Origin of the sequence: Chitinophaga sp. CF418, from assembly GCF_900142925.1 — a bacterium.
Lineage (GTDB): Bacteria > Bacteroidota > Bacteroidia > Chitinophagales > Chitinophagaceae > Chitinophaga.
Map to the genome: position 1 here is coordinate 143,958 of NZ_FRCN01000017.1, position 57,671 is coordinate 201,628.

The window sequence follows — 57,671 nt, forward strand, 5'->3', positions numbered from 1 at the left end:
CCGGTAACCACAACAAAACACAATACAACCCCGTCAGGGGTTACGTGTTTGTAGCCCGGGGTGCAACCCCGGGGATAGGGCGCAACCCCGGAAATCCGGTAAACACAACAAAACATAATACCCCCGGGAACCGGTTGATCCTCCGGGAATGAAAAACACATTTTAGGCCCACCAGAGGCATCGGGCACGATGACTTAAAAAGCGGAAATTCCTTACTTTCGCCAGAGTCCAACAAGATTTATATGAAATTTTGCAATAGCATACTCGAAACAATCGGCAACACCCCCCTCGTTAAATTACACCGCGTTACCGCCGGCCTTCCATGTCCGGTACTGGCAAAAGTTGAATTCTTTAACCCCGGCAACTCTATCAAGGACCGCATGGCGGTTAAAATGGTCGAAGAGGCAGAGAAACAGGGGCTGCTAAAACCCGGCGGCACCATCATCGAAGGAACCTCCGGTAACACCGGTATGGGCCTGGCATTGGCTGCAGTGATCAAAGGATATAAATGCATCTTTACTACCACCGATAAGCAATCCAAGGAAAAAGTAGATATACTCAAAGCGGTAGGCGCAGAAGTGATCGTCTGTCCTACGAATGTGGAACCGGAAGATCCCCGTTCCTATTACTCAGTGGCTCGCAGGCTGGCGAAGGAAATTCCAAACGCGTTCTACGTGAACCAGTACGACAACCTGGCCAACAGGGATGCCCATTATGAACAGACAGGCCCGGAGATCTGGGAACAGACAGACGGAAAGATCACCCATCTGGTGGTAGCTACAGGTACCGGAGGTACTATTACGGGAGCTGGTAAGTTCCTGAAAGAGAAGAATCCGGACATACAGGTATGGGCAATAGACAGCTACGGCTCCCTGCTGAAGAAATACCATGAGACCGGCGAACTGGACATGACTGAGGTATATCCTTATATCACGGAGGGTATTGGCGAAGACTTCATACCGCAGAACTATGATATGAGCGTGATCGATCACTTTGAAAAGGTGACCGATAAGGACGGCGCCGTAATGGCCCGCCGCATTTCCAAGGAGGAAGGTATTTTTGTAGGATATTCCGCCGGATCAGCTATATCGGGTTTATTACAGCTGAAAAGCAGGCTGAAACCGACTGACCTGGTAGTAGTGATCTTCCATGACCATGGCAGCCGTTATGTAGGGAAGGTTTATAATGATCAGTGGATGATGGAACGCGGATTCCTGGATGTGAAGACCGTCAAGGATGTAGTGAATGGCCGCCGCAACCAGCCGCTGGTGACTATTGACCAGGAGGAGAAAGTGAGTGAGGCTATTGTGAAGATGAAGAAGTACGACATTGAACACCTGCCGGTACTGCATAATAACCAGATCGTTGGGGCTATTTCCGAAGGAGGGCTTTTCAATCGCCTCATAGATGATGTAAACCTGAAAGATGCGCAGATCAAGCAGGTCATGCAGGCTGCTTTCCCGGAAGTGAGCATGGATACGCCGATAGAGAAACTAAGCGTTTATATCAACAAAGAGAACGGGGCAGTGATCACCAAGGATGATGGCGGCAAGCCGCATATTGTAACGAAATACGACATCATCCAGGCCCTGGGAAGCTGATATTCGCGCCATAGCGGTTAATAACCTACTAAAAACAACAGGCAGCTGATGCCGTTAATAAATATTTACAAAGACCAGCTGGGGCGGGAAGTGAGCATCCCTTACCCGCCCCGCCGGATCATCTCACTGGTCCCTTCGCAGACAGAATTACTGTACGACCTGGGACTGGATGAAGAAGTGATCGGCATTACAAAATTCTGTATCCATCCAGCCGAATGGTTCCGGCATAAGACACGTATAGGAGGAACCAAACAACTGCACCTGGAACAGATAGTCGCCCTACAACCCGATCTCGTTATTGCCAACAAGGAGGAAAATACAGCAGAACAGGTGCAATACCTGATGCAACATGTGCCTGTCTGGGTCAGCGATATCCACTGTCTGAATGATGCGCAGGACATGATCAGGAGTATCGGCAACATGACCGGCAAAAGTGAACACGCAGGCCGGATAGCAGACAATATCTCGCTCGGTTTCAGGCATATGGAAGAAACAATGCAGGGCCGGACACCGCTCCGCACGGCTTATTTCATCTGGCGGGAACCGTGGATGGTGGCGGGCGGAGATACTTTTATTCATACCATGTTAAACTATTGCCGGTTTGAGAATCTTTTTACCGGAACGCCCCGTTACCCGGTTATTGACCTTGGCCAACTGAAAAGCAGCGATTGTCAGCTGGTGCTACTTTCTTCGGAGCCTTACCCCTTTAAAGAAAAGCATATCGCGGAATTACAGGGGCTATTGCCAGGGGTACGTATTGAACTGGTGGATGGGGAAATGTTTTCCTGGTATGGCAGCCGGCTGGAGAAGGCGGCGGTGTATTTACGGGAATTCAGGGAGAGATTGGGAGAATTACCACATCTGATACGCTGACAGGCAATATATGAAAAGATCAACCTTAGACAACCGGAAGAGAGAGTGGGATGCATCGGACAATATCGAATCAGAAGGGCCAAATCTATGACCAGCAACAATAATTTGCCCGAAAAAATGACGAATTCCTATAAAAATCACTCATTTTTTTGTGATTCACACAATTCTAAATCAGAAATCTACTATAATAGTTAATCTTTAGTACTTATATTTGCTGTCCTTAAATGTAAAACAATCCGAAAGCTATGGGAAAATACAGAGCTGGCGTGTTATTCGGCGAAGAGCTGGATGCGCTGTACAATGATGCCAAGAATAACGCATGGGCAATGCCTGCTGTTAACGTAGTAGGTACCAATTCCGTAAACGCAGTACTGGAAACCGCTGCCAAAGTAAATTCACCTGTAATTATTCAGTTTTCCAATGGTGGCGCGCAGTTCTTTGCCGGTAAAGGAATGCCGAACGACAAACTGCAGGCAAATATTGCCGGTGGTATCTCCGGTGCAAAACATGTACACGAGGTGGCAAAATACTACGGTGTTCCTGTAGTACTGCACACTGACCACGCCGCTAAGAAATGGCTGCCATGGATCGATGGTTTGCTGGATGCCGGTGAAGTTTTCATGAAACAGACCGGTCAGCCACTGTACAGCTCCCACATGCTGGACCTCTCTGAAGAGCCACTGCACGAGAACATAGAAACTTCCCTGAAATATTTCGAGAGAATGAACAAGCTGGGTATGTCCATCGAGATCGAGCTGGGCGTAACTGGTGGTGAAGAAGATGGTGTGGACAACTCCGGCGTTGAGAACCACAAACTGTATACGCAGCCTGAAGAAGTAGCTTACGCTTACGAAACACTGTCTAAAGTAGGCCCTCGTTTCACTGTAGCTGCTGCTTTCGGTAACGTACACGGTGTTTACTCTCCAGGTAACGTAGAACTGCGTCCTGTGATCCTGCACAACAGCCAGGAATTCATCCAGAAGAAACATGGTACTGCTCCTAAACCAGTATACTACGTATTCCATGGTGGTTCCGGTTCACCTAAACACCAGATCAACGAAGCGCTGGGTTACGGTGTAATCAAAATGAACATCGATACCGATATGCAGTGGGCATTCTGGGAAGGTGTACATGATTTCTACGAAGCGAAGAGAGATTATCTGCAGGCACAGCTGGGTAACCCGGAAGGTGCAGATAAGCCAAATAAAAAATACTATGACCCACGCGTATGGCTGCGTAAAGGCGAAGAAACTTTCGTTAAACGTCTGGAAGAAGCCTTTGTGGACCTGAACTGTGTGAACAGGAACGCATAATCCGCGAAGCGGTATAATTTATAGATCCTCAGGAAGTCATTCCTGAGGATTTTTTTGTAAATACGTTTTTATTATACCACTTATATATATATCTTTCCAATCAAATTATTGGTTGCCAGGTACTTTAAGTATAAATCTCGGGGTAGAATACTTTGGAAGTTAATATAATTTGTATCTTGCACAACTATTTTGTAACCTAATAGCACAATATGTCAAGCTGGTTTAAGCGCATTAAACAAGGCATTCAAACGTCTACAAGTGAAAAGAAAGAGGCGCCGGATGGGTTGTGGCACAAATGTCCTAACTGCAAAAAAACCTCTACAGTAAAGGATCTGAAGGAGCACTATTATGTATGCGACAAGTGTAATTACCACAATCGCATCAATTCGGCTGAGTATTTCGAAATCTTATTTGACGATAATCAGTTCGAAGAACTTTTTGATAACATCTATCCGAAAGACTTCCTCGGATTTAAAGACCTCAAGCCTTATGGCGCGAGACTGATAGACGCACAGAAGAAATCAGGACTGAAAGATGCAATGCGGGTAGGTGTTGGTAAGGTACAGGACAACGACCTGGTGATAGCCTGTATGGACTTTGCCTTCATTGGTGGCTCTATGGGTTCCGTAGTAGGTGAAAAGATCGCCCGTTCCATCGATTATTGCATTGCGAACAAAATGCCGTTGATGATCATCTCCAAATCAGGAGGCGCCCGTATGATGGAAAGTGCCTTCTCCCTGATGCAGATGGCAAAAACGTCCGCAAAACTGACACAGCTGGCAGAAGCAAAGCTGCCTTATATTTCCCTGATGACAGACCCTACCACCGGTGGTGTGACTGCGTCTTTCGCGATGCTGGGCGACCTGAATGTTGCCGAGCCTAAAGCACTGATCGGGTTTGCCGGTCCGCGTGTTATCAAGGAAACGATCAAAAAAGACCTGCCGGAAGGTTTCCAGAGCGCAGAATTCCTGCTGGAGCATGGCTTCCTGGACCTGATCATCGACCGTAAGGAGATGAAACAACGTCTGGCAGTGTTATTGGAATTATTTAAACACTAAGCACCAAAACTGAAGAAATCAGGAATTAGGAATTAAGGATTGGAATTAGGGAAGCGCTTCCGGATTTCAATCTTTAATTCCTAATTTTTAGCTCCAAATTATTAAAGAAGATGGCAGAACTCAAGAACAGATCGGCATATTTCGAGTACGCAATAGAGGATAAGTATATTGCCGGCATGGTGTTGACAGGCACAGAGATCAAGTCCATCCGTGGGAGCAGGGTAAGCTTCAACGACTCATTCTGCTATTTCTCAAAAGGAGAATTGTTTGTTAAAAGCCTGCATATCGCCGAGTACTCACACGGCACTTATGCAAATCATGATCCCCTGCGTGAACGTAAGCTACTGCTGACCAAGCGGGAACTGCGGAAACTTGAAAATAAGATAAAAGAAAAAGGCTATAGCATTATTCCGCTTCGCATCTTCATTACCGACAAAAGCCTGGCAAAGATAGAGATCGGCCTGGGTAAAGGTAAAAAGCTGCATGATAAACGCGAAAGCATCAAACAGCGTGAAACGGACAGGGAGATCAGAAGATTCCTGAAATAAGAAAATTTATATTCGAGCATATGCAAAACCGTTTCTGGTGGCTGATTGCCCCTATCCTACTGATACTGTCCTGTAAATCAGGTGAAAAACTGTACAATAAAGGCCGCTATGATGAAGCGGTAATGGCGTTCGTAAAAAAATTACAGAAAAAACCAGAACACACTGTTTCACTACAACTGCTTCCTCAGGCCTATACACAGGCTCAACGTTCCCACGAAGACAAAGTCAATGGTTACATGCTCTCCAACGACCCTTTAAAATGGGAATACATCCGCACGGAATACCGCGCACTCCAGCGTCTGTATGATGGCATTCACGCCTCTCCTGCAGCCCTGGCCATTGTGAAACCTAAAGATTATCGTAATGCTATTACCGGCGCCCAGGAGAATGCGGCCCAGGTAAGGTATGACAGAGGCGTGTCCCTGCTGGAACAGGGCGATAAAGCCGCTGCAAGGCAGGCCTTCGATGAATTCCAGGCAGCCCTCGGTCTGATCCCTAATTACCGCAATTCCGCACAACTCATGGACGAATCTTTCCAGAGAGGTCTTGTGAATGTGGTGATAAGACACGTAGACGTTCGCTCCCCCTACTATCAGTTCAGCGCCGACCAGTTCAGGGATGTGCTGATCCGTAACCTGCAGCAGCGGAACATCAACCGTTTTGTGAAATTTACTGACGAACGCATCGCCCGTGCCAATAAAATACAACCTGACCAGTTCCTGGAAATGAGTTTCAACGATTTCATAGTAGGACAAACCTACGTGGACCGCTCAGAAAGAGAAGTCTCCAAAGAGATCGTTGTAGCTACCGTAAAAGACAGTACAGGTAAGGCTACCATCAATCGCTATGGTACCGTAAAAGCGAAAGTATATGTTGTAAAGGCTACCGTTGTTTCCAAAGGTCTGCTGGACTACCAGCTGATCGATGTGGCGACTAACAATATCATCCGGACCGACAGGCTCCCGGGTAGCTATACCTGGTTGAATCAGTATGGATACTATAAAGGCGATGAACGTGCGCTCAGCGACGAAGACAAGGCCCTGATGGTTGGAGAAGATATAGCGCCCCCTCCTCCACAGGAATTATTCCTGCAGTTCACCAAACCGATCTATGATCAGCTGACCCGTGATATGCAGAACATTTACAACAACATGTAAGAACAGATATTATCATCAGTATAAGAAAGAGCCTGTCCGCCCGTTGGTCGACAGGCTTTTTTTATCCGGGTACCTGAGGGCTTTAAGCAATTTTCAGGAAACTCCTTTATACATCTCCTTTTCTGTTCCGGGGGTATATAACCATTAAATTAATATGTATATTTGCAGACGTAAACAGGTCTGCATCAGCCTGTTACCACAATAACACATACTGCAAACCATAGATCTATGAAGAAACTCGCATTGTTCCTGCTTGCGACAGGCATTTTTGCCAGCGCATGCAAGAAAGACGGGCAAGGGGAAAAGGGGAATGAACTTAAACCAACAGGCGGGGAATTTACGATAGAAGGGAAATCTTACCTGTCAGACTATACTTACTGGACAGGTACAGATGGATTAGTGCTCACCAATCTTCCACAGGCGCCTGAGTATATAGAAAACGCTGTACAGATCTTTGTCGACAGCCTCTATTTCTCCCATACATATACGTACATGGATCGTAACAACGCTGCTTACGACAGGAAGAAGCATTTTTCCAATGCAGTAGTAAAGTATACACCCAGCGGCATATATGGTAACGGACAAGAGATTACGGGTGTAACAGGAGGCACCATGAATGTCAGCAATAACGGAGAAACTTTTACAATAGATTTCAACATTACTGTAGCCGGCAGACAAATGCAGGGTACTTATGTAGGAAAAGTTGCAGGGAAGAAATTTTAATCCGATAACTGTCAGTTCTTTATAAAGGCATACTGCACTTTCTTATACTGCGCCTTGTTGATCTGGTTTTTCAGTTTTCTGAAAGACTCCATAGGGCCTTTGGTTGCAAACAGGTTCACCAGCCATGCAGGAATACTGCCACCAGGATCAGCTTCCAGCGTATACTCAATGTTCACCATGTTATTCTCTGCCGGTGTAATGATCCATTTCCCGGAGGAACGTGTTACACGTACAATACCGTTTTTCTCCGGCATATAGTCCGGCACTACGGGACCATCAATAGTCACTACTTTGGTATGCGGGTCCTGCCTCGCCGTCAGATGACAAACGAAATCCCTGTTACTCAACGGCCAGGGCAATCCAACTTCAGAATAGTAGTAAACCTCTGCGGGAGATACCTGTTTCAGTAAAGAGCTTGATTTAGTGCTGTATAGCCATTCAGTGGCCGTGTTAACATCCAGAATCACTGCTACAAACTGGGATAAGGTAGCTGGTAAAGAACACTTTACCCTGATGCCCTTGTAATTAGAGTTTTCTATAGTCTTGGTATAGATGGCGATACCATCCTTGTTGGTCTTTAAGGTCCAGTTCTCCTGTCCGTAACTTATCAGGCTGAAAAGCAAGGCCAGGCTAATGATCGATAGATGTTTCATGTTCGTCTATAGGTTGAAATCCGTTACAAAACTACCGAACTACAGCGATACTTTTTAAAAGTGAACAGATATTGTACTAAAAACGGACATTTTGGTCCTTACCCCTATTAGTACATTACTGATTATTAACGATTTAATAATCCGGCACTTACTTGGATGATCCTTAGTATATTCCATCATTGTATGTTACAGAGTTACCTTAAAATAGCCTTACGCAATCTCTGGAAGAATAAAATCTTCACCGCCATCAATATAGCCGGTCTGGCACTGGGAATGGCCTGTGCCCTGCTCATCATCTTCCATGTAAAACAGGAGCTGAGTTATGACAAGGGCTATTCCAAAGCAAACCGCATTTTCCGTGTTACCTTACTGGGTAAGGGAGAAAACGCCCGTCACTGGGCTGCCACATCTTTTCCTACCGGCCCCGCCCTACAGGAAGCTTTTCCTGAAGTGGTCAATACCGTTCGCTTTCACAGGCCCTATCCTTACCAGGTATTCAGTTATACTGGTCCCGGTGGCGCCATTAACAAGTTTGAGGAGAAAAACGGCTACTTTGCTGACCCCACGGTAACGAGCGTATTTGATCTTGATTTTGTAGCCGGAGATAAGGCCAGGGCGCTGCTGGAGCCTGATAACATCGTTATTACCGAAAAGATGGCACAGCGATATTTTGGCGGGGCCGATCCTATTGGCAAAGTGCTGCAGGATGCTGTGAACGGCGCTCCTTTAAAGGTAACAGGCGTTATCCGTGAGCATACTTACCCTTCCCATCTGCAGTTCGATTACCTGCTGTCTATGGCTACCATTCACCACCAGCAGAATGACCAGTCGCTATCCAACAGGACCTGGAACGGCTTTTACACCTATATAGAGCTGGACAAAGCCACTTCCTTTGAAAAGTTAAGATCGCGGCTGAATGATTTTACAGTGAAATATTACCTACCAACGGGTGAGACCCGTGAAGAGATATTGGCAGATAGGGAGATCGGCCTGCAACCCATCACCGGCATCCATCTCCACTCCAAACTGGAAAAAGAAATGGCGCCTAACAGTGATATTACCTATGTCAGGATTTTCTCCCTGGCGGCCTTATTCATATTGCTCGTCGCTGCGGTCAATTTCATTAACCTGTATACAGCGCAGGCTTTTGGCAGGATGAAGGAAATCGGCATGCGCAAAGTGGTAGGCGCAACCCAAAAGCAGTTGATCATACAGTTCCTGGCAGAATCGCTGATCACTACCCTGGTCGCCAGTGCATTAGCATTGCTATTATTCAAAACAGCGATTCCTTCCTACAATGAAATAGCATCCCGCTCATTTTATGTGTCTGAGTTGCTTACCTTGCCCAACCTGGGTATCATCGCATTACTGATCATCTTCATCGGCTTGCTGGCGGGTAGTTATCCTGCGTGGAGCGTGGCGCACTTCCACCCTGTCACAGCACTCAAAGGCAAGGGCACGCCGGGATCGTCTGTGAATGCTGTCAGGAAAGGACTGGTTATTTTTCAGTTCGTTGTGTCAGTGTTTATGATCATCAGTACAATAGTGATCTACCGGCAGATCAGGTTTTTCCATGATAAAGACCTTGGATTCGACCGCACACAACTTGCTGGTGTAACTATCTACGGACCGATGTGGCAAAAGTTCGGTTCATTGATCAATGATATCAGCCAAAGCCCTGATATTGCTGACTTCTCCATCGTTTCTACGCTTCCCGGCGACAGATTCAGTTCACAGTCTTTCACACCATTGTCGGCAGATCCTACACAGGAATTTGACAACAGCCGTATCATGTGGTCGGACGAAAGGCTTTTACCCACCTTACAGATCCCTTTGCTGGAAGGCAGGAACTTCTTCAACCAGATGCCGGCTGTAAAGCACAAAGAGTATATCATCAATGAATCAGCCGTGAAGACCTATCACCTGAAATCGCCTGTCGGTGAGCGGTTCATCCTTGATGGAGATACCGGTACGGTGGTGGGGGTAGTGAAGAATTTTAACTTTGCGTCCCTGCATACGCCTGTAGATCCACTTGTTATCAAATACGACCCTTACAGAGCCAATTACCTGTTACTGAAAATAAAGCCCGGACGGATAAAAGCGGCCCTAGCCTTCATGGAAGCGAAAATAAAGGCGTTGACACCAACAGGTACATTCACCTATACTTTCATTGATGATAAACTTAACCGGCTCTATGCATCTGAAAATCAGATGAGCATTATATTCAAAGCCTTCGCCGCCTTTGCAATATTTATATCCTGCATGGGGCTGTTCGGACTATCGGCTTATTCCGCGCAATTGCGTATCAAAGAGGTGAGTATACGGAAAGTACTGGGCGCTTCCTCTTCCTATATTGCATTATTACTTTCGAGGGATTTTGTGAAACTGGTATTCATAGCTATTCTTTTGTCCTGTCCTATAGCCTGGTGGGCGATGGATAAATGGCTCAATAACTTTGCCTACCGCATTCCGATCAATGTATGGATGTTTGTACTGGCGGGCGTATTTGCATTGGTAGTAGCGATACTGACAGTGAGTTATCAGGCGCTGAAAGTAGCGCTGACAAATCCGGTGAAGTATTTGAAAGCAGATTAGTAAGTAGTCTTACCGACTAGTTTGTATTTTTCCGGGATAAGCAGTTTTGATAGTGTTAAATCCTTTTGAAAAAGGATTTAACACTATACCTCAGGCCTGAGGTTCGGGTCCTTTCTGGAACAGCCACTTTAAGTGTCGTTTTAGCGACGCGAACCTGATGAACCAAGACCACTTCGTTTATTTATTCACCAAAGGCTTGAGCTTCGTCCCTATCAACTCAATTGCATGCATCAGTTTATCATGTGACACTTCCGCAGAGTCCATCTGGAAAGTCAGCCTGGATATACCTCCCAAAGCATTCGCATGACGTAATACCTTTTCCGCAATCTCTTCCACGCCGCCGACTAATAACGCACCTGTCGGTCCCATCTGGCTCATAAAACGATCTTTCGTCATCGGAGGCCAGCCACGTTCCTTTCCTACTTTGGTCATACTGGCAGCATATCCGGGGTAGAAATCTTCGATGGCCTGTTCCGTAGTCTCTGCAAGATATCCCAGGGAGTGCAGACCTACCGTCAGTTTCTCCGGTGCATGTCCTGCCCTTCTTCCTGCTTCACGATACAGATCTACCAGCGGACGGAAATGGTGCGTCTCTCCGCCAATGATCGCCACCATCAGTGGCAAGCCCAGTGCTCCTGCACGAACAAACGATTGTGGTGTTCCTCCCACTCCCAGCCAGATAGGCAGCTGTTCCTGGATAGGTCTTGGATAGACGGGCTGATTCTTTAAAGCAGGCCTGAATTTACCCGACCAGGTCACAAATTCATTGTCCCTTATTTCCAGTAAGAGGTCCAGCTTCTCTGCAAAGAGATCGTCATAATCATCCAGGTTGTAACCGAACAAGGGGAAAGCATCGGTGAAAGAGCCTCTACCCACCACCATTTCAGCCCGGCCGCCGGAGATCAGATCTAATGTGGCGAAGTTCTGAAACGCCCTTACCGGGTCTATGGCACTTAATACTGTCACCGCACTGGCCAGCTTTATACGCTTTGTACGGGAGGCTGCCGCTGCCAGGATATGTGTAGGAGCTGCATCCAGGAAGCCTTTCCGGTGATGCTCGCCAATACCAAATACATCCAGGCCAGATTTATCTGCGTGTTCCATCCTTTCCAGCAGTTGGAACATCGCATCTTTGTCACTCAATGCTGCCGCTGCATTGTCGCTGAACCTGGCGGCAAAACTGTCTATTCCTATTTCTATCATATTCTTTATTCAGAGCATTTCTTTCTATCAGTAACTCCTTATTGGGCTGCTGCAACCAATACCGGTTCAGTTACTTTTACCAGCTGGATCTCCATATGCAGCTTCACCTCATCACTCAGTACAATACTTCCTGCTTCAGTGGCCGCATTCCAGCGCAGGCCATAGTCGGCGCGGTGCAGGCGTCCCTTGATGGAAAATCCTTCTTTTTCCTGACCATAAGGATCTGTCACAACACCATTGCGCACTACCTCCAGCTCTATGGCATGCGTATGCCCTTTGATGGTCAGATCTCCTATCACCTTATAGTCTTCCTCAGTAATCTTTTTGATTTTTTTAGATACGAAAGCGATCTTGGGATGATGTGCAGTATCGAAGAAATCGCTGCCTTTCAAATGTTCGTCCCTTTGTTTATTCAGGGTGCTGATACTGGCCGTAGCCGCTTCAAAAGTAATTCTTGCGTCGTGGAAATCCTCGCTGTCGGTCTCAATACTTCCGGTGAAGTCTGTGAAATAGCCACTCACGTTAGTGATCATCAGGTGCTTTACTTTGAATCCAATTTCGCTGTGTGATTCATCAATCTTCCAGTGTGTCATAACTTAGTCGTTTAAGGCATTGATTTAATACCCTAAAAGTAAGCAGCGATATTCTTTCAGTGGTTGCACAGAATTTTGTTAATGGTGGACAAATTTCGAAAAATCATTAAATAAATGTTAAAGTGCAGCAGTAGCCTGGCTGCATTGAGCCCGCCGGTGGTGTGGTGGTGTGTTTGCAGCCCCGGGGGGCAACTCCGGGAGATACAAAAAGGGCCATCCACCATGGCGGACAGCCCTTCAATATCAGAAATGTCTATAATCAATAGATAATTTATCCCTCGAAACCAACATCTTCCAGCCAGTTACCACTGTCTGCGGCCTGTGTGGCCAGTTCATCACAACGGTTGTTCATGGGATTTGTGGAGTGTCCTTTTACCCAATGGAACTTCACCTGATGCTTCTTGAAAGCAGGAATGAAACGTTGCCAGAGATCCTTGTTCTTTTTGTCTTTAAACCCGGTCTTCACCCAGCTCCATAGCCAGCCTTTCTCAACGCTATTGACCACATACTGGCTGTCTGTAAAGATCTTCACAGGCAGTCCATCTCTCTTCAGGGTTTCCAGGCCTACGATCACGGCCATCAGTTCCATCCTGTTGTTGGTGGTGAGACGGTATCCCTGCGATAATTCCTTGCGGACATTGTTCCACATCAGGATAACACCATAGCCACCAGGGCCAGGGTTACCACGGGAGGAACCATCCGTGTAAATAATAACTTCCGACATAGCGGGCAAAGATAAGGATTAAGCGCTATGCTTTTACACCTGGAAAACACCGAGGCTGAATGTATCTTCCACAGGTGCATTATTTGCCGCTGCAATGCTTTCGGAGAGTATTTTACGTGTATCCAGCGGGTCTATGATCTCATCTACCCACATACGCGCCGCGGCATAATAGGGAGTGGTCTGGCTGTTATAACGTGCGGTGATCTCATTCAACAGACTTTTTTCCTGTTCCGGCGTGATCTCCTCACCTTTCGCTTTCAGCGATGCTACCTGTATCTGCAGCAGTGTCTTCGCGGCCTGTTCGCCTCCCATTACGGCGATCTTCGCATTAGGCCATGCAAAGATGAACCGGGGATCATAAGCTTTACCACACATGGCATAGTTACCCGCTCCATAGGAATTACCCACTATCACGGTGAATTTGGGCACTACAGAATTAGCCACTGCATTCACCAGTTTGGCGCCGTCTTTAATAATGCCGGCATGCTCACTGCGACTGCCAACCATAAAGCCAGTCACATCCTGCAGGAATACCAGCGGTATCTTCTTCTGGTTACAGTTCATGATAAAACGGGCCGCTTTATCAGCGCTATCATTATAGATCACACCTCCCATCTGCATTTCGCCCTTTTTACTTTTGACCATCTTACGCTGGTTGGCCACAATACCCACTGCCCAGCCGTCAATGCGGGCATAACCACAGAGGATGGTCTTGCCGTAATCTTCTTTATACTGATCAAACTCAGAACGGTCCACCAGGCGGTGGATGATTTCCAGCATATCGTAAGGGCGGGTACTGTCTTCCGGGATCACGCTATATAATTCCGCAGGATCTTTCTCCGGCAGAGCAGGTGTAGCGCGATTGAAACCTGCGCTGACAGGATCTCCTATCTTACTCACGATCTTTTTGATATGATCGAGACATTCTTCGTCTGAATCAAACTTGTAGTCGGCAATACCGGAGATTTCCGTATGGGTCACTGCGCCACCTAAAGTTTCAGCATCGACAGTCTCTCCGATAGCGGCCTTTACCAGGTAAGGGCCTGCCAGGAAGATAGAGCCGTTCCCTTCCACCATCAGCACTTCATCGCTCATAATAGGCAGGTAAGCCCCGCCGGCTACACAGCTGCCCATTACCGCAGCGATCTGGGTAATGCCCATAGCGCTCATGCGTGCATTGTTGCGGAAAATGCGGCCGAAATGTTCTTTATCAGGGAATATCTCATCCTGCATGGGCAGGTATACGCCTGCGCTGTCTACCAGGTAAATGACCGGCAACCTGTTTTCCATCGCGATCTCCTGGAGACGCAGGTTTTTCTTTCCCGTCATGGGAAACCAGGCGCCTGCCTTTACGGTCATATCATTTGCCACGATCATACACTGGCGGCCGCTGATATAGCCAACACCGCCTACTGTACCGGCTGCAGGGCAACCGCCATGTTCGGGATACATTTCATAGGCTGCAAAGGCGCCTATTTCGTTAAATGGAGTGTCTTTGTCCAGGAGATAGGCAATACGTTCACGCGGGGTTAATTTGCCTTTCTGACGGATTTTTTCGAGGTTCTTTTTGCCTCCTCCCTGTTCTATGACGGAGAGGCGCTGTTTTAACGCGCTGAGAGATCTGCGCATCGCATCTTCGTTCCGGTTCATGTCCAGTTGCTGTGCATCCATATGATTGTTTTTGGTTCATGACCTTTTATCGGCCATGACTAAAAATAAGGAAAAACAGCATGTCATCTGCACATTCGGGGAGCTGGCTTAGGTGTCTTTTGATAAAATATTTTAATAATCGCTCGTATTACCCTCTTCCATCGGCGGCACTACCATGTTGGTAGAATCCACCTGGATCACCCTGCGGGCAGCGATAAGACGTTTCTTGTAGTATTCGCTGTTTGTAATATCGACGATATTCACGCCCTGGTTGCTGGAATGGATCATCAGTACCTTCCCGTTCTCTACTTTGTAGACACAGCCTACGTGTGCGATCCTTTTTTCTTTGGATTTGGTGCTTCTCCTTCCCGCAAAGAACAGCAGATCGCCGGGACTCCAGTCTGAAGGCGTAATGATATTCCCCAGGGAGCTCATATCAGCCGCTGTACGGGGTAAGGTCATGCCGATAACGGAGAAACCGAACTTCATTAATCCACTGCAATCAAAGGCGAAAGGCCCGATAGCGCCGCGGATATATGGTTTGCCCAGCTCTGACTCCAGTACGGCCAGGAGCTGTTTGATATTACTTCTGAGGCCAGAAGTATCGTATGTATTGAGGGTGATGTCGGAATTAGGAAAATATAAACTATCAGGAAGCGGTGGTGGCGTCACCACTTTTTTATGGACAACCGCCTTGTGGGCAGTTGTTTTTTTATGATAGGCAGTATGCTTCTTTACTGGTGCGTGTTTAACTGGTTTCTTCTTTACTTGTGCGCCTGCAGTGGCAATGCTGGCGACGGATATGATTATTGGCAATAACTTCTTCACAATAACAAGGTTTTAATCAAATGTCCCCGCCTCCACCTCCGAGTATTTGAAGTCCTCTACAGATAAAGAACGGATCATTTTGAAAGCTCTCAATGTTGTATCCGGTTTAGGTATGCCCTCCCCCTCTTGCAGGAAAGAAAACACTTTATGCTCCACCAGGTTTCCTTCGCTGGTGATTTTGACCTGCAGCAAAGGTGCAATATTATTGGGATATTTTAAATTGAATTGATGATAAGTTGCAAAATTTCCTAAGCTGTAAGCTATTAATTTTCCTTTATATGTCTCCATTCCCCTTACTACATGCGGTCCGGAGCCTATTACAAGGTCTGCTCCCTCCTGGATACACATATGCGAAAAATGCCTTACATCTCCCCTGTTCTGTCCATAGAAGAACTCCCTTCCTTTAGGAGTATGCATGCGGCCTGAGCCTTCCCCGCCACCGTGGAAGAACACTACCAACAGCTGACAAAGGGGGCGTACCTCAGCAATAGTCGCCTTTACGAGAGAGTCATCGTTCATGTCCAGACAATTGCTGTGAGGGGCAAAGGATACAAAACCTATTCTGGTATTTTTGACGGTCAGGGTATCAAAACGGTGTTGCGGTACACCACTGGTCTTAATATTATTGCTGTCGAGGAATGCCAGGGTATGTTTCACTCCTGACATGCCGAAGTCAAAAGAGTGGTTATTGGCCATGTTCAGGTATTCAAAACCGGCCTCTTTATACCACATAGCACATTTATAAGGTGTGCGGAAGGCGAAGCACTGGCTGGGGTTGGGACCACAGTTCTTATACACTTTAGCGCTGTCTGATACGGCGCTCTCCAGGTTGCCGATACGCAGATCTGTTTGTTGTAAAAGCGGCATCGCATATTGCAGGATATTTCCTTCTTCTGCTGGTGGCAGAAAAAAAGCGGAGGGATAGGAAGAACCTACCATCATATCTCCCACTATAGAAAAACTGATCGTATCAGGTAATGTATCTGTAATGTTACGGGTAGCGAAAACTTTATTGCCTGCCAGTGAATATCCATTTGTTGCCCCTAAGCCTCCGGTATCAACTACCTGTCTGAGGAAATTGGACTTAAACCACGGCATATCCTTTCTATCTCCGGACAACATATATGCCATTGAAAAGAAGATGACAACATTGAAAGAAAATAAATAAATACTCTTTTTGGCACGCTTTGGCATACAGTAGATGATATATTAAAATTGAAATTCAGTCGCTTAATCAACAACAATGTTATCCAAGGGGAACAATAAGATATTCAGAACATCCTCTTTTTACATTCACGAACCGTCCCTTAGGGGTTTACGGTTGCAAATATATACTAATCCGTCTATAATTTACAATAAGCATGCCGGTCCTTCCTCATCAGAACCGGCATGTAGTTTAATAGTTGCTTCTGTTACAAGCAGTTATTTCACAAAAGAAAGTGTGATCTTTTTCCCGTTTTTCACTATCGTGATCCAATATACGCCCGATGGCAGACCGGAAACGTTAATACTGTTACCTGACAGGCGGTTCCTGAGTCTCATCCTGCCCGTCATATCTGTCACCATTATATCTGACCCGCTGAGATCATCCGCTGTTTTTACAAACAGCGTATTGCCTACAGGGTTAGGATATAATATCAATCCTTTTATCGTATTCTTTGCAGGAGCGGTCTGCGCTATCGTTGATGCTGCAGGCGCTGCACCTGTTGCAATGATGCGTAAAGAACTTGTCAGGTCATTGAAATTCTGACTTACCAGACAGTTAAGATCCGTGGAGGTAGTTACAGTAGTTCCTCCGAAATTGTCGTGTTCATAAAGCATCACCTGGTAACCGCTGCTAACTTTCAGGGAAGATATCGCATCATTCGATATCCCCCTTGCCTGCAGCTGCGTCAACGTATAATCTCCTGCCTCCAGGCTTATTACCTCACCGGTATAGTTGCAATCTTTAAAGAAGCTGGCGCCGGCTGTGTAATTAACAATAAGAGAAGAAACACTATCATTCCAGGCGCCGCCAATCCAGGCACTGTTGCCGGAAACAGTCCAACTTTCACCCTGGTAATTATCATTCTTAAACAATCTTACCTGGTAGCCTGCGGGAATGGCAAAACCGGTAATATCATTATTGAGAATACCTTTTGCAACCAGGGCATCTGTATTATAGCTGCCCACATTCAGTCCCCAGTAACTGCCGCCGTAATTAATATCCTTATAGAAGAATGATTGATCCAGCATAGCTGCTGCTTCTATTACTTTCACGCCACTCAGCTGTGTAGCGTAATCTGTACTGCCTGATGGCTGTTGGGACCATACAGTGCCTACCAGGTTGGTAGAAGGATTGATACCACTGGTCTTTAATGTCTGTGCATTAAAGCGGATGGCTTCATTATAACGCGCTCTTGTCTCCGCAGGTATATTTCCTTCGCGTGCCAATTGAGCAAGATAACGGATGAAGATCCCTTTAAAAAGACCACCATCACCACCACCTGTTTCATTGGCAAAGAACATACCGTTGGTACGTCTGCTGTTCATCGCATATTCCGCAGTCTTTACCGCATCATTGAGATAGTTGACATCACCGGTCACTTTATACAGCTCCCAGCCTGCGCCGATGAAAGTGCCGACATTGTAAGAGAAGATCCAATCCTTGTTGGTAACACCGGTATTCAGATTGATATTATCCCACACAGCCCCTGTTACAGGATCTACCAGGTGGGCCTTCATAAAAGTGTAGATATCTTTTATTAATTGCAGGTCCGCTGCGGAGTTGGTAACGCGGTACATCCTTGCTCCAAGGATGATTGCCGGAGCGTTGGCACAGGAATTCTTACATCCGGCACAGCCCTTGTTCCAGTCTATAGCGCCGTTGCTGTAACCGCCTTTAATATCTGTCCAGAGCGTACTGGCCACGTTGTAATAGTCAGCATCGCCCGTTTCATACCAGGCCCGTAAAGTGGCTATACCCATCCAATCCATATCGTCGTAGAAATAATTGATGTACGTGTTGCCGTTAAAACTCTTAACGCCCAGCAGTAATGATTTCATACGTGTTTTATAGGTCTCGGAACGCGTACGCATGTAGCCATCCAGTAATGCATCCACACCATGGGCACACCACCAGTAGTTCTCATTGGGTACGCCGAAATTGTTGTACATGCTGGTCTGTAATGCTTCTGCTGTTGCATTGAAATTGGCAAGCTGGCCTGTGCTGTTGAATTGTAAGCACAGCACCAGTACGGCCACCTGTAAAAGTGTTTTCATGTTTAAATGGTTTTGAATTTTGAAGGATGAGGAATAATGTGAAAGTTGTTTTGATAAGGTTGAAGGTGATCTGTTACGTGGTCGTCAGGCATGTATGCTCCCATACAAGCGATATCAGGTTTCTCCGAACTGATATGCGCCGGCATGACAGCAATGGCCCTGCAGGTCGGTTACTTCTACAGTGACAACCCCTGACAGAGAAAAACAGGCATGGTCGTATCTGCCTGTGAAGGCCGGCTAAAGGTACAGAGACGCCATTGCCCCTACAGGCTACGGACCATAATTGACTGACTGATTGTAAATGGAGGGGAAAAGAGACCTTGCTAAGGGATGTGTCTTTACACAAATCATAGCCGTTTTGCATAGCAAAACTGACATATGGGTTAGCAGATGTTTCATTTTAAGGGTTTTATGTAATAAATACAATGAACCCTGGATGAACTACAGCGAACTAAAAATATCTAAATGTTTTAAATAAAGCAAGGGGGTTAACAATAAAAGTATGTCTTGCTTAAATTAAGTCTATCTCATAACGTTCTTCCGTCAGCTGCAATCCCCACATCGGCATATGTTTCTCTCCTGACTTACGGAAGCCATTCTTTTTAAACAATGTCGTTGCGGCCACCTGCTGGGCGGTGGTAATGAGATAGATTTTCTGGAACAGCTTCTCCTTCGCAGCATTGACGGCTTCTGTCAGCAGGCGTTGTCCAATACCCAATCCACGGTAATCAGGATGCACCAGGAACCAGCGCATCTGTGTAGCATAACGGGAGTGCCCCAGTACAGCTATGGAACCGATGATCTGGTTGCCATGCATAGCCAGGAACACCTGATCCTTGGAGGAATTATAAGCTTCCAGGAACTCGTAGAAGGTTTTGCAGATGTGCGTCTCATATTCGAGGTTATACCCTGCTTCCTTCGCATACAGAGAGCCGTGCATATGCATGATAAACCCGGCATCCCCCGGCTGGAGGTCGCGTCTGAAGGTAATATCATCCGCAGAAATCTTCGCATCATCAGAGAGGATATGCCTTACCGTCTTCATGGCTCCCGCCAGTGCCAGTTGCTGCTCTGAGCCCAGTGGTTCCAGCAATTGGGAAACCTGCTGCGCGGATCCTTCTTCCAGGATCTCCAGCAACTTACGTCCTTTGGGGGTCAGCTGAAGATACCAGGTACGGCCATCCATCGTGGATTTACGCTTGGAAATAAGCTGATTCGTTTCAAAGGTCTTCAGGATGCGGCTGAGGTATCCGCCGTCTATACCAAGGTTCGCAATCAGTTTACCCGCAGTGCATTGATCTTCTTCGTCCCTTAACTTTACCAGTACACGTAATGCCGATAATGATAGATTATTGTCCGCTAAGTGCCTGTTTAACAATTCCGCCAGGCTGTTGTAATAATTATTGAATTCACTAACCTCCCGCACCACTTCTGGATTCACTGACATGTCCCTTAAATTTTCCGCAAATGTTAGAAATCTGTTTGACAAAAGCAATTAAAAAACAGCGGCATTTACCCACACTGGATAAATGCCGCTGTTAAAGTATTCACATTCTTTATTTTATAGTAGCGCGTACCGCGGTCACTTCAGCCGCGGAAACGGTGCTGGCCTTATTGCCGAAGCTATTCCTGACATAAGACAGTATATCGGCGATCTCCTGGTCTTTCAGGGCCGCCTGCGAAGGCATCGGATTGGAGTAATAATCCCCGTTGATCTCTACGTCTTCGTTTAGTCCGTTCAGTAATATCCCGATCAATCTTGTCTTGTCGCCCAGCACATACTCCGTCTTTACCAGCGGCGGATTCATACGGGGTACTCCCGTTCCGTTTTCCTGGTGACAGGAGATGCAGTACTGCTTATAAAGTATCTTACCCTTTGCTATCTGCGCTGTTGCTCCGCCGCCCTGTTTGGCTGTTGCCTGTCTGGCGGCTGCCGGTTTTGCCGGAGCGGGTTTCTTCACCTGCGCACTTGCCGCCAGTGCGCCAATCATCAGTGGCATCGCTGCCAGTATCCATTTTCTCATGCCTATTTAGTCTTATATACGATCCTGTAAACTGTTCCTTTCACATCATCGGTTACATACAGTGAACCATCCGGTCCCTGTGCCAGTCCGCATGGACGGTGTAGGGCATCGCCGGGCGATTTTACCGGGCCGGGGCCTGCGAATCCGTCAGCAAATACTTCCCATTTACCGGAAGGTTTGCCATCTTTAAAAGGCACGAACACTACATAAAAACCGGCCTGGTTCTCAGGAGAGCGGTTCCATGACCCGTGGAAGGCAATAAAAGCTCCATTACGGTATCTTTCAGGGAACTGGTTACCAGTATAGAACAACAAGCCGTTAGGCGCCATATGGGCAGGAAAAGCCACTACAGGCTCCTCTACATTGTCGCCACCAGTCTTTTTACCGTCGCCACCATACTCCGGCGCCAGCATTTTCTTATGCTGGAACGGATCATAGTAGATATAAGGCCAGCCACAATCAGCCCCCTTTTTCAGGGCATACATACATTCTGCCGGCAGGTCGGCCGACTGTTTCTCCGTATAAAGACCTGGGAACAGATCGTGCAGCTGGTCACGGCCGTGCTGCATCACGAACAGCTGGTTGAGCGACTTATTCCAGTCAAGGCCAACCACGTTCCGCAGACCGGTAGCATAGCGTACGCCATCTCCATAAGTCTGATTCTGTTTATCTGCCCTGAACTGCCAGATACCAGCGGCAGAATCCAGGATCGGACAAGGCTGCATACCCATGGAACCAGCTGTCCTGTCTTTTGTCTGGCAGGAGTTGGAGTAGGCACCGATATTGACATAGATATTTCCGTTGTCATCCAGCACGATCGACTTTGACTCATGCTGTCTGCGGTTGATCAGCCCGCTCACTACTGTTTCCGGATGTTCAGGATCAATCACCTGTTGTTGTGCATCCAGTTTATAGCGGTAGATATCTTCGTTGGAAGTGGCATACAGGTAATCGCCTTTCACATAGATCCCTGTACCGCCATAGGCGCCGAAGCCGGTCTTCTTATCAATTTTACCGTCTCCGTTGGCGTCCTGGAGATAAAGAATGCCATTATTGTTCTTTGCCCTGTCCAGTTTGATATAGATACCACCGTTGCTGGTTACGGCGATATGGCGGGTCCTGCCCAGGCTGTCTGCCACTTTTAAGGCGCCGAAACCGGCAGGTAATTTCAATCCGGCATTGTTGGCGTCCGGTTTAACGTCGGTGGCGCCCGGTTTGCCCGGACCGCCCGCAAATACGGAAGTGGTGATGGCTGTCATTGCCATGGCAACGATCAGACACACCTTTGTCTTTTGCATCAGCATATGGTAATTGGGTTTTATGAATAAAGCCACGGGGAAATTACGAAAACTGACAGCTTTACCTTACTATTTTTTAAGATGGTTGCTATATTTGTTTCCGAAGAAACCAGTCTTATGAGTGCTACGCCACCACTATCAGATCTGCATCAGCTTATTGTAACACACGTTCAGAAACGGATCAGTCTTTCTAAGGAAGAACAGGAACATTTTTGCAGCTTCCTTACTTTACGCAAGCTGCTGCCCAGGCAGTACCTCCTGCCACAGGGGGAAATATGCAAGCATGAGAGTTACGTCTGCTCGGGTTTCCTCCGCTCCTTTTATGTAGATGATAATGGTGATGAACATACCCTCCACTTCGCCATGGAAGACTGGTGGATCAGTGATTCCAGCAGCTTTATACCGCAGGTCCCTTCCAGGATCAATATCGTTGCACAGGAAGCGACTGTTGTGCTGCAGATAGATAGAAAGGGACTGGATCAGCTTTTCACAGATATCCCTGCTTTTGAAAAGTTCTGGCGGATATTGAATCAGCAGGCTATGATCTCTCAGGATCAGCGTATTTTAAACTCAATTTCAATGACGGGCGCTGAGCGTTATGAGGCGTTGATAAAGAAATATCCGACATTGGAACAGCGGATGCCGCAGAAGCATATAGCGTCGTTTTTAGGGATTACGCCGGTGTTTTTGAGTCAGATCAGGAGCGGGAAGAGGTGAAGGGGCAGGAAATTCACAAACTGGCGCTGAGAACTGCCGAAAATAATCTTGTTGAAGCCGTAGGGGTTGCAACCAGTATCAAAAATGGATGGTTGAAGAATACTACGCTATTGCTGCCGCCAGAGGAAAAAAGGGTGCTATCGGCCATAAGTTGCTACCAGGATTTTTATCTAATTATTTTCAGAAAAAAGCGTCCGGTAGATATCAGATCTACCGGACGCTCCTATAAATAACACTTGCTTTCTTATCTCGCTATGATCACCTTCTGGGCATCAAAGGTTTTTCCATTCCCCGTTTGCAGGATGTAAACATCCGGTTTCAGCCCTTCCACATTAATCGTGGCGCGGGAAGTACCGGCAGGGAACAACTGTTTGCGCAGCAAATTCCCCATTTTATCGCTGAGCCTCAATTCGCGGATATCCCATACATCGCTGGCAGCTTGTTTTTTCGCAGCGCCAGATGTAGATGCTGTACTTACTACCAGTGTACTGGACGCCGGGTTAGGCGATACCACTACTTTGGCGGTGCCTGATAAATCCGTAGCACACCGTATTATGTGAAAGTCCGTGCTACTGCTTTCCGAACCACAGCTATTGGAGGTGGTAGCCATGATCGTATATGACCCAACGCCGAATTTATGGGAGATCTCTGCCGTTGTAGCCGAAATGGTACGCCAGATTCCATCGCCCGATGTAAAGGTCCAGGTATAGGGCTCGCCACTGTTCGGAATTGCAGTGAAAGTACTTGGCTGAACAATGTTGCCCGGCTGGCAGAATACTTCCTCATCAATACCGAAAGGAACAGGCGCTGTTCCGCTATACCCAATAGCTTTGCTAACCGTCAGGCTCCCACAGGGCGCGCTGATATGAGCCGTAAGCGTTACATTTCCATTCACCGTAAGCGTAGTAGCATCGCCGGTAGTACTCCCCAGGCTTCCATTGTCCCCGGCATTAAGGCTCCAGGTAACGGTGGCGCCACAAGGTAAAGCCCCATTAAAGCTATAGTTGCCAACCACGCCGCCGCACAATTGTGCAGGACCTCCAATAGTGGCAGAAAGCGGAGACACATTAACAATAGCGGTATCCGTTTCATAACTCAATGCATCCCTGTATACCGTTACGCTTACAGGAGAGGGTGCTACACTACTACAGGGATCGGCCGAAAGGGTAATGGCGGTAAGGTTTGTTACAGTGATAGATTCCGGCGCAGGTTGGCCGTTATACAACCAACCGTTAGGCACAGGTCCTAAATGCCATACATAAGACGTGATGCCACCAACGGAATTTACATCTGTGACTTGAAACAGTCGTGAAAGTCCCTGGCCACATTCTTTTGTCAGACTGGTAGGCGACAGCGTAAACCGGGGCGCTATTTCCGTAATAGTGATCTCGCCGATGGCTGTCAGGGTGTACATATTACCGGCGCCTCCCCAGGACAGTACGCCTAAATAACTGAAATCCTGGTCTGCATTAAATTCGCAAAATATCTGCTCATCCTGCGAGTCATTCAGAGAAACCGTACTCCTGGAATCAAGTAGCATCGATCCCCAAAACGACTGCCTGATCGCATCACAAGCGGTGGGCATGCCGCTTACCGGCGTGGGTAAAGTGGTAAAGGTAGTAAATGAAAGTTGCGGAATACCAGTAGTGGCCTGGTTCGCCGCTTTCCAGGCACGCCCGCTGATCTTATACAGGTAACCGCTTTTAAAAGGATATTCAATAGCATACGCGGCGCCTAACTTGGTCGCGGAGGTGCTACCATTCTGACATTTCAGTAAGAGTGTGTTATTAAATATGCCAGCGCCGCCGTACACCGGATAATGTTTATATCCATCTATCGATACCGGTGTGCTGGTATTAAATACATTGCAATCATTAGTTAAACCAGTATTGGTATAATGAATGGTCTGGGCGAAGGTATGTAACGACAGTAACATACCTCCCACAAGGGAAAGGAACTTGGTTCTCATAATAATACAGGGTTTTGGATTAAATTGTGTACTGCATGATATGCCGTTGGATAAAGTGTCTGTTAATGTTATGCATAACGGGTAACATTCCAAATGTAGGACTAAATTTAATACATTGCAAGGGGCCGGTGAACGCACAAATATATCAAACACTAAGACAATCACTTAATGTAGAAAATATTTTTATAACTATCATTTGGTTCGGAAACGCTTCGCTACTGCGTACAAAAAAGCAAAGTCTGTGGCTAAGCTGAAAGTCAAATACCTTATATTCATATTATTTATTATTCGCCCAAAACGTACCTGACGCCATGAATATTCAGCGTGACGAAGTGTGGAAACTGTTATATCCCAGGGTTATCAGCACCCTATCCAAAGGCTATTGTAACGGCTTATTTAACCCGCAAAATGATAAACTCTTTGCGGCCACTTTTGTAACTGACTTTCCAACTGCTGATGACCTGGAATTTTTGAAGTCGCAATTTGATGGTGGGTACTCCATCATCAGTAGTCCATCGGGATCTTCTGGACAGGAAGGATGGCGATCCTTACCTCCAGGAACCGGTTTGCAGCCTGCTGAATGCAAAGCTTATAGTGTCAGTTTTCATGGAGCCTGTTATGAAGGTGAATGGTTCATTATGCCATGGCTGACATTCTTTGAAACTGCAGATGAAGAATTGGCAAAAAATAGTGTTTTCCCTGCTGATGTTTTCAATAATACTATTTATTTACCATACCAGGCACGTTCACCATCATATATTAATGTCCAAATGTTGGAATTTTCAACGGCCCCCTATCTGGTAGCCATTGTCAAACAAACTAAAAAGGAAAAGATAAACCAGGCATTCAGGTATTACCTGGAAATTACCGTATTGCAGCCATTAGCAGAAAAACTGCGAATACACTATTCCTATAAGTATGATAGTATGGTAGGCATGTATGGAACCGAACATTTTTCCAGCATATTCCCGGTAAACAAACGTTCTGTTCTGCTTGTGACCGGGGCAAAGGGCCTGGCAGAAAACGGCTATACCGTCAGGTATCTCTTGTATATGCCGGAGGAAGGAAGCATTTACGAGTGGGAATACTTTCCTACTCGTAACACCAGCTTTCATGATGCAGAATCTGTCATTGACCAGCTAAAGACTGTTACATACTGGGATAATCCCGGTTACCTTCATTCTTCCTGCACGCTGGACGATGATCGCTTTTGGGAGCAACACGTTTTCCTGCAGGAAAATGGAGAATACAAGTATTTACGTGAATTGACATTTAACGGCAACAGTCTTTCATTACAGCTATGAAATTAGAATATCATTCCCCTCCATTCGAGCTCTCTACGCAAGACTCGCTTGCGATGGTTGACTAGACCTTGTCGAACAGGATTGGCTACCTGTCGGGTAATTTCGAGGTGTTCATCCAAAAATCCCCACCTCACGGACTTTGCACAGTGCAATCGAAAATGTTCCACTACTGGGCACATAAAAATACAAGACCCACTCTAAGAGCGGGTCCTGCATTTTATGCTATTTCACGTTATCCTGTAAGTATTTCATATTCAATCCCAAATCGATTCGATGAATAAGCAATGAACCAAAATAATTTTCCTATGATATACTGCCGTTGGGGCTAATTGATAACTAATTGTCGGAGCAAATCGGATCCATTACACTTAATTGCAAAAAGGATAAAGAGGGCAGAGTTTCAACTTAGCTTTTTTGATAGATTCGACGCTAACTTCATACTCTTCGGTATTGTTGGTTTTAGGCGTCTGTGCACCTTTGATTTCTGTTAACAATGTCCGGTAGCGTTCAAGGATCTTAGCCAGATTTTTACTTGATCCATCTTGCTGGTACGCCTCTGTTGCTTTTTGCGTTAAGACATCAAACGCCTTATTCGCGTTGTCGTTAATAACGACATTCGCCAATATCTCACGTTTGGCTTCAGCCAGCTTTACATTTAATGAATCTTTGGATTGTGCTTTGGTTTGCAGGCAGAAAAGCAGTAGGAATCCACATAATAGTTTGTACATCTTCATAAGATTTCGTTAAAGAGGAATTAAATGAGTGCTGTGCAAGCAGACTAAATAGTAGTGTCTGGTGTTTTGCTTTTGCCAAGCATTTAATCCCCGAAGTTGCAAAAATACCAACTACCTGGTAGTTTTACAAACTCCTTTTCAATATATCCATGTAACCCATTCCTATTTCAAGAAAGACTGGAGGACTATTTTTCAGATTATTATTACCACAATCTATTTAAAATCAGTATCAACTGGTTTGAATATGTTCCGCTACTGGGCACAAAGGCGGAAAGGTCGGAGAATCCTCCGACCTTCCCTTGTTTTAGGCCGTCCAGGTTCGCTCTGGGCCTGGTTATTCCACGGGAGTTTTTGTAATATTGTGATATGTTCGAATTCTTCCGCAAATATCTCGAAGATAAGATTAGCATTGCTGAGGCCGATTATCAACTGATTGAGTCGGTCTGTATTTTTAAAAAACTCCGGAAGCATCAATTTCTACTGAACGAAGGAGATGTTTGTACCCATAGCGGCTTTGTGTGTAAAGGATTTCTACGCAAGTATAGCGTAGACGATAAAGGTATTGAACACACGGTATATTTTGCGACTGAGAATTGGTGGATTTCCGATCGGCAAAGTTTAATGAATTGTACACCTTCCAGTTACAATATTGATGCAATTGAGGATGCAGTTGTTCTACTCATCAGTAAATCAAATATTGAAATGCTGAGTGAAAAGATCCCTGCCTTTAAGGATATGGTAAACCTGATCTTACAACGTAGTTTAAATGCTACTCAGGAACGAATTAATTACGCTCTCCGGTCAACGGCTGAAGAAAGATATAGCCAATTTTTAAAATCATTTCCATCCCTGGTTCACCGGGCGCCCCGCCATATGGTGGCATCCTATCTGGGTATTACTCCCGAAACTTTAAGTCGCATCCGAAAGCAGATCTCCTCTAAATAATCCATTTCTCTTGATATTTATCAAGAATTTTCGAAGCAAATATCAATTTTATTCTGAATCGTGTGGCGGAACTTTGTTGCAGCGTTTAAAAGTCATGCCATCGATGCAATGCTCTCAACAAAAAGTAGAAACATCCTGGCATTACAGAAATAAGGCTGTGCTGACATGGGACGGTCTGGAGATCTAATCACAATTATATCTAATCAAAATGGAATTATCAACACAAAGTCAGGAGACAAAATTGGTGCTGGACGGCTTTTTTCAGGGCACGAGTAACAATGATACGGATGCTATTTCGGCTTTTTTAGCCGAAGATATAAGCTTTTATATAGCTGAATCCCCTTATATGCCCTGGACAGGAAAGAAAAATGGTAAACAGCAAGTTATTACAGCTTTACAACAACTGATTGCAGCTCATAAAACTGAAGATGACGATTTTGAAATGGATCATATATTTATTGATGAAACAGAAGCTGCTGTTTTTGGAAAGGCAGGCAGAACAGTCAGGGCAACGGGCAAAAAATTTAAAGAACCATTCGTGATGCGGTTTACTGTGAAAGATCGGTTAATTACTAAATTCCTGATGCTGGAAGATTCACATAAGATAGAAAAAGCTTTTATTCAATAATTAATGTAACCTGAGTACGGGCACCATCAGCTGACAGCTGTTCGCGACAGCCGGATCTGTCGCTATTTTGATTGCTTATAACGGTACGTTTCCAATCGGGGTTAAAGCAGCCCTGGCCAACCCGGTCAAAAAGCCGTCGGTCCGAGTAACTATACAGGGCTATATCCGCTCTGTCAGCTGATGTATTTCTGTTAGCTTAATCAGCCTTCTTTCCAAACTATTATTTCTATTGCCCGGCATTGGGAAAATAGGATCACAACATTTCATGATCAAATCGTAATATACCTTGCTACGGCCTTTGTCTAATCTTTTACTTTGCCATGGTATTCCAGCTGTACCTCTAACGTCAGGGCCTGGTAATGTGGCGATATTCCGTGTTATGCCAGATTCACTAGTTGTATGCAGTTTTTTTGTAAGTCATTTGAGAGTACATCCTTCCCATTGTATGAATCTCATGTTTTCGTCAATTGCATATGCGTAAGTTGTTTTCTCGCCATTTTCAGTTCTATTGCTGATCCTTACCACATAGCACGTTTTCCCATTCTCATTCCATTTACTTTCTAATTCAATTGTATCCCCTTCAAAATTTAGTTTCTTAGAAAGGGTCACTTTCTTTTTAGTTTGAAACATCTTTTCTGTGAAAATCAACTTGGGGATATAAACAGCTTGCTTTTTTTCAATCTCGTGAAGGCTGTCCAAACGAGCTTCAAAGGTCTTCTTGTCTATTTGTTTTTTAAAAAAATATTGGCCAAATAGTTGAGTTAATGGTTCTGATAGTGTTGGATTCGAGTTTCTAATTTCAAAAAGCGAATCATTGCGATAGATAAACTCTGTTTGATGATAGGTAGAAACGTAGATTCGTCCATCATTGTCAATACTCTTTACAAACTGAGTCATACCAAAGTTTTGATTTTTAATGATGTCTTTGAACTGGTCAAGACTTTGATACCAATCACTGCCAGATGTCCATATTTTTATTGTGTCCCCGAAATTGCCTCTCATAAAAAGTAGTGAGTCACAATTATAATAGACATTGAAGCCAGGAGGAGGAATCACTGTATTTAATTTGATTCCTCGCTGTCGAAAGAAATTTATTGTCGAGTCAAACGCTGTACTATTTTGCGAGTATAAGAGTACTGGTGTAAGTATGGATAATATCAGGAGTCGAATTTTCATAAAAATTTGATACAACGGAAAACGGCTTTACGATGTGGCGGCATTCCGTGTTACTTAAGTTTAAACAAAGATATGCGGTGAAATTAAAAAAACAAATGACGACTGCCTTCCGTGAGCCGCCATATTGGAAAAACGATGTTAGCGGTAGTTGTTTTGTTCGTTAGAATTTACCATTATTGTTTTCGCGTAGTTTGCTTTAAAAAATGACGCCAGTAAGCTCACCAGAATACTAATACTGAAATAACCTCACTCCATTTAAAACGTAGTCCGACTGATGTTCTGCCTTAACATCCTTCCGGTCTTTCGATTTTCCCATTGCTGTAATCTCTACAAGTGTATATTCACTTACAAAGTCGAAAGTCACATTACTATCGATACATTTTATAATATTTTCGTCACAGCCCTCATAAGCTGGGACTATTGTGAATGGAATATTCTCCTGATTCAAATATTCTTCAACTTGTCTAAACGTCACGTTTTGATTCTCTTTTAAAAACCATTTATCAATTGTACAGAACCTATTCTTAAAGTTAATCATTCCACTATGATTGATACAATCGGCTTGCAAATGGTCATTTTGAATCCCAAAGATCTTTTCATTCTCAGTCCAGTAGAAAAATTCATACCACCCATACTTAATTATTTGCGTTTCTCCACAATCAGCAAAATCATATTTCCTTCCAAATACACTTAAAATCTCACCCTTCGTTGATCCAATTGTTAGGGGGCCAAATTTGCCTGTTTTTATAAAATTTTTTAGTTGTATTGTTGTCATATAGTATTTGCTACATTTATAATGAGTTTCTTTATGCTATCTATATTTTCCCGAAGTATATTAGCTGTCATATGGTGTTTCTGAGTCAGATAATGAAGGGCGGAAGAATTGAGGTTATCACCCGTTCCCGGAGTATCATCCCACGTTACCAACACGCGGCTCCTACCGGAGCCGGTCACGGCGAATGATACCGTTTGTTCCCCGGGGTTAAAACCCCGCGCTACAAACACTAGGAATCCCAACGGAGTCGAATGCAGCGGATGATGGCCCAGTTTTAAATATATGAATATTAAACAATTTTAACCCCAAATATTAAACTAGTTATACGTCCATCTCCCCACCTCCATCTCATCTTTGTGTTCTAATCAAATGATCTATGAACACAAATACAGACATACTATTTCAGCCAATAAAACTAGGAACCCATACATTAAAAAACAGATTCATCGTCGCGCCCATGACACGCAGAAGCGCATCGGCGAATGGCGCTCCCACAACAGAAATGGCAGACTATTACGCCGCTTTCGCCCAGGGAGGCTTCAATATTATCATCACCGAAGGTACTTATACAGACAATCTCTTCAGCAAGACCGACAACCATCAACCGGGCCTTGTCACCCATGAGCAGTCAGAAGGCTGGAAAAGGGTAACAGAGAAAGTACATCAGGCAGCCCCTTATGCGCTTATTATCCTCCAATTAATGCACGGAGGTGCACTATCTCAGCATACTGATAAAACAATCGCTCCTTCCGCCATACAGCCCAAAGGCCTCCGGAACACAGAACCTGGAGGTCTGACGGGCCCCTTCCCTCTTCCTTCCGCCATGAGTAAAAAAGATTTACAGGAAGCAAAAGACGGTTTTGTACAAACGGCCATCAGGGCCTTAATAGCCGGATTTGACGGTGTAGAAATACACGCGGCCAATGGTTATCTGTTAGATCAGTTTATCACTCCTCATACGAATGTAAGAGAGGACGAATACGGTGGCAGTTATCAAAGCAGATTAAGATTTCCGATAGAAGTATTTACAGCGATAAAAGCTGCAGTCCCTAAAGATTTCATTGTTGGTATACGCCTGTCGGAAAGCAAGGTGAACGACCTTACCTACAGATGGCCTGGTGGCTCAGAGATAGCAAAGGAAATATTCAACACAATAAAGAACCTGGACTTTAGCTATATCCACATCGCATCCGAAGGCGGGAACTGGGCAAGAGAATCATTATATGATGACGGTACATCCTCCAACAGTATAGCAAAGAAGATCACCGGAAAACCTATCATTGTAAACGGTGGCATGCATGACACAACACTCGCAACAAAACTGATATCCAACCAGGAAGCAGACCTGATCTCTATCGGCAGAGCAGCTATCACCAATCCCGATCTCCCGGAAAAAATAAAGAATGGAGCACCATTGGCCCCATTCTTTAAAGAATTAATTAAAGATAGCCTGACACTCGCACACACTAAAGAAATGTTAAAAGCGAGGGCCATGACGTCAACGGCGTCGACGGCGACAATAATCTAAACCCGGCTACCGCCCATTGGGTAGGCGTAGCAGGAAGTACTAAACTGTGCCTTCAAGACGCGTGATACGATTGACAAAGCCCAATAGCAATCCGACCTTCATACGCACCACACCGCTACATCGACATTCTAAAGAGCGTTTTGCAGCACAGTATAGTACTTCCTGCGGATGCCGCCCCGGCGAAACTTTCCGCACTAAACAAGCAACATGAGGCAAGCTATTGAATGCCGCCCCGGCGAAGCTCTCCGCGCTAAACAAACAACACGGGGCAAGCTATTAGTAACCCGGATTTTGCACCAGCTTATTATTCCTATTCATTTCATCCCGCTGCAACGGCATAAAATACATCTTATCCAACCATATCCTGTTCTCATTCACTAACGTCACCGGCGTATAAGTATAATCATAATTATTCTCATCATGCTGATACAACGTTACCTTGACATTCGCCTTCAGCTTCCCTACCACATTAATCCCCCTGAGCGCACGTCCGACCGTCGCCGGCGCCACCATCCAACGGCGCACATCAAAGAACCGCTGCTCCTCAAACACCATCTCTATCTCCTTCTCTCTCTGTAAACGAGCTTTCAGCGCCGCTCCCGACTCAGTAATCGCCGGCATACCCGCACGTGTACGAATTTCACTCAGATACTTCCGCGTCTCATCCTCTTCCCCCAGCTCCATACACGCCTCCGCATAGTTGAACAACACCTCGGTATAACGGAAGAAAGGATAAGGTACCTCCTGCCGGAAATACTGTGCATCCACAGCAGGATCGATAAACTTCTTCATATAATACCCGGTAAAACTACCATTCCAGTTTTCAATCGGTCCCTGTCTGGTATCCAGTCCCGGAGAATTGATAGTCTGCGAATGCTCAGCATCCCACACTTCATAAATCCCCGTCTGTGCCTGATTAGCCGGATCTTTCGGTGCAACATCAGAAGGACGTGCACGCCAGTTAGCCCCATCATACAGGATGCTTGCATAGAAACGTGGATCACGGTTCAGGTAAGGCCGCGCCTTATGCGTAGGCGTATTCCAGTTAAAAGGTGTACCATCCGCCATTTCATAGTCGTCTATCAGCAGCTGGGTAGGCGTATTCCCAGACCAGTTATGATATCCGTTCAAGCCGTTATATAGTCCGATCTGCCCGCCAGCCTCTGACTTGGCATTCAGAAAATAACGCGAGAAGATGCTTTCAGAATTATCCTTCAGGAACATCTGCTGATAATTAGTGCTCGCCTCTTCAGGTGACGCAGGCGTAGGAAATGCCAGCGAATAACGGTTGAGGTCCATCACTGCCAGAGCAGCAGCCTTAGCGCGTCTCCAGCGTGCAGCGCGATCACCGCTGGTATAACCTAATACATCATGTGTTGCAACAGTCGCTATCACCGGCGATTTTGCACTCGCTGTAGGAAAATCATACAGATCACTTGCCGCATAGATCAGCATACGCGATTTCAGCGCAAGCGCCGCTCCCTCCGTAGCCCGGCCTTTTACAGTAATGCTTTCTTTACCCTGTAGTAAACGGGCAGCAGAATCACAGTCCCTCACAATATGCTCCACACAATCAGAGAAAGAGTTACGGGCGATAGTATAATCTTTATCAGCTAAAGTATACACAGTATCTATCAGCGGCACACCACCATAAGCCCGCACCAGCTGATGATAAAAGTATGCACGGAGGAAGTATACCTCTCCCTTCAGCCGCTCCCCTGTCGCTACTTTATCAAAAGGCACTTTCTGTATATTCTGGAAAAACACGTTACATGCACGGATGCGTTTATACATATCATCCCACTGAAAAGTACCACGGGTGTTCACGTACTCAGCATCTGTAGGACTGATAGTCGCCTCTCCCATGTTCTTCATGCCGTAGTTGTGCGTGAACATTGTTTCGTCAGTGGCGGAAGATAACATGGTTTCCAGGAAACCACCACTGCTCAGGCCATTATAAATTTCATTTACGAAAGCTTCCGTCAATGCCTGGTCCTGCCACACATCATCTTTGGTAGCTTCCCCTAAAGGTCTTGTATTCAGGAAATCGGTATTACACGCAGCAACCGTCAAAGCGCCCGCCATACCAATACCGATGTATATTTTCTTAAGTAGTTGTTTCATGATACTGCTGATTAAAAAGTTAAATTGAAACCTGCATTCAATACCCTTGACTGCGGATAATACTGACCATTACCACTCACAGATTCCGGGTCAAGGATCTTCAGATTGTCCAGGGTGAACAGGTTCAGACAGTTAGCATATAATCTCAGCGTGGAAATACCGCTTCTCTTCTTCAGGAAATCAGGTATGCTGTAACCGATCTCCAGGTTCTTCAGACGTACATAATTAGTACTGCGGATCCAATAAGTGTTACCCGTTGCCCAATAGGTATCATTACGGTCATTTACACGTGGGTGTTCGCCATTAGGATTGTCAGGGCTCCAGCGATGATCATAGTAATCTTTGGTAAAGTTGCCGATCTCACCGGATTCAGTATTGATATGTAACGCACCGCCAGTAGCTCCCTGTACGAGAATGGCCATATCAAAGTTGCCGTATTGCATATTGACGTTCAAACCGCCCGTAAATGTTGGCTGATTGCTCTTTCCATAGCGGATCTTGTCATCACCATTAATCTTTCCATTACCATCAATGTCTTTAAACTTCATATCGCCAGGACGTAGATTGTTTGTCAGCGCAGTATAGTCTATGGCATTCTTATCTATTTCAGCGTAGTCTTTGAATACACCATCATATTCATAATACAGGTTAGTATTCATTGGCTTACCGGTAGAACGTTGCCAGGCGGGCGCTCCAGGTGCTTCATCCCAGAACACGATCTTATTCTTCGAATAACCACCGTTCACACTAACATCGTAACGGAATTTGCTGCCGACATTATCATTGTAGCCAACGCGGAATTCAAAACCTTTGTTATCTACTTTACCGATGTTCTCCGCAGGCAGCGTCATACCTGTTGTTTGCGGTACGGATGCATTCCTTCTTACCAGGATGCCGGAACGTTTGTTCATGAACGCGTCCAGTTCGAAATAGATCTTACCATTCAGCAGGGCGCCATCCAGACCTACGTTGTAATTGTTGGCTACCTCCCAGGTAATGTATGGGTTAGGTATACGTGCTTCATAGAGTGATTTTACCACATTGCCTCCCAGGATGTAACTACCGAAGCCATAAGTGGAATAATACTGATATTCCTGCAGGGTGAGCGTACCATCTCCGTTATCATCAAAGTATACCTGGTCATTACCCAGTTTACCCCATGATGCACGCAGTTTCAGATAACTCATAAATTTCACGTTCTCTTTAAAGAAGCTCTCTTCAGATACGCGCCAGCCCAACATCAGACCGGGGAAGAAACCAAAACGGGAATTGCTGGGGAACATGTAAGATCCATCATTCCTCCATACAAATTCCGCCAGGTATTTCTCTTTATAGTTGTAAGCCACACGACCGAAATAGTTCAAACGGGCACGATCCCAGGCGCTACCACCATTATCTTTCTCCGCATCGCCACCGGCAAACAGCTGGTCGATCAGTGGAGAAATGAAGTACCTGCGGAAAGCGTTGAAAGACTCAGAATTGACAGTTTCCCTTTCCACACCAAACACAAAGTTCACCGTATGGTTTTTATTGAAAGTACGGTCGTAGGTCAGCAAACCACGTAATAACAGGTTGCTCTGATCTTCATCCCCCTGATTGAGGGTAGCCTGATCAGTACCACGTTTACCTTTTACGAGCAACGGAGTCTTACCATCCTGCTGATAGGTTTTTTTGTCCCATGTATACAGGTACCAGGGCGTCATAAAGCGCTTAGTACTTTTGATGTACTTATCGAATGCCACGTTACCGCTCAGCTTTAGACCAGTCACACCAGGGATCGATACATCGAGTTTGGCATTGGTCTGTACATAATAGCGTTTATCCTTATCGTATCCTGTCTGGTCGGTAGTGATCACCACGGGATTGTTACCGTATTCGATGTCCGGACCAGGCAGGCCATTAGGCCAGAAGGCAGGCTCAGTAGGTTTACCGCGCATCAGCATACGGAAGATATCACTGGCGCTACGGGTAGGATAATTACGTTCTTCCTGGCGACCTAACATGTCTACACTGACATTCACGTACTTATTGATCCTGCCGTCGAGATTCACACGCAGACTGTACTGGTCGTAACCAGTAGCCGACTTTTTATAATAGGCATCCTGCGACTGATACCCGAAGGATGTCAGATATCGCATATTCTCATTACCACCAGACACCTGTACGCTATGATTTGATTGCGGCGCCCATGTCTTAAAAGTGGATTTATACCAGTCTGTATTCGGATACAACCAGGGATCTGTACTGTTACGGTACTTCTCTATCTCTGTCTGACCGAAAGCCACATCCCATTTCTTGTTGGTAGTGGGAGACGTATAGGTACCGCCTTGTTTATATACACCCCAGGCAGTGGCCCACTCTCTTCCCGGTACATCACGGTAAAGGCTCAGCTCATCCCTCAGTTGCGCATACTCTGCGGCACTGGACATTTCAGGAATGTGCGTGGGTTGCGACCAGCCCTGGTTAAAGGAATAAGACAGCTGAGGTTTACCACTCTTACCACGTTTGGTCGTTACGAGAATAACGCCATTGGCAGCACGGGCGCCATAAATAGCGGCAGAAGCATCTTTCAGTACAGAAATACTTTCAATGTCCTGTGGGTTCAGGCGTTCCAGGCCACCGGTACGGCCAGCCACACCGTCTATTACTACCAGCGGGTCATTGTTACCCAGGGTGTTGGAACCACGGATGCGGAGAGAAGAACCGTCAGCACCGGGCTCACCACTGTTCTGCATGGCAGTCACACCTGGCATACGTCCGGCAATGGAGTTGGACAGGTTGGTAGCTGGTGACTTGACAAGATCAGCACCCTTTACTGTTGCAATAGAGCCTGATACGGCCTCTCTTTTCTGCGCACCGTAACCTACCACCACTACCTCACTGAGGCCTTTGGTGTCGGCATCCAGCGTCACATTCAATGGAGCATTGCCATTGACAGTAAGCGTTTGGGGCAGGAAACCGATTGCACTAATGGTCACCTGAGCGCCATTTGCGACGCTCAGTGAAAAAGAGCCATCGGGTAATGTGGTTGTTCCTTTTGAAGTCCCCACCACTTTGATAGTGGCGCCGATCACCGGTTCCTTATTTTTATCGACGATCTTTCCCTTTAATATAATATCCTGTCGGATTGAAAATGAGTTTGAATAGCCATCCGCAACAGCCATAAGCGGATATAAAGCGGGCAAAAAAAGCAGCAGAGTAAATTTCATGCGCAATAGTGTTGACTGCCAGGCATGAGGGGGCCTGACCTTCAACAGGTCTACATTTTTCATACGTTTAAATTGTGTGATTAAAAGAAAGGCGAACTCCTATCGCTGGATTTTGGTTTACGACGGGAAATGCAATAACATATCCGTCCTTAGACGCTATTGGTTGTCATCATCATTAAAATGTGGTTTTTTGCTAGTTAAAGAATACATGGTAGCGGGTCAATAGCACAGTACAACTACATAGGTTTTCTATTACATAGTGTGCAGCCTGATTTTCATAACGATTTCTTTGATTACTTTCCTCAACGTGTCGATTTCACACCTAAAATAGAAAAAATATTCAAGATTTATATTTCTTTTAACATACTGCGATAATATCGGAGTGAAAATATGCTTATCAAGTCCCGGATTAACCTACAGAAAATGCCCGTTTACCGTTAAGTAGAGCGACTGCCAGGGCGGGCTGGCGTGAAAACGCTAATTTAGATATATTAAATGCTGAACAATGGAAAAAGTACTCGTAAAACTTTCTTTCAGACAGATCATCGATATGCATGCCCGGACTTCTTTTGAAACGGATGTGTTTCACGAAAGCTATAATGAGTTCCTCATGCAGGTACAGGCCTATAACCGGGAGCAGCAGTTCACCACCTGGGAACAGGTACGGGCCGCCAATCCGAAAGCAGGGTCCCTCAATTATAAGGTAGGATTCTCCATAGGATTGTTTGTGAAAGGATTGCAGCAACAGATCCCGGGCCTGACCGACAACCTGGGGAATCCTGTTCCTTTTGAAAGTCACCGGTTTGAGATCATTACCTCTGATATTACCAACAAGGCCGCCCATAAAGTAGGGATCGTTTATACAACTGGTACGCTTACACTGCTTGGCGTTCTGGGCGAATATATGCTGCTGGCAGCGGGCGATCAGCTAAACAACCCGGATCAGCCCGAAATACCAACATTCATGCTGAAACTGCAGCCACAATTGTCTGTGTCGGCTTACGCCTTACAAGGATTACCTCAGTAATCCGGAACGAAGTACCAACATTCATACTGAAACTGCAGCCACAATTGTCTGTGTCGGCTTACGCATTGCAGAGATTACCTCAGTAGTTCGGAACGAAGTACCAACATTCATGCTGAAACTGCAGCTGCAATTGTCTATATACTTATTGAGTTCCTTGTTATAGCTTATGTGCCGTAGTACATGTCTTCGTGATTGGCGATACCTCGGTTTCAGGCTGGGATCACTGGTTGTAGTTCTTTGAAGCTGCGTGTTATTAAGCATTTGGAATCGTATAAGCGATAGAATAAGTATTAAACCCCTATCAATCGTACGAGCGTGCTTCAAATAACTAAGACCAGTGATTCCCACCTGAAACCATTATACTCATTGACTTCCGCTTATAATCAGGAAATTGTAAGACATTGAGAAACGTCTGTCATCATCGTCCTGATAAGCAGCACTCAATATATTATCGTTGGGAGAGCGGAAGTAGCAACGGTTTCAGATGGGAATGTCGGGCCTTCGGCTCTCGGGTGACACGACCGATGCTGCTCAATCTATATTCAAAATCCCATTCGATTGACAACGCCCAATAGCCATTCAGAGAGGCGCCGACCGACATCCCATACTGAAACCGAAGCTACTTAGCGTAAATAAGAGACAACGCCCAATAGCCATCCATCCCATACTGAAACCGACGCTACTTAGCGTGAATAGCCTAAAATGCTATCAAAAATGTCGAGTGTTGCTTATACATTACAGGAACGTACGTCAGTAGTCCTGCACAAAGGTGATGGAAGTAATACTGAAGGGATTGCCTTTGGCTACAAGATAAAGATCGTGTATCCCATAGGAGTATTTGGGATTGCCCGTCAACTTTAGGGCATAAGTCGTATCTCCCGTAAAAGGGATCTTCAGCGTACCGATACGCCTGCTTTTCTTTCCTTTGGGACGGTCAATGCGGAATTCAAGACGGCCGTTCTTCTTCTCCTTATTCTGGCAGAATACAACCACCTTAAACCCTATTTCCCCCATACCGAGATTCACCTGTCCGAAGCCCAGGTAACTTCCCGATTTCATTTTAAATTCTGTTTCAAAATTGCCTTTTTTCACCGGGCCTGCTGGCGCCACTGTGCCTGCCGGAGCTACTGTCCCCGCTGGAGGCGGCTCTGTAGACGGAGGTGCAGTTGCCGTCTGTCCCCGGGCGATCATCTGCACAATTAAGAAAAAAAGACATAGGATAGGCCTCATAACAAATATGGTAGGTCGGCGTCTCTTTACAAGCAGCCCAACCAGTGTCTAAAATACTAATTAGCTCGAAAAATTACACAAATTTATATTAAAAATTACAATAATAATAAACTCTGATTCCCAATATGTTAAACCCGGGCTGTTTGCATAATGCTGGAAATAGTAATGGCCCCCGGGGGGAGCCATTTCTGTGGGTATATTACGCTGGAAAAGCTATTTTATTGTGTAGTTACTGCTGTGTTTCCGGAATAATAACATGGAAGGCCGCCCCCTGGTGTTCCACTCCAAACGCCTGGATATCCCCGTTATGGATATCCATGATCTTCCGGCAAAGCGCCAGACCGATACCCGTCCCTTCAAACTTCTCCTTCTGGTTCAGCCGCTGGAAGATAACAAACAGCTTATCAGCATAGGCCTGGTTGAATCCAATGCCATTGTCGGCCACGATTATCCGGTAATAGGCCGGCCCCACCGCTAACGAAGGCAGGTCTTTCATTTCTGCATCTGAGATCTTATGGGCGGTAATCGTCACCCGGCTGTCGCCATTGGTACCGGAAAACTTGAGGGCGTTACCGATCAGGTTATAAAATAACTGGTTCATCTGTAATGGCACGGCATCTATCACCGGCAGCTCGTCCACCTCGATCGTTGCATTCTTGTCTTTTATCAGCAGTTCGAAATCTTCTATGACGTTCGTTACGATCTGGTTCAGATCCACCGGCATGAAAGCATTCTCACCCAGCTCCAGCCTGGAATATGCTATCAGGTCCCTGATCAGGTCAGACATACGGATAGCCGATTGTTTCACCTTACGCAGGTAAAGTGCCGTATCTATCTTACCGGTACCAGGCTTTACGCTTTCCAGCATGTCGGCAAACAGCCGGATCTTCCGCAATGGTTCCTGGAGATCATGAGACGTAATGAAAACAAACTGTTCCAGTTCATGGTTCCGCTTCGACAGGTTGGCATTGGCGTCTTCGAGGGCAATGGTTCTTTCCCTGACCTTTCTTTCCAATGCATCCTCCACCATCTTCTGATCATCAATGTCTGTACAGGCCCCGATAAAGCCTACAAATTCATCCTGTGAATTAAAACGCGGTATACCTGAACAGGCCAGCCAGTGGTAACTACCGTCATAGCGCTTCAGGCGGAACTCTGCATAGAAATTCTTCCTGTCGCGGGATGACCGGCTGAAACTGATCTTCCATTTATCGATATCCTCGGGGTGCATAATGTCATACCAGCCAGTGTCCTTATTCTGATCCAGCGTACGTCCTGTATATTTCTGCCAGGCTTTATTGAAGAAGGAGAAAGACCCCTCTTTTTCTGCGATCCAGATCATCGCCGGCGCTGTATCTGCAATCATACGGAAGTAGGCCTCACTTTGCTGTAAATGCAGCTGGGCCTGTTTTCTTTCTGTGATATCCAGCGCTACTCCTATCACCCTTTTCGCGGTACCATCTTCTTCATAGACGCCTTGTCCGGTGGCTGCTATCCAGCGAATGGAATTGTCCGGCCATTTAATCCGGTATTCATCTACATAAAGTACCCGGTTGTTCAATGCATCCTGCAATGCCTCATCTGCATATTGCGCATCTTCCGGCACTATCAGTGACAATAGCTTTTCATATGTCAGCTGGGCCTGGGAAGACAATCCGAGATTACTCCTGAACTGTTCATTACAATGTAGAACACCGGTAGACAGTTCCAGTTCCCAGGAGCCCAGTCTGCCGGTCTGCAGTGCGAAGTTCAGTTTGTTGTTCACCTCCTGCAGATGTTTTTCAAACTGCTTGCTTTCGGTAATGTCGGTCACCACACCCAGTACACGTGCCGCCGCGCCATTCCCGTCGTAGGAAACCTGCGCCTTGCAGGATATCCAGACCACTTTGTCTTCTGCAAGATTGATCCGGAAATCAAGATGGATATATCCATTGTCTTTACCTGCCAGGGCTGCAGTTATGCGCCCCTGTACACCCGGAGCATCTGCCGGGTGAATGGCTTTAATAAAACTGTCAAATTCCAGTGGTGCGGAAGATGTGATACCAAAGAGTTCCCTGCTCCTGTCAGACAGTAACAGCTCTCTGGACAGCGGGTTAAAATCCCAGGTACCTGTCCTGGTGCCCTCCAGTGCAAGGCGAAGTCTTTCCTCGTTGTTGCGCACTATTTCCTGTTTAAGGGCAATGCGTTCCCTGGCCTCCCTTACCTCGGTGATATCTTCTATAGCGATGAGGATCAATTCTTCTTTCAGGTCCTGCGAGGTAATTAACTGACCATTCATCTTGATGGTTCTCAAGCCATTGGCCGAAGTCTTATGCGTTAATTCGTAATTGGCGAACGGCGTCCTGGAAGTCATCAGGTTTTCCATCAGCGAACGCAGCTCTGAAGTATTCCATTGCTTGTTTCCCAGTTCATACAGCAGCTTTCCTTCCGTCTCTTTCCGTTCCATCTTGAAGGTACGGTAGAAAGAGGCATTAGCGCTTACCACGCGGATATTCGTATCGAGGATCAGCAGGGACTCATGTACGGTATTCACGATGGATTCGGCATACAGCCTGGCATTGTTCAGCTGATTATTCCTCTCCAACAGGTCATTGTTACGGGTACTGAGTTCATCATTGATGACCTGCAGTTCCTCCTGCGATACTTCCAGTTCCTCATTCAGGCTTTTCAGTTCTTCATTGGCAGACTGCAACTCCTCGTTGGTAGCTTCGTAAGCTTCCGCAACGGCGCGTAACTCTTCTTTATAGCGTTGTACTTCTTTTTCCAGGTGCAGGATGCGCAGGTTCTTTTCATCGGTCGTTTCGGGCATCTCAGGTTTTCTTACAACGGACTCCCCGGTGGCCGGCTCCTGCTGTTGCTGATGATTGAAGATCACCAGGTAGTAGCTGTCATGCAGGTTGCTGATAGGTACTACTTCGAATGAAACATTAAGCGTTGCGCCCCCTGTAGTGATCGTCAGTCCCTCCTTTCGTACATTCCTCCTGACGGATTGCGCATGGTTGAGCGCACTCCGGAGACTATGTACCAGGTCCCTGTGGGCAAGCTTGAAGATGTTCAGACTGGCTCTACCCGGCCCGTGTTCAAAAAACTGCATGGTAACACCTCTGAACTCAATAATATCGAATTTCTCATTGAGCAGTACTGCCGACGGCGCATACATTGAAAGTATAATACTGTCGGCCGCTTTCTGAGCATCAATATTCTCTTCCCTCTCCTGGTCAAAGCCTGGTGTCATATGCTTTATTTTTTTATTGGTAGGGAACGCATTTCTCAGCGTCCATTTAGCTACATTCTTTTTAAGGTAGATCTTCGTTTTCTTTGACGGCATATCAAAGAGGTCGGGAGATCTGTTTGTCTCTGATTTGCCCAGCCAGAGAAAACCACGGTCTGTCAGCGCATAATTGAATATGCTCAGCATTTTTTTCTGCAGTACCGGCTGCATGTAAATAAGCACGTTACGGCAACTGATCAGGTGCAGGTTGGCAAAGGGAGGATCTGTTAGCATATTATGGCTGGCAAACACACATGCATCCCTGATGATGGCCGATATTTCGTAACCTTGTTCCCCTTCTGCAAAAAATTGCGCCAGCCGTTTTGCTGATACTCCTGCTACCTGTGTCTTTGTATAAACAGCTTTACGCGCTGCAGCAATAACGGATTCCGAAAGATCTGTCGCAAAGATCTTCACCTTGCTGGAGAAGTGCTCATCTCCCATTAATTCATAAAGGCAGATGGCGATGGAATAGGCTTCTTCACCCGTAGCACATCCCGCTACCCATACACGTACCTGTTCTTTCTTTTCACGGGCCTGCTTTACTACCTGTGGCAGTACGCACCGCAACAGGTATTCAAAACTGCCTTCATCGCGAAAAAAGGAGGATACGTGGATCAGCAGGTCAGCATAAACTATATTTTGTTCGTCTTCATTGTTTTTTATAAACGTAAGATATTCTTCAAACCCCTGAATACTCAAAAGCGACATTCTCCGCTGCAGTCTCCTGGTGATCGTGGAAAGCTTATATTGCAGAAAGTCCACGCCCGAAGATTCCGAAAGGATCGCTAAAATACTTTTCAATGCTATATTGGGTACCGAACCAGATCGCCTCTTGTTCACTTCCCCTTCAGCATGTGTATCCAACATACAAACAGCTTTACTTTGTGCCTGGTCTTTTTTAACCAATATTTTATAGAACAACTAAAGATATATAAAAAAACAGATCACCTCAATTCTGGCTGTTGCTGAGCTTCAGGTACTTTAGGAGGAAACGGGCAATGCCTGCCGGAGGCAGGATCGCATGCGGATCGTCTTTGCTAATGGCAGCCTGCGGCAGGATATTAAAATCGGTCGTATCCGGGTCCTGCACAATGACCAGCCCATGAGAATCTTCAATCACCCTGATACCTTCAATGCCATCGGTACCCATACCTGACAGTATTACCCCGATACTATTTTCCCGGTAGGCCTTCGCCATGGATTTAAAGAAGATATCGATCGATTTGTTAATGATCTCCCTGGAATAACGCTTCCGTACTTTCAGATACCCATCTTCCACTATCATCATCCTGTCTTCTGAGAGCACATATACATGGTCCGTTTCCAACTTTATGTTATCCTCCACCCGGTGTACCGGCATATTGGTACACTTTTCTAAAATAGTACTGAATTTGCTCTTGTGTTCTCTTCCGAGGTGGGGAATCACAACAAATGCGGCACCTGTTTTTTCCACGACCTGTTGAAAAAACGCACATGCCGGTTCCAGTCCCCCGGCCGAGCACCCGATCCCGATACAGAACTTTGGCTGCTGCCCCGCTATTTCCATATGATATGATTTTAAATTCGGATCGTATTAAACACCAAACTCGTCAAATATCAGGCCACCGGAATGCCGGAAAATAAGCTGCCGGGTATGGGGTATAATAGAAAAGAGGCTGCCAAAAGTATTGAGCAGCCTCTTTTAATCAGGTATCTGATGGTATCAGATAATCACTTTAGCGAATCCTCAGGACGTTCTTTTATTTTTGGTACGTCCCCGCTCACTCATATCTTTTGTTACTTAGATTCTTTCAGTACCATATCAATCGTGATAGCACCTGCAACGATCGCCATCTTATTGATATCTTCCGGACACTCCTTTGCAATGGTAACACGGTATTTATCTGCAGTAGTGAATACCTCCTTGAAAGCGCCCGCCCACTTTTTAGTGATAGCACCCAGTTCTCTTTCAGCCGTATCAACGATCTGGAAATTCCATGCTTTCCAGTCGCCCTTGATCTCGGCCAGTACTGCGCCATTTGCGTCGAGGATGTGAAACAGCGGTTTCATAAATTTGAACTTCTGTTTGATACCGCCCACTACCACACCGTTCATATCACGGATCTCGATCTTCGACATCCAGAATGTCCAGCCGCGGTGAATAGAAGCCACCACCTGCTCATTTGCATCCACAATATTCAGTGTAAACGGGAAGATCCTTTTATCAAGCAGAAGACGCAGGAATTTGTGCAGCAGGGGTACTTCCTGGCGGATATTTCCAATCTGCTGACCGTCCTGGTTAAAGACTTTATAAGCATTCGCGAATTTCAACAGGCCTACCTTCTCATCAATAAAATAGTCATCACAGTGAAAGAATTCGGGTAATTTCGTTTGTCCCATGAGGTTTTATCAAGTTGGTTATAGAATGGGCACAAATATATACAAATATTCATGAATATCAGGATGTTTTGCTATTTTTCCTTTCTTATTTTTGTACAATAGCTACAATCCTTAAATTGCAGGGTATCGCCATTCATGTTAACGTATATGGAACAACAAACTAAACCCGCTACCAGGAAGAACTTTGTTAAATGGATCAAGCGTATCGGCTTCTGGGGTTTCATCTTCTTCCTCCTCAAAGGCCTTCTGTGGCTGGCTTTAGGCTACTATGTCTTCAAATAAGGATTTTCACTTGACAAGTATATAGTAACCTGATAAGGATACACCAACCCGATAAGTACGCGGCAACCCGCTACATGACAGGTATGCTGAAATAAGACTCCGGATAGAACTTCAGTTCATGCAGTAATGTATCTAACAAGGTCTGTTGACTCACATCTTTCGCCGCACCATAATTCTTCTCCCAGTAAAGGTTTGACGCCGGACTGATAGTCATCACGATACGACTACCCTTTTTCAGCTGTTTACAGATCCAGGGGGTATTATCCAGTGTGATATGATGCACTTCATGTTCCTTCCAGTAAACAGGTTTTGTCTTGTCGATACTTAAAGACAACCGTTGCGCAATATGCGCGAGTGGCCATTTCCTGCCGTTCGCATCTATCTCCCACCAGGTGATCATAATATCTGCGTCGGGTGTTCCTGACGACATCCAAAGGTCCGCCGTGATGGATCCGTTCAATATCATATCTTCCTTCAGAGGGGCAGTGCTCAAGGTCTCCAGGTACTTCTTCCTGAAAATGCCTTCCGTAATAATAGAACTGGCGCCGTCATAGATCACAATAGTATCATCGATGGGATCTGCAGCATCATAGTGGAACAATAACGGTTTCCCACCTCTTTTTCTCGTGTGTAAAGTTTCTTCCGGCTTTGCTGGCAGATAGAACTGTAGCGTATCCCGGTTCATTTTTTCTATCGAAGGAAAGTAATGCCACTTGTTCTCTCCCATCGCAAATACCGCAATCCTGTCCTGCAGGAAATCCGGCTTCTTCCCTCCTTTCAGCGTATAATTGAACCAGTCCAGCACCAGCTGTTTCTGGTCTACCATAGCAACAGTATCGATTGGGTAAGGGGGGATTAGATTCCTCCGCGGGCCTCCCTGGCCACCGACATGATCAAAAGGCCCGATGAAAAGATAGTGCTGGCTCACGCCCCCCTTCGGCCCATACTGATTATGCATATTGTAGTAGTGCATAGCACCCCGCTGGTCATCGTCAAAGAAACCAGTCGTAGTGAGGATAGGAATACCGATCCGGGAGAACTCTTCTGCTGTGGGCGTCATCCGCTGCCAGAAATCGTCGTAGCCGGGATGCGTGATCCAACGCTGAAAAACAGTGTCCATGCCATCGCCTTCCAGGGAATCCAGCTTATTGAACGGCAAGCCCCGCAACAGGTATTCAGTATTAAGCGCTTTCCATTTCTTTTCGTCCTGGAACGTGGACAAGTCCATATAGTGATTATTCCTGACCAGCTTCAGCCATTGCAGACTATAGGTCAGAAATATACCTCCCGGATTAGGGTAATCGATGCCCGGTCCTACAGCCACCTGCGGCACAATGGTCTTCAGGGCAGGATGTATTTTCTTCATCGTGGCCCATTGCGTAAATCCCAGGTAGGAGCCCCCGTACATACCCACCTTCCCGTTACACCAGGACTGTTTACTGATCCAGTCAATAATCTCATAATTATCCGCCGCATCATTCTCCATAGGATAAAAACTCCCCCCTGAACGGGCCTTTCCCCTGTTGTACACAAAAACGCCTGCATAGCCGCTATCTGCCACGAACTGGGCCCGGGTGGTATCAGCACCCATCGGATAACAACTAATCCTTAAAACAGCCGGTAAAGGCCATTTAGCGTCCTTCTGATATACCAGCATGCAGCTTAATACAGTTCCGTCCCTTAACGGCACCTGCAAACTACTGTCAGTGACATACTGTTTGGTTTGCGCGGAAAGTGGGGCACAAGGAAAGATAAAGAGGGATAAGGATATGAACAACAAACATTTACGCATAGTTCCGATTTGGTTGATCAACAGGAGTAGGTGTTATCTGTGTTGAATATAGTGAAAAGATGATAAAAAGCAAGGGAGCGGCCTTTTTTTGGACGAACGGGTAACTAATCCGGTTCTACTGTACTGGAGATTCTATAGAGGCTATAGCCTACAGGCTCTATACTATAGCATTATAGGCACTGTTCTATAGCGTTGGCTATAGAACAGTGCCTATAATGCTGGACTACAGCCCTTATAGCTATAGAGGTCGAGCGAAGCTCTAGCGAACCTCTAGCGAAGCCGGAGAAACCGCATTTTTAAAAACCTGGTCTGGTCTAAACAACTGTACCTTTTAGCAAGTGAAAAGCAGCTGGACGAATCCGTCCAGCTGCTAATATTTACACAACTGTCAGCACATTACAGAGCTATTACAGATTAACTAACTTCTTCGACCGTCTCTGCAATTATTTTCATAATGCCACCAGTAGAATTTGTCTCAATCAGATAGCCATTTAATTCAGTATAATTTTTTTTCGTTTTGTTATAAAAATCAACCAGGTCAGGATCATCTGACGGTAAAATTTCTGCATTAAGAATTGATTCTGCCGCGATTATCCCAAAATTCATTCTCGCCTTAAATAAATAAACCCCTTTAAATATAATCTTTGATTCAGGTCTATCATACCAATCTATATTCATCTCTATTGTATCCATATACCCCGGATTGCTACGATCGATATAAATGCTCTTAAGTATAGAATCATGCCAATAACAATTGTCAAAATCAAAACTCATAAAAATAATCTTAGTTGTTATGTGTTATCTACCTATATTCATCCACCATGGCCATTTATTCGGATCCATAATATGCTCTTTCCCTTGATCTAAATGAAAGTGACTATCATTGGGACCTTTTTTTCCAGTTGGAGTACCCGGATCGATACGAACTTTTTCTTGGTACTTTCCTGACTCATCTCTTGTTCCGTAGTTACCTGGTCGATGCTCGTGTCTATCTGCAATTTTTAAACTATTGTCGATATCCCGGCTTGTGTACAAATATCCAAAAGGATAACGCTTAGATAACGCTTAGATAACGCTAATGCTACGTTAATCTTACGTTCATGAACGTAGCATTAACGTAGCATTAGCGTTATCTAAGCGTTATCTAAGCGAACGGAAACCGGGAATCAGGTACAAAATGTCTTAGTACAGAAAAACCAGGGACAACATTCGGTAGAGGTTCGGTGAAGGTAGCCTAAAATGGATACAACCATGGAAACAATAATGCAATGCCCTATGGGTTCCCCAATAGATTCCCCGGTAATACGCAATAAAAAAGGGAGCGCCCCTTTTACGGAAGCGCCCCCTGTTGCATTCATCTATCGAATTAATACCCTGTATTCTGATACATTTTTACAGGATCAAGTTTATACTCATCAAACGGGATCGGATAATACCTGTCTTTCGTTGAGAAATTGCTCAGCTTCGCAATACCAAAAGACGCCTGGTCTTTCGCGTGGAAATAATCTACCAGCTCCTGTGCGGTGAACGTACGTAACAGGTCAAACCAGCGGTGATTCTCGAAGGCCAGCTCAACGCGGCGCTCATGCAGGATAGCCAGTTTCAGTGTAGGGAATTTTGCGTTATAGGCCGCATCCTGCATAGCAGTTGCGTAAGCCGGCATTCCTGCCCTTTCGCGCACCATGTCCAGGAACTGGATGGCAGTGGCGTTATCGCCCAGGTACATGTTCACCTCCGCCAGCATTAGGATCACATCTGCGTAACGGATCAGGACGAAGTCGTTGCCACCATAACCGTTCTTGCCGGCAGCATCGCTGACATCACGGAATTTAGTGATGTACCAGTCTTTCACGTTGCTGGCATTTGCGTAGTGCACAGAGAAATCCTTTCTCAGATCGCTGGCTTCATATTCGTTGATCAGATCACCGGTTACGTTACCGCCTACGCCACTGGCAGTTTTCTGTGAATTGATGGTTTCACCGTTAGCCTGGTTATTGGCTGCAATTTTGGAGGCATAGGTCGCATCACCCTGTTTGTAAACGATCTGCAGGATCAGCTCAGGGCAAGTACCTTTCTTGTCCACGCTGAAAACATCTGTGTAAGGAATGTCTTTCAGTGCGCCAAACTTACGCATGTCGTAACATGCCTGCAGGTATTGTTTTGCCTTTGCCAGATTTTCATCGCGCTTGCCGTTAGCGATGGTAGTCGCCATAGTCAGGTATACCTGTCCCAGCAATGCGTTGCCTGCCGCTTTGGATACCCTGCCGATATTAGCGCCTGTCTGGAAATCAGGCAGCGGACTATTCACCACATCCAGCAGGTCAGCTACGATCTGGCTGTATACGGCTGTATCTTTCGAACGGAAGGTATTCGCTTTCACCTCGTCGAGGCTCAATTGTTTTGTTACCAAAGGTACATCTCCCCATTTACGCACCATGTGGAAATAGATCAGTGCACGCATGAACTTCGCCTCTGCCGCATAACCTTTCTTTGTGTCCTCTTTGGCGAAAGTAACCTTGTCGATATTGGACAAAACGATGTTAGCCCTGGAGATAATCTGGTACATAGCCACCCAGTGTGATTTCAGATAGGTATTACTTGGCAGCAGGGAGAAATCACCGAACTGGAAAGGCTCGCCGGCGTTCGACTGATTGTCATTACGGCCGGTATTGTCAGAACGTTCTTCGCTGAACAATCCACTGCTTTCCCCCAGCGCATTGTCGCTTCTCAGGGACTGATATACACCATTTACGGCTGTTAGTACATCATTCTCGGTCTGGAAATAATTATCGACCGTCTGACTATTGGGATCTGTCTGGTTCAGGAAATCCTTGTTACAGGCGGATGTTGCCAGCACAGCTGCAAAACCCAGTATAATTGATATGCGATTCTTCATTTTTTTCAGTGTTTAAGCGTCAATAGATCAGAAACCAAGTTTAACACCGGCATTGTAAGCACGAACCAGCGGATACATACCATAGTCAACTCCTGGCGCCAGGTTCGGATTAGGACGGTTCCCGTTAAAATCTACTTCCGGATTATACCCTTTGTATTTGGTGATGGTGAATGCATTGTCTACACTCGCAAATAATGTTGCTTTTGATACACCCAGTTTTTCCTGTAATGCGCGGAACTTAAAGTTGTAGCCCAGTACAATATTGGTACATCTGAAATAAGATGCATCCTGCAGGTAGAAGGTAGACAGACGGGTACTGTTACTCTGTGTACCAGCGCGGGAAGCACGGTATACTTTACCATTGCCCGGCTGCGCAACAGAACGAAAGCGGTTCACCACATCAGCATACTGGTTGCCGGAACCTTCCATATTGTACAGGTAATAATCCTGTCCATCCAGCACCTGGTTGCCATAAGAGCCATTGAAGGAAGAAGAGAAATAAAAGTCTTTATAAGTGGCAGACAGGTTAAAACCGTAAGTGAACTTCGGATAAGGATTGCCGATCACATCTTTGTCAGCATCGTTCACTACATGATCGCCATTCTTGTCATAGAAGTACAGATCTCCCGGATGTAAAGGGTTAGAGCTGGACGCTGAGGGAGCCAGTGTTTTATAATTAGCTTCAGTAGCAACGCCCAGTACCCTGAAACCGTAGAACATACCTACGGGCTGTCCTGCCTGTGTAATATGTGTCAGGTAGGAACGCTCTGCCCCCGCTGTCAGGATCGTATTAGCACCTCCCATATCCAGCACCTTGTTACGGTTCACAGAGATATTACCCGCGAAGTTCAGGTGAAAATCCTTTCCGTCTATCACTCTTGCATCCAGCTGTAAGTCAATACCCCTGTTACGGATCTTGGAATCACGCAGGTTGGTCAGCACTGTTGTAACACCCGAAATAGCGGATACCGGTCGATTGAACAAAAGGTTATAAGAATAACTGAGATAGTAGTTGGCGATCACATTCAGACGGCCGTTAAACAATCCGATATCCAGGCCACCGTTGTACTGTGAGGTAGACTCCCAGCCAATCTTCGGATCTTTGATACCACCGGCGGAGGTACCTGTATTTACAGCACCGTTACCCAGCGGCACACCTGTAGGAGCGCTCATTACCTGGATAGAGTTATAGTTACCGATGTTGTTGTTACCACTTAAACCCCAGCTGGCACGCAGCTTCAGTGTAGAATGCTGTCCTAACCAATCGTGGTAGAATGATTCATTGGAGATGTTCCAGCCTGCTGCTACTGAAGGAAAATTACCCCAGCGGTTCTCACGGCCGAAACGGGAAGATGCATCTGTACGGAAAGAAACGGTCAGATAATAACGGCTGTCGTAATTGTAGTTGATACGTCCCAGGTAAGATACCAGTGTATAGGTATACTTGGAGGCAGTTGTCAACGTGAAGAGTGCAGCATCTGCACCTTTGGCGTTTAACTCCTGGATACGGTCATCCTGGAATCCCTGGGCTTTTACTTCCAGGGTATCACCTGTTGTTTTCTGTACACTATAACCACCCAGCACATCTAATTTATGCCTGTTGAACTGTTTGCTATAGTTAGCGGTGAACTCGCCCAACTGGTCTGTCATACTGATGTTCCTCGCTTTAGCATTGGCAGCGGCCTTGGCATCTGCAGAATAAGGCGCATTCACACCGCTACTCAGACTGGTTGGATAATAGTAGTCGTACTTCTCTGCATAGTTGGACATACCCAGGTTTGCCTTTACTGACAACTCAGGCAGCAGCTGATAAACAGCATATCCATTGTAAGTACCGCGATTGCCTTTACGACGGATGTTGATCTCCTGCGCTATTGCGAGCGGGTTTTCGAAGCTGTTATATCCATAAGTAGCAGACAGCGCAGCCACTTCATTCTTCACAATCTTACCATTGTCGTCAAAGGCGCGGTAAGTAGGCAGCATCAGCAAAGCAGCCATAATGGGATTGTGGTCCCAGCGGCCTTCTTCTGTTTCCTTGTTCTGGTTGTTGGTATAGGAAACGTTCATACCGGCTCTCAGCCTGGAGTTGATCTGACCGTCAATATTTGAGCGGAAGTTGATCTTCTTAACACCGGTGTTCAGGATAATACCATCCTGGTTCTGATAACCACCGCTGATATAATATTTCACTTCTTTGCTGCCACCGGAGAATGACAGGTTATGACGGCTGAATATCGCATTGCGGTACAGCAGGTCCTGCCAGTCTGTGTTATATTTCGGCTTGATCACCTTCTGACTGGCGAAATCATAAAAAGCAGGATCGATCTGAACGGAGTTAGCATTACCCACTTTCGCAACACGTGTAGCGTTGTCGTCAGAGAACATCGCATCAGTCCACTGGAGACCTTTGTTTACCACCAGGTCCTGATAGGAATTGTTCCTGCCGTCGATCATCAGCTGTGCAAAGCCGTCCGCGTCAAGCAGCTTCACTTTCTTAGCCAGCTGGTTCACACCCGACTGAATATCATACTCAAACTTACCTTTACCTTCCTTACCACGTTTGGTAGTGATCAGTACCACACCACTGGCAGCACGGGAACCATAGATCGCTGCAGAAGCCGCATCTTTCAGGATGTCGATAGACTCAATATCCTCGGGGTTGATATAAATATCATTGTCCATAGGATAACCATCCACTACATACAGAGGACTGGAACCGGCATTGATGGAACCGATACCACGTACACGGATCTTGGTGCTGGCATAGGGAGCACCGCTTACCTGCGATACCTGTACACCTGCCACCTTACCTACCAGCGCCTGTCCTACGGAAGGAGATGTCAGGTTCAATTCGCTCGCTTTCACACTGGAAATAGCACCGGTTACATCACTCTTCCTGATGGACTGGTAACCAATGGCTACTATCTCTTTCAACTGGCTGTTCTGCACCTTCAACTGCACGTTGATCATGTTTTCAGCGCCTACAGTTATTTCCTGCGGTGCATAACCGATAAAGTTGTATACCAGCACATCACCCGTATTGACGGTAATGGTGTATTTACCACTTGCATCGGTCGTTGCATTTTTCTTAGTATTCTTCTCATGAATGCTTACTCCGGGCACCGGCTGATTGTTCTCGTCAGTCACTGTACCGGAGATCACGATCGGAGTAGCAGCAACGGCAGCTACAACGGGCAGCACCGCTTTCTCCGCCTTCCTCTTTTCCACTTTCAAAAAGATGTGGTTTTCATCTACCTGCTTTACCGTACCCTGATAATCTTTCAGCAGGTCCTGGAATACGGTGGCCAGCATTTCATCATCAGCCTTATAGTTCACAGGTTCCATTGCATTGATCGCGGTAGCACTGTAGCCAACGGAAAGGCCTGTTTTCTGCTCGATGAGCAGGAATACATTTTTAAGCGGCTGATTCTTTACGTTTAAACTGATACGCGCTTTGCGTACCGTAACAGTCACATACTGGTTCTGCACATCATTTGCAAAACAGATCACGTGAGCAAAAAGAAATAAGACGAGCAGTCGTAACTGTCTCCTTGTTGTTGGCGCATTACATTTTATTCGCATGACGCAATATTGATTTTTATTTCATTGTTGTTTACGATGTAAGAGATCCCCGACAGCTGTTGTAGCAGCAGTAAAGCCTTGTCCAGCGGCTCATTCTTCAATTGTATAGTGTAGCGGCAGTTGTGCTTCGCCTTACCGGCGAGTGTAATATGTGTATTGTATTGTCTCTCGAGTACCTGTGCGATCTCTTCCAGTGAAGCCTGATCAAAGAATAACCTGTTCTGCTGCCAGCCTGCAATTTCATCTGCTTTACAGGGCTTCAGTTCGTGCTTACCAGATTGCGCTTCATAGGTCAGCAGCTGGTTTTTAGTTACACCAGTCGCCAGTACTTCCGTATGGCCCTGCTCCTCTTTTTCGATGCGCACCTTACCATTCAGTACAGCCACCTGCAATGCTTTATCGCCCGGGTATGCCTTCACATCAAAAGCAGTACCCAGCACTACGGTGCGAACATCTCCGGTATGTACTATAAATGGTTGTTTACTATTCTGTCTAATATCAAAGGTTCCCTGACCTGTAAATACCAGCTCTCTGGCGCTATCGCCAAAATTAGAAGGAATACTGAGCGTACTGCCTGCGTTCATGGTTAGTGTACTACCATCTGGCAGGGTCAGTTTCTTACGCTCCCCCTTTCCGGTTGTAACCGATGAATAAATAACGGGAACCGGCGCCTTCATATAGAACCTGTATATGAAGAGCAGACTGGTAAGGGCTACTACCAATATAGCGGCAGCACTGAGCATAATGTACCTTACAGATCCTCCCCTGCGTGGGAAGAGGGTGTGCATGGTATTGGCCACTGCCTCATCGGCGGCGGTTCTCATTTCTCCGGTATCGGGCAATTCTTCAAAACTGTCGAACCATTGCTGTATACGGGCTGTTTCCTCCGGCGTACACTGACCGGAGCGGTATTTTTCTAAAAGCGCTAACAGCGCTGCTTTGTCTGATGATGATGTTCCCATTCATCAGTAAAGTCCTCAAAAGTGAAAAGTGGTACCGTTAAGGAATTGTAAACTCAATGTTACCAACATGTAAACAAGCATCAGGAAGAAAGTGTAAAGGGACGCCGTTAGGGAATTGTATATTCCACGCTGCCAGGATGTAGACAAGCATCAGGAAGAAAGCGGCCAGGCGCAAGCGGATGCGTTTGAGTGCAAGGGAGAGATTATTCTTGACTGTTTGCTCGGAAAGCCCGTATTCAAGGGCGATTTCAGGGATAGATTTAGATTCCCAGCGACTGGATACAAATATCTTGCGCATGGTTTCATTCATCTTTGAGATCTCTGTTTCTACTTCTTCCCTGATCTCCAGGGATATCAGCTGGTCTTCTACAGGGTATGTGGTGGGTTCGTCTTTTTCCAGTAAAATGGTTTGTCGGGCCAGTACTTTTTTATTTTCTATCTGCCAGTCTATGATTGCATAATGTACAGACCTTTTCAGGTAAGCCGTTATATTATTAATAGTATGCCGGTTCTTCCAGCAGGAAATAAATACCTCCTGTAACAGATCTTTTGCATCATGTTCACTACGGATGCGCGTGTAGATATACTTGTACAGCTGTACATTATATCTATACATGATCGCTTCAAATGCTTTCTCATCGCCAGTTTGTGAAAGTGATAATAAATCCGCGTCTGTCAGGTTCTCTATCATAATAGTTGGCAGATATGCAGCACGAAATTATAAAGCGACCTCTTACTTATATGTTATGTTTACGTTAACAGGGTAAAAACAATAAGGGGCCGGCCTAAAGACCAACCCCGTTCCTTCATCATCTCTGTCAGGTTACAAGGGGAATTCATCATGGAAATTTCCTCCTTTTTCCATTGTTCCAAGTTCTGCTTCATTGCACAGACAATCCTCCAGTTCCCTTATAATAGTATCTTTATCCAGCCCTCTGCCAATGATCACAATTTCATTGTGCCGGTCACCGAAACGTTTATCCCATCTGTCTTCGATCTCGTCTTCATTGTCCAGAAATGATGCAAAACTTATCCTGTCCTGATAAGGCATACTACACCACCATACACCCGCACGTTCTGCACGCAGGCTGCCACCTGCCTGACTCCAGTTCAGGGCGTCATCTTTACGCGAAGCCAGCCAGAAGAGGCCTTTACTACGGATGATATTGGAATGCCAGTCGTTGTTCAGATAATGCCAGAAGCGTTCCGGATGAAATGGTTTCCTGCTGCGGTACACAAAACTGCTGATGCCGTATTCTTCTGTCTCAGGCGTATGATGCGACTTGTTCAGCTCTTCGATCCAGCCGGCACTCTGACTGGTTTCTTCAAAATCAAAAAGACCAGTGTTCAGTATATTTTGCAGCTCGATCTTACCAAAAGAGGAAGGTATAATGCGTGCATTGGCATTCATCTTCCTGATCACAGCCTGTAGCATACCCAGGTCTTCCGCAGTAACAAGATCCGTTTTATTCAGGATGATGACATTGGCAAACTCTATCTGGTCGGTCAGCAGGTTCACGATAGTCCTGTAGTCGCCTTCCATATCTGTGACCTGCCTGTCCTGCAGCGTTTCAATGCTGCTGAAATCACGGAGGAAATTAAAACAGTCTACCACTGTAACAAGGGTATCCAGTCTTGATAGCTGGCTCAGATCAATGGCATTGATTTCATCCTGGTAGGTGAATGTCTGTGCTACGGGCAGCGGTTCACTGATGCCGGAGCTTTCTATCAGCAGGTAATCAAACCGCCCCTCCTTCGCCAGCTTCTCTACTTCTATCAGCAGGTCTTCCCGCAGGGTACAACAGATACAGCCGTTGCTCATCTCCACCAGCTTCTCTTCCGTCCGGCTCAGTGTTTGTTCATTCTTTACCAGTTGTGCATCGATATTCACCTCGCTCATGTCGTTCACAATAACAGCTACTTTCAGCCCCTCCTTATTGTGCAGGACATGATTGAGCAAAGTAGTCTTACCGGCGCCGAGAAAGCCACTCAGCACCGTAACAGGTAGTCTGTTCGGGATCATATGTTATAGTTATTAAAATAGAAGGTCCGTACCGGGATAGTAGGCACCGGCAAGGTCTGTACAGTACTACAGTACTGCACTTCATAGCATTTGCATCTTTGTTGCAAATGTATACTATTTAGCATTAAAACCAAATCCTTCTTAAAATGATTTTTTGATATGATCAGTGAAATAGTACTTACGATCTATTTGCGCCAATAGGGCCAACAATAACCTGTACTTGACTTTTTGTCTATGACCAGGCCATTGTACCACTTAATTCCGGCCTTTGTTTATATTTTAAAATGCCCATATAGGAGCAATAAAACCCTAAAGACGGGCTAAAAACTTTCGTATATTTATCGGTTAGGCACAATTAAAACCGATACAATTGAGATACAAACACTTCCGCAACCTGTTCCGGCTATTTTCTCTTTTGATAATTTTTAGTGGATGTTCAAATTTAAAACAATCATCCGCCGGCAGTCAGCAACGTGAAGATATTTCGCAGGAAGGCATATATGCTGTCACAAATGTGAACATCATTCCGATGACGACGGATGCCACAATTATAAAGAATGCTACCGTCATCATTAAAGACAGGAAAATTGTATCCATCAATCAAACAATTCCCGCTAATGCTAAATTGATAGATGGAAGCAATAAATGGCTCATGCCCGGTCTTATCGATATGCATGTGCACAATGTGACAGATATTAGTTTCGGTTCAAACTATCCGACAAGAGGAGCTACCTTTTTTATAAACACGCAGGATTTTATGCTGCCTTATATCGCAAACGGTGTTACTACCACATTAGAATTAAGCGGCAGACCTGAACATTTTGGTCAGAGAAATGAAATTGTAAAAGGTAAAGTATTTGGTCCACGCATTGCATTGGCATTATTAATAAATGGTGGCGATGCAGGCATCGTTGCCAACACCCCTGCTGATGGCCGCCAGACTGTTCGCATTGCCAAGGCGGAAGGATATGATTTCATCAAGGTATATTCCAAACTTAATATTGAAACATACA

44 protein-coding genes (1 of these 44 only partly in view) are annotated in these 57,671 nt (G+C 45.8%); 16 read left to right on the forward strand and 28 right to left on the reverse strand.

Annotation, left to right across the window (positions count from 1 at the left end):
- Positions 1–242: 242 nt before the first annotated feature.
- The 7 genes from F3I09_RS30380 to F3I09_RS30410 all read left to right on the forward strand — a co-directional run bounded on the left by F3I09_RS30380 (position 243) and on the right by F3I09_RS30410 (position 7,273).
- The gene (locus tag F3I09_RS30380; RefSeq protein ID WP_149698818.1) at positions 243–1,601 is read left to right on the forward strand and encodes a pyridoxal-phosphate dependent enzyme; all 1,359 of its coding nucleotides are present in this window, start codon (positions 243–245) and stop codon (positions 1,599–1,601) included.
- Positions 1,602–1,649: 48 nt separating this feature from the next.
- Positions 1,650–2,474 (forward strand): ABC transporter substrate-binding protein, encoded by an 825-nt coding sequence (locus tag F3I09_RS30385; protein ID WP_149698819.1) that lies wholly within the window; start codon positions 1,650–1,652, stop codon positions 2,472–2,474.
- Positions 2,475–2,719: 245 nt separating this feature from the next.
- A complete protein-coding gene (gene fbaA / locus F3I09_RS30390) occupies positions 2,720–3,787 on the forward strand; it encodes a class II fructose-bisphosphate aldolase (RefSeq protein ID WP_149698820.1) in 1,068 nt (355 codons plus the stop codon).
- A 209-nt stretch (positions 3,788–3,996) separates the two neighbouring features.
- Positions 3,997–4,845 carry an acetyl-CoA carboxylase, carboxyltransferase subunit beta gene (gene accD, locus F3I09_RS30395; protein ID WP_149698821.1) on the forward strand — a complete coding sequence of 283 codons (849 nt, stop codon included), beginning with the start codon at positions 3,997–3,999 and terminating at the stop codon, positions 4,843–4,845.
- Positions 4,846–4,955: 110 nt separating this feature from the next.
- Positions 4,956–5,393, forward strand: coding sequence for an SsrA-binding protein SmpB (gene smpB / locus F3I09_RS30400; RefSeq protein ID WP_149698822.1), 438 nt, complete (start codon positions 4,956–4,958; stop codon positions 5,391–5,393).
- 20 nt (positions 5,394–5,413) lie between these two features.
- Positions 5,414–6,550 carry a hypothetical protein gene (locus tag F3I09_RS34240; protein WP_188134020.1) on the forward strand — a complete coding sequence of 379 codons (1,137 nt, stop codon included), beginning with the start codon at positions 5,414–5,416 and terminating at the stop codon, positions 6,548–6,550.
- A 228-nt stretch (positions 6,551–6,778) separates the two neighbouring features.
- Positions 6,779–7,273 carry a hypothetical protein gene (locus tag F3I09_RS30410; RefSeq protein WP_149698823.1) on the forward strand — a complete coding sequence of 165 codons (495 nt, stop codon included), beginning with the start codon at positions 6,779–6,781 and terminating at the stop codon, positions 7,271–7,273.
- 11 nt (positions 7,274–7,284) lie between these two features.
- Here the strand turns inward: F3I09_RS30410 and F3I09_RS30415 are convergent, their stop codons facing one another.
- Positions 7,285–7,926, reverse strand: a complete 642-nt coding sequence (locus F3I09_RS30415) for an START domain-containing protein (protein ID WP_149698824.1) — start codon at positions 7,924–7,926, stop codon at positions 7,285–7,287.
- A gap of 183 nt (positions 7,927–8,109) precedes the next feature.
- Between F3I09_RS30415 and F3I09_RS30420 the strand changes: the two genes are divergently transcribed.
- The gene (locus tag F3I09_RS30420) at positions 8,110–10,521 is read left to right on the forward strand and encodes an ABC transporter permease (protein WP_149698825.1); all 2,412 of its coding nucleotides are present in this window, start codon (positions 8,110–8,112) and stop codon (positions 10,519–10,521) included.
- Positions 10,522–10,698: 177 nt separating this feature from the next.
- Here the strand turns inward: F3I09_RS30420 and F3I09_RS30425 are convergent, their stop codons facing one another.
- The 10 genes from F3I09_RS30425 to F3I09_RS30470 form a co-directional block, all read right to left on the reverse strand.
- Complete coding sequence (locus F3I09_RS30425; RefSeq protein ID WP_223233440.1) at positions 10,699–11,724, reverse strand: LLM class flavin-dependent oxidoreductase; 1,026 nt, start codon at positions 11,722–11,724, stop codon at positions 10,699–10,701.
- A gap of 38 nt (positions 11,725–11,762) precedes the next feature.
- Entirely contained in the window at positions 11,763–12,317 is a 555-nt protein-coding gene (locus tag F3I09_RS30430) for a YceI family protein (protein ID WP_149698826.1), read from the reverse strand.
- A 271-nt stretch (positions 12,318–12,588) separates the two neighbouring features.
- Positions 12,589–13,041: a ribonuclease HI gene (gene rnhA / locus F3I09_RS30435; protein WP_149698827.1), complete on the reverse strand. Its 453-nt coding sequence runs from the start codon at positions 13,039–13,041 to the stop codon at positions 12,589–12,591.
- 33 nt (positions 13,042–13,074) lie between these two features.
- Positions 13,075–14,712, reverse strand: coding sequence for an acyl-CoA carboxylase subunit beta (locus F3I09_RS30440; RefSeq protein ID WP_149698828.1), 1,638 nt, complete (start codon positions 14,710–14,712; stop codon positions 13,075–13,077).
- Between the two features lie 111 nt (positions 14,713–14,823).
- Positions 14,824–15,519 carry a C40 family peptidase gene (locus F3I09_RS30445; protein ID WP_188134021.1) on the reverse strand — a complete coding sequence of 232 codons (696 nt, stop codon included), beginning with the start codon at positions 15,517–15,519 and terminating at the stop codon, positions 14,824–14,826.
- A gap of 12 nt (positions 15,520–15,531) precedes the next feature.
- Positions 15,532–16,713 carry a CapA family protein gene (locus tag F3I09_RS30450; protein WP_149698830.1) on the reverse strand — a complete coding sequence of 394 codons (1,182 nt, stop codon included), beginning with the start codon at positions 16,711–16,713 and terminating at the stop codon, positions 15,532–15,534.
- A gap of 228 nt (positions 16,714–16,941) precedes the next feature.
- Positions 16,942–18,780, reverse strand: coding sequence for a glycoside hydrolase family 76 protein (locus F3I09_RS30455; RefSeq protein ID WP_149698831.1), 1,839 nt, complete (start codon positions 18,778–18,780; stop codon positions 16,942–16,944).
- Between the two features lie 511 nt (positions 18,781–19,291).
- Positions 19,292–20,227 carry a bifunctional helix-turn-helix transcriptional regulator/GNAT family N-acetyltransferase gene (locus F3I09_RS30460; protein ID WP_149698832.1) on the reverse strand — a complete coding sequence of 312 codons (936 nt, stop codon included), beginning with the start codon at positions 20,225–20,227 and terminating at the stop codon, positions 19,292–19,294.
- A gap of 109 nt (positions 20,228–20,336) precedes the next feature.
- Positions 20,337–20,804, reverse strand: a complete 468-nt coding sequence (locus F3I09_RS30465) for a cytochrome c (RefSeq protein ID WP_149698833.1) — start codon at positions 20,802–20,804, stop codon at positions 20,337–20,339.
- Positions 20,805–20,806: 2 nt separating this feature from the next.
- Positions 20,807–22,102, reverse strand: a complete 1,296-nt coding sequence (locus F3I09_RS30470) for a sorbosone dehydrogenase family protein (protein ID WP_223233441.1) — start codon at positions 22,100–22,102, stop codon at positions 20,807–20,809.
- An 81-nt stretch (positions 22,103–22,183) separates the two neighbouring features.
- Between F3I09_RS30470 and F3I09_RS30475 the strand changes: the two genes are divergently transcribed.
- On the forward strand, positions 22,184–22,819 hold the full coding sequence (locus tag F3I09_RS30475) for a Crp/Fnr family transcriptional regulator (RefSeq protein ID WP_223233442.1): 636 nt from the start codon (positions 22,184–22,186) through the stop codon (positions 22,817–22,819).
- A gap of 244 nt (positions 22,820–23,063) precedes the next feature.
- On the opposite strand, the gene F3I09_RS30480 is transcribed toward F3I09_RS30475, so the two are convergent.
- Positions 23,064–24,788 (reverse strand): T9SS type A sorting domain-containing protein, encoded by a 1,725-nt coding sequence (locus F3I09_RS30480; RefSeq protein ID WP_149698835.1) that lies wholly within the window; start codon positions 24,786–24,788, stop codon positions 23,064–23,066.
- Positions 24,789–25,099: 311 nt separating this feature from the next.
- Between F3I09_RS30480 and F3I09_RS30485 the strand changes: the two genes are divergently transcribed.
- Entirely contained in the window at positions 25,100–26,092 is a 993-nt protein-coding gene (locus tag F3I09_RS30485) for a hypothetical protein (protein WP_149698836.1), read from the forward strand.
- A 368-nt stretch (positions 26,093–26,460) separates the two neighbouring features.
- Here F3I09_RS30485 and F3I09_RS30490 read toward each other — a convergent pair whose 3' ends face one another.
- On the reverse strand, positions 26,461–26,826 hold the full coding sequence (locus F3I09_RS30490) for a hypothetical protein (RefSeq protein ID WP_149698837.1): 366 nt from the start codon (positions 26,824–26,826) through the stop codon (positions 26,461–26,463).
- 366 nt (positions 26,827–27,192) lie between these two features.
- On the opposite strand from F3I09_RS30490, the gene F3I09_RS30495 reads away from it, so the two are divergent.
- Positions 27,193–27,771: a Crp/Fnr family transcriptional regulator gene (locus tag F3I09_RS30495; protein ID WP_149698838.1), complete on the forward strand. Its 579-nt coding sequence runs from the start codon at positions 27,193–27,195 to the stop codon at positions 27,769–27,771.
- A gap of 208 nt (positions 27,772–27,979) precedes the next feature.
- Positions 27,980–28,399: a nuclear transport factor 2 family protein gene (locus tag F3I09_RS30500; RefSeq protein WP_149698839.1), complete on the forward strand. Its 420-nt coding sequence runs from the start codon at positions 27,980–27,982 to the stop codon at positions 28,397–28,399.
- 417 nt (positions 28,400–28,816) lie between these two features.
- Here F3I09_RS30500 and F3I09_RS30505 read toward each other — a convergent pair whose 3' ends face one another.
- Together F3I09_RS30505 and F3I09_RS30510 are read right to left on the reverse strand one after the other, a co-directional pair.
- Complete coding sequence (locus tag F3I09_RS30505) at positions 28,817–29,401, reverse strand: hypothetical protein (protein WP_149698840.1); 585 nt, start codon at positions 29,399–29,401, stop codon at positions 28,817–28,819.
- 403 nt (positions 29,402–29,804) lie between these two features.
- A complete protein-coding gene (locus F3I09_RS30510; protein ID WP_149698841.1) occupies positions 29,805–30,350 on the reverse strand; it encodes a hypothetical protein in 546 nt (181 codons plus the stop codon).
- A gap of 376 nt (positions 30,351–30,726) precedes the next feature.
- Between F3I09_RS30510 and F3I09_RS30515 the strand changes: the two genes are divergently transcribed.
- Entirely contained in the window at positions 30,727–31,878 is a 1,152-nt protein-coding gene (locus F3I09_RS30515; RefSeq protein ID WP_149698842.1) for an NADH:flavin oxidoreductase, read from the forward strand.
- A gap of 276 nt (positions 31,879–32,154) precedes the next feature.
- Here the strand turns inward: F3I09_RS30515 and F3I09_RS30520 are convergent, their stop codons facing one another.
- Together F3I09_RS30520 and F3I09_RS30525 are read right to left on the reverse strand one after the other, a co-directional pair.
- Positions 32,155–34,002, reverse strand: a complete 1,848-nt coding sequence (locus F3I09_RS30520) for a RagB/SusD family nutrient uptake outer membrane protein (RefSeq protein WP_149698843.1) — start codon at positions 34,000–34,002, stop codon at positions 32,155–32,157.
- A gap of 11 nt (positions 34,003–34,013) precedes the next feature.
- Positions 34,014–37,211, reverse strand: coding sequence for a TonB-dependent receptor (locus tag F3I09_RS30525; protein WP_223233443.1), 3,198 nt, complete (start codon positions 37,209–37,211; stop codon positions 34,014–34,016).
- Positions 37,212–37,716: 505 nt separating this feature from the next.
- Between F3I09_RS30525 and F3I09_RS30530 the strand changes: the two genes are divergently transcribed.
- Positions 37,717–38,238, forward strand: a complete 522-nt coding sequence (locus F3I09_RS30530; RefSeq protein WP_149698845.1) for a hypothetical protein — start codon at positions 37,717–37,719, stop codon at positions 38,236–38,238.
- A 750-nt stretch (positions 38,239–38,988) separates the two neighbouring features.
- On the opposite strand, the gene F3I09_RS30535 is transcribed toward F3I09_RS30530, so the two are convergent.
- From F3I09_RS30535 to F3I09_RS30550, 4 genes are all read right to left on the reverse strand, one after another.
- Complete coding sequence (locus F3I09_RS30535) at positions 38,989–39,468, reverse strand: carbohydrate-binding protein (protein ID WP_149698846.1); 480 nt, start codon at positions 39,466–39,468, stop codon at positions 38,989–38,991.
- Between the two features lie 229 nt (positions 39,469–39,697).
- Entirely contained in the window at positions 39,698–43,609 is a 3,912-nt protein-coding gene (locus tag F3I09_RS30540) for a CheR family methyltransferase (RefSeq protein WP_149698847.1), read from the reverse strand.
- Between the two features lie 82 nt (positions 43,610–43,691).
- Positions 43,692–44,288, reverse strand: coding sequence for a chemotaxis protein CheB (locus tag F3I09_RS30545; RefSeq protein WP_149698848.1), 597 nt, complete (start codon positions 44,286–44,288; stop codon positions 43,692–43,694).
- 230 nt (positions 44,289–44,518) lie between these two features.
- Complete coding sequence (locus F3I09_RS30550; RefSeq protein WP_149698849.1) at positions 44,519–45,121, reverse strand: phospholipid scramblase-related protein; 603 nt, start codon at positions 45,119–45,121, stop codon at positions 44,519–44,521.
- Positions 45,122–45,268: 147 nt separating this feature from the next.
- On the opposite strand from F3I09_RS30550, the gene F3I09_RS30555 reads away from it, so the two are divergent.
- Entirely contained in the window at positions 45,269–45,403 is a 135-nt protein-coding gene (locus F3I09_RS30555; protein WP_149698850.1) for an alanyl-tRNA synthetase, read from the forward strand.
- Between the two features lie 70 nt (positions 45,404–45,473).
- On the opposite strand, the gene F3I09_RS30560 is transcribed toward F3I09_RS30555, so the two are convergent.
- From F3I09_RS30560 to F3I09_RS30590, 7 genes are all read right to left on the reverse strand, one after another.
- Positions 45,474–47,195 (reverse strand): CocE/NonD family hydrolase, encoded by a 1,722-nt coding sequence (locus F3I09_RS30560; protein WP_149698851.1) that lies wholly within the window; start codon positions 47,193–47,195, stop codon positions 45,474–45,476.
- Positions 47,196–47,609: 414 nt separating this feature from the next.
- Entirely contained in the window at positions 47,610–47,888 is a 279-nt protein-coding gene (locus F3I09_RS30565; RefSeq protein ID WP_149698852.1) for a hypothetical protein, read from the reverse strand.
- A 673-nt stretch (positions 47,889–48,561) separates the two neighbouring features.
- Positions 48,562–50,091: a RagB/SusD family nutrient uptake outer membrane protein gene (locus F3I09_RS30570; RefSeq protein WP_149698853.1), complete on the reverse strand. Its 1,530-nt coding sequence runs from the start codon at positions 50,089–50,091 to the stop codon at positions 48,562–48,564.
- A 27-nt stretch (positions 50,092–50,118) separates the two neighbouring features.
- Positions 50,119–53,673 carry a TonB-dependent receptor gene (locus F3I09_RS30575; protein WP_149698854.1) on the reverse strand — a complete coding sequence of 1,185 codons (3,555 nt, stop codon included), beginning with the start codon at positions 53,671–53,673 and terminating at the stop codon, positions 50,119–50,121.
- Positions 53,664–54,635, reverse strand: a complete 972-nt coding sequence (locus tag F3I09_RS30580) for a FecR family protein (protein WP_149698855.1) — start codon at positions 54,633–54,635, stop codon at positions 53,664–53,666. The genes F3I09_RS30575 and F3I09_RS30580 overlap by 10 nt, the downstream gene beginning before the upstream one ends.
- A gap of 37 nt (positions 54,636–54,672) precedes the next feature.
- On the reverse strand, positions 54,673–55,326 hold the full coding sequence (locus tag F3I09_RS30585) for an RNA polymerase sigma factor (RefSeq protein WP_149698856.1): 654 nt from the start codon (positions 55,324–55,326) through the stop codon (positions 54,673–54,675).
- Positions 55,327–55,458: 132 nt separating this feature from the next.
- Entirely contained in the window at positions 55,459–56,658 is a 1,200-nt protein-coding gene (locus F3I09_RS30590) for a GTP-binding protein (RefSeq protein ID WP_149698857.1), read from the reverse strand.
- Positions 56,659–57,028: 370 nt separating this feature from the next.
- Between F3I09_RS30590 and F3I09_RS30595 the strand changes: the two genes are divergently transcribed.
- Positions 57,029–57,671, forward strand: partial view of an amidohydrolase family protein gene (locus tag F3I09_RS30595; RefSeq protein ID WP_149698858.1) — the beginning only. 800 nt of this gene lie beyond the right edge of the window; the window shows 643 of its 1,443 coding nt (coding positions 1–643); its start codon is at positions 57,029–57,031; the stop codon falls past the right edge of the window.

What these genes read in the sequence shown, in the direction of transcription:
- F3I09_RS30380 (WP_149698818.1), top strand. Translation starts at nt 243, where the DNA reads ATGAAATTTTGCAATAGCATACTCGAAACAATCGGCAACACCCCCCTC.
- F3I09_RS30385 (WP_149698819.1), top strand. Translation starts at nt 1,650, where the DNA reads ATGCCGTTAATAAATATTTACAAAGACCAGCTGGGGCGGGAAGTGAGC.
- fbaA (WP_149698820.1), top strand. Translation starts at nt 2,720, where the DNA reads ATGGGAAAATACAGAGCTGGCGTGTTATTCGGCGAAGAGCTGGATGCG.
- accD (WP_149698821.1), top strand. Translation starts at nt 3,997, where the DNA reads ATGTCAAGCTGGTTTAAGCGCATTAAACAAGGCATTCAAACGTCTACA.
- smpB (WP_149698822.1), top strand. Translation starts at nt 4,956, where the DNA reads ATGGCAGAACTCAAGAACAGATCGGCATATTTCGAGTACGCAATAGAG.
- F3I09_RS34240 (WP_188134020.1), top strand. Translation starts at nt 5,414, where the DNA reads ATGCAAAACCGTTTCTGGTGGCTGATTGCCCCTATCCTACTGATACTG.
- F3I09_RS30410 (WP_149698823.1), top strand. Translation starts at nt 6,779, where the DNA reads ATGAAGAAACTCGCATTGTTCCTGCTTGCGACAGGCATTTTTGCCAGC.
- F3I09_RS30415 (WP_149698824.1), bottom strand. Translation starts at nt 7,926, where the DNA reads ATGAAACATCTATCGATCATTAGCCTGGCCTTGCTTTTCAGCCTGATA.
- F3I09_RS30420 (WP_149698825.1), top strand. Translation starts at nt 8,110, where the DNA reads ATGTTACAGAGTTACCTTAAAATAGCCTTACGCAATCTCTGGAAGAAT.
- F3I09_RS30425 (WP_223233440.1), bottom strand. Translation starts at nt 11,724, where the DNA reads ATGATAGAAATAGGAATAGACAGTTTTGCCGCCAGGTTCAGCGACAAT.
- F3I09_RS30430 (WP_149698826.1), bottom strand. Translation starts at nt 12,317, where the DNA reads ATGACACACTGGAAGATTGATGAATCACACAGCGAAATTGGATTCAAA.
- rnhA (WP_149698827.1), bottom strand. Translation starts at nt 13,041, where the DNA reads ATGTCGGAAGTTATTATTTACACGGATGGTTCCTCCCGTGGTAACCCT.
- F3I09_RS30440 (WP_149698828.1), bottom strand. Translation starts at nt 14,712, where the DNA reads ATGGATGCACAGCAACTGGACATGAACCGGAACGAAGATGCGATGCGC.
- F3I09_RS30450 (WP_149698830.1), bottom strand. Translation starts at nt 16,713, where the DNA reads ATGCCAAAGCGTGCCAAAAAGAGTATTTATTTATTTTCTTTCAATGTT.
- F3I09_RS30455 (WP_149698831.1), bottom strand. Translation starts at nt 18,780, where the DNA reads ATGAAAACACTTTTACAGGTGGCCGTACTGGTGCTGTGCTTACAATTC.
- F3I09_RS30460 (WP_149698832.1), bottom strand. Translation starts at nt 20,227, where the DNA reads ATGTCAGTGAATCCAGAAGTGGTGCGGGAGGTTAGTGAATTCAATAAT.
- F3I09_RS30465 (WP_149698833.1), bottom strand. Translation starts at nt 20,804, where the DNA reads ATGAGAAAATGGATACTGGCAGCGATGCCACTGATGATTGGCGCACTG.
- F3I09_RS30470 (WP_223233441.1), bottom strand. Translation starts at nt 22,102, where the DNA reads ATGCAAAAGACAAAGGTGTGTCTGATCGTTGCCATGGCAATGACAGCC.
- F3I09_RS30475 (WP_223233442.1), top strand. Translation starts at nt 22,184, where the DNA reads ATGGTTGCTATATTTGTTTCCGAAGAAACCAGTCTTATGAGTGCTACG.
- F3I09_RS30480 (WP_149698835.1), bottom strand. Translation starts at nt 24,788, where the DNA reads ATGAGAACCAAGTTCCTTTCCCTTGTGGGAGGTATGTTACTGTCGTTA.
- F3I09_RS30485 (WP_149698836.1), top strand. Translation starts at nt 25,100, where the DNA reads ATGAATATTCAGCGTGACGAAGTGTGGAAACTGTTATATCCCAGGGTT.
- F3I09_RS30490 (WP_149698837.1), bottom strand. Translation starts at nt 26,826, where the DNA reads ATGAAGATGTACAAACTATTATGTGGATTCCTACTGCTTTTCTGCCTG.
- F3I09_RS30495 (WP_149698838.1), top strand. Translation starts at nt 27,193, where the DNA reads ATGTTCGAATTCTTCCGCAAATATCTCGAAGATAAGATTAGCATTGCT.
- F3I09_RS30500 (WP_149698839.1), top strand. Translation starts at nt 27,980, where the DNA reads ATGGAATTATCAACACAAAGTCAGGAGACAAAATTGGTGCTGGACGGC.
- F3I09_RS30505 (WP_149698840.1), bottom strand. Translation starts at nt 29,401, where the DNA reads ATGAGAGGCAATTTCGGGGACACAATAAAAATATGGACATCTGGCAGT.
- F3I09_RS30510 (WP_149698841.1), bottom strand. Translation starts at nt 30,350, where the DNA reads ATGACAACAATACAACTAAAAAATTTTATAAAAACAGGCAAATTTGGC.
- F3I09_RS30515 (WP_149698842.1), top strand. Translation starts at nt 30,727, where the DNA reads ATGAACACAAATACAGACATACTATTTCAGCCAATAAAACTAGGAACC.
- F3I09_RS30520 (WP_149698843.1), bottom strand. Translation starts at nt 34,002, where the DNA reads ATGAAACAACTACTTAAGAAAATATACATCGGTATTGGTATGGCGGGC.
- F3I09_RS30525 (WP_223233443.1), bottom strand. Translation starts at nt 37,211, where the DNA reads ATGAAATTTACTCTGCTGCTTTTTTTGCCCGCTTTATATCCGCTTATG.
- F3I09_RS30530 (WP_149698845.1), top strand. Translation starts at nt 37,717, where the DNA reads ATGGAAAAAGTACTCGTAAAACTTTCTTTCAGACAGATCATCGATATG.
- F3I09_RS30535 (WP_149698846.1), bottom strand. Translation starts at nt 39,468, where the DNA reads ATGAGGCCTATCCTATGTCTTTTTTTCTTAATTGTGCAGATGATCGCC.
- F3I09_RS30540 (WP_149698847.1), bottom strand. Translation starts at nt 43,609, where the DNA reads ATGTTGGATACACATGCTGAAGGGGAAGTGAACAAGAGGCGATCTGGT.
- F3I09_RS30545 (WP_149698848.1), bottom strand. Translation starts at nt 44,288, where the DNA reads ATGGAAATAGCGGGGCAGCAGCCAAAGTTCTGTATCGGGATCGGGTGC.
- F3I09_RS30550 (WP_149698849.1), bottom strand. Translation starts at nt 45,121, where the DNA reads ATGGGACAAACGAAATTACCCGAATTCTTTCACTGTGATGACTATTTT.
- F3I09_RS30555 (WP_149698850.1), top strand. Translation starts at nt 45,269, where the DNA reads ATGGAACAACAAACTAAACCCGCTACCAGGAAGAACTTTGTTAAATGG.
- F3I09_RS30560 (WP_149698851.1), bottom strand. Translation starts at nt 47,195, where the DNA reads ATGCGTAAATGTTTGTTGTTCATATCCTTATCCCTCTTTATCTTTCCT.
- F3I09_RS30565 (WP_149698852.1), bottom strand. Translation starts at nt 47,888, where the DNA reads ATGGATACAATAGAGATGAATATAGATTGGTATGATAGACCTGAATCA.
- F3I09_RS30570 (WP_149698853.1), bottom strand. Translation starts at nt 50,091, where the DNA reads ATGAAGAATCGCATATCAATTATACTGGGTTTTGCAGCTGTGCTGGCA.
- F3I09_RS30575 (WP_149698854.1), bottom strand. Translation starts at nt 53,673, where the DNA reads ATGCGAATAAAATGTAATGCGCCAACAACAAGGAGACAGTTACGACTG.
- F3I09_RS30580 (WP_149698855.1), bottom strand. Translation starts at nt 54,635, where the DNA reads ATGGGAACATCATCATCAGACAAAGCAGCGCTGTTAGCGCTTTTAGAA.
- F3I09_RS30585 (WP_149698856.1), bottom strand. Translation starts at nt 55,326, where the DNA reads ATGATAGAGAACCTGACAGACGCGGATTTATTATCACTTTCACAAACT.
- F3I09_RS30590 (WP_149698857.1), bottom strand. Translation starts at nt 56,658, where the DNA reads ATGATCCCGAACAGACTACCTGTTACGGTGCTGAGTGGCTTTCTCGGC.